The following is a 57,323-nucleotide window of genomic DNA, read 5'->3' as shown; positions in this document are numbered from 1 at the left end:
CAGACGTTTTGCAATAAAGAACGCAACTTCGTCAGCCAAATGAATTTGATGGTCTTCAGCTTTCTTCATCAAAATCGCCACACGCGTCTCTAGCTCAGGCGGCTCGATCGCAACCGTTAGACCCCAACCAAAGCGCGATTTCAGACGATCCTCTACCCCGCTGATCTCTTTTGGATAACGGTCAGAAGTTAGGATGATCTGTTGGTTACCTTCCAACAATGCGTTGAAGGTATGGAAGAATTCTTCTTGTGAGCGCTCTTTGTTGGCAAAGAATTGGATGTCATCGATAAGGAGTGCATCCACACTGCGGTAGTAGCGCTTGAATTCTTCAATCGCATTGTTTTGCAGTGCTTTTACCATGTCTTGCACGAAACGCTCAGAGTGCATGTACACCACTTTCGCGTTCGGGTTGTTATCCACAATCGCGTTACCCACAGCGTGAAGCAAGTGAGTTTTACCTAGACCAGTACCACCGTAAAGGAACAGTGGGTTGTAGGCTGCTCCTGGGTTATCCGATACCTGACGCGCCGCAGCCAAACCCAGTTGGTTCGATTTACCTTCTACGAAGTTGTCGAACTTATGTTTTGGGTTCATGTTTGAGCGGTGATTGATCGCTGCAATCGCTTGAGGGTCGTCATCCCATGTTTTGTGCACAGGTTTACGTGCTTGCAACTGCGCAGGCGCTGAAGATTCCGCAGCCACATCCGCCGGCGTACGTGTCGGTGCTGGCTTAGGCGCAGAAACTGGGCGACTGCCCACTTCAAAGCGTAAATTCGGGATGTCGTTACCACAGTATTCCTGCAGTAAACGAGTAATGCTGTTCAGATACTTATCACGCACCCAATCCAACACAAAGCGGTTTGGCGCGAATAGAGTGAGAGTATTGTCATTGAGCTCCGCTTGTAACGGACGAACCCACATACTGAATTCTGTAGCTGGTAGCTCTTCTTGAAGCTGCTGCAAACATTGCAGCCAAAGCGAAGATGACACGGTGCCCCCACTGAGTAATTGAATTATCGGAAAAGACTGGCAATTTTACCTGTTGATAACCAAGATCGCCAGCAATTGATCGACGATCAAGTGAATAAGATCTAAGTTATTCACAATTATTTCGCCAAACTTGGTGAGATCAACACACCTTGCCCCAAATTTGCCCACACATTGATCCACATTTGGGCAAATTTAGCGAGATCGACAGATTGGTGATAACTCTGTGTATTATTTTCTTTCCAGCGCCTCTTTTTTCGATCCTTTCGCTTTGATTCGATCGTTTTTCCATCGCCTCCTTGCCAAATTGTCTATTATCTAAACCAAATGAGAACTTATTACTCTCTGGTCTAGGTTATTGCTCTTGGTTATTTATTTAATTGAGCTAACTAACAGTAGTATTTCCAACTATAAAAATATGGAGATGTATTATGAAAAACTGGGTTAAGGTTGCCGTTGCAGCCATCGCACTATCTGCCGCGACAGTTCAAGCGGCAGTCGACACTGCCGCAACTGAAGTCAAGGTGGGCATGTCTGGCCGTTACTTCCCATTCACTTTCGTGAAGCAAGACAAGCTACAAGGCTTTGAGGTGGATATGTGGGATGAGATCGGTAAGCGTAACGACTACAAGATCGAATACGTGACGTCGAACTTCTCAGGTTTGTTTGGTCTTTTAGAAACTGGCCGCATCGATACAATCTCAAACCAAATCACCATGACAGATGAGCGCAAAGCGAAATACCTGTTTGCAGACCCTTATGTGATCGACGGCGCGCAAATCACGGTACGTAAAGGCAACGACAGCATCAAAGGTGTAGACGATCTAGCAGGCAAAACCGTTGCGGTTAACCTAGGTTCTAACTTTGAGCAGTTACTACGCCAATACGACAAAGATGGCAAAATCAACATCAAAACTTACGACACTGGTATCGAGCATGATGTTGCGCTTGGCCGTGCAGACGCTTTCGTGATGGACCGTTTGTCTGCGCTAGAACTGATCAAGAAAACTGGTCTGCCACTGGAACTGGCTGGTGAACCGTTTGAAACCATTCAAAACGCATGGCCTTTTGTCAACAATGAAAAAGGTCAGAAGCTACAAGCGGAAGTGAATAAAGCACTAGCAGAGATGCGTGCAGATGGTACAGTAGAAAAGATTTCAGTGAAGTGGTTTGGTGCTGACATCACGAAGTAATGCTACTTTGCTTTCGAGAATGCGAACAATCGCAACTCTCGACCTAAAATAAACTCATGTGAAGGTGGAACATTGTTTTCCACCTTTTCTTTTCTCTAGCCTTTAGGTAAGCCGTATGGGATTTGATTTTAATTACATGTTGGAACTGCTGCCGATATTGCTCAAATATCTTGGCACAACCATGGAAATGGCCACATGGGGCTTGGTCTTTTCACTGATTTTAGCCGTCATTTTGGCGAACATTCGCGTATTTAAGCTGCCAGTTCTCGACCAATTGAGTCAACTGTACATCAGCTTCTTCCGTGGTACCCCACTGTTAGTACAACTTTTCCTGCTTTATTACGGCTTGCCACAAATCTTCCCTGTGATGGTGGGTATCGATGCATTTTCTGCCGCAGTGATTGGTTTAACGTTGCACTTTGCCGCTTATATGGCCGAGAGTATTCGTGCTGCAATCATCGGTATTGATCGTAGCCAAATGGAAGCGAGCCTATCGGTCGGCATGACAACGCCACAAGCGATGCGTCGCGTGATTCTGCCACAAGCAACACGAGTAGCACTGCCCTCATTGATGAACTACTTCATTGATATGATTAAGTCGACTTCCCTCGCCTTTACGCTTGGCGTGGCAGAAATCATGGCTAAAGCGCAAATGGAAGCCTCTTCTAGTTTCCGCTTCTTCGAAGCTTTCCTTGCTGTCGCTCTGATTTACTGGGGCGTGGTGGTGATTCTGACTCGAGTACAAATTTGGGCTGAAGCGAAACTGAATAAGGCGTACGTACGATGATCAAATTAGAAAATATCCACAAGCGCTTTGGCGATACTGAAGTCCTGAAAGGCATTGATCTCGATATCAAACAGGGTGAGATCATCGTGATTATCGGCTCTAGCGGTACGGGTAAGTCGACCCTGTTGCGCACCGTTAACTTCCTTGAGCAGGCCGACGAAGGTCGTATCACTATCGACGACATCTCTGTCGATACACAAAAGCACACGAAAGCCGAAGTCTTGGCGCTGCGTCGCCGTACTGGGTTTGTTTTCCAAAATTATGCCCTTTTTGCGCACATGACGGCTCGCCAGAATATTGCCGAAGGTTTGATTACCGTGCGTGGCTGGAAGAAACAGGAAGCTCTGACTCGTGCACAGCAGATTCTGGATGATATTGGCCTTGGCGAGAAAGGTGACAGCTACCCGGCAGCTCTATCTGGTGGCCAGCAGCAGCGTGTCGGTATCGGCCGCGCTATGGCGTTACAGCCAGAACTGTTACTTTTTGATGAGCCAACTTCCGCACTGGATCCGGAATGGGTCGGTGAAGTTCTCTCATTAATGAAGAAGTTAGCCAATCAGCATCAAACCATGCTGGTGGTAACACACGAGATGCAATTTGCTAAAGAAGTCGCCGATCGGGTGATCTTTATGGCGGGAGGCAACATCGTCGAACAAGGTTCTCCACAGGATATTTTCGATAATCCACAAGATCCTCGTTTGAAAAAATTCCTTAACCAAGTAGGAATAGAGTAACGATCAAGCAACAGGATCGATTGATCCTTGAGATTTTACTCACACTACGTATAATCGCCCGGCCGGAATTTCGTACTCATTGAGTCATTGACACATTATGTGAGTGTGATTACAATTCCGCCTCTTTGTTGAGAGGCGTCGGTTGTTCTTCTCTATATAAAGAGCTTCTTTATAAAGAAAACAGATGCCCACGCCGGGTTTAACAAGAACCTAAAACTACTGATCAGTAAAGGTAATTATCATGAAACGCACTTTTCAACCTACAGTTCTAAAGCGCAAGCGTACTCACGGCTTCCGTGCTCGCATGGCAACTAAGAACGGTCGTAAAGTTATCAACGCACGTCGTGCAAAAGGCCGTGCGCGCCTATCAAAATAATCGCTAGTTTATTTTGAACACGTACGCGTTTAATCGGGAGTTACGCTTGTTAACTCCCGAGCATTATCAAAACGTCTTCCAGCAAGCTCACCGAGCTGGCTCGCCTCATTTCACCATCATTGCTCGCAATAACAAACTTTCTCATCCACGATTAGGTTTAGCTGTTCCGAAAAAGCAAATCAAAACTGCTGTCGGTCGTAACCGCTTTAAGCGTTTGGCTCGTGAAAGCTTTCGTAACTCTCAACATCAGCTTCCAAACAAAGATTTTGTTGTGATCGCGAAGAAAAGCGCGCAAGATTTAAGCAATGAGGAAATTTTAAAGTTGTTTGATAAGCTATGGCAACGCCTGTCTCGCCCTTCACGTGGATAGCCATTGGGCTCGTTTATCTTTATCGCTGGTTTATCAGCCCTCTGATTGGTCCTCGTTGCCGGTTCACACCAACTTGTTCCACTTACGCGCTAGAAGCTTTGAGAGCTCACGGTTTTGTAAAAGGATGTTGGTTATCAGGCAAACGTCTATTAAAATGCCACCCTTTGAATGAAGGGGGGTATGACCCCGTTCCACCAGTCCAAAAACAAGACAGAGATAACTAACGATGGATTCTCAACGTAATATCCTGCTCATCGCTCTGGCACTGGTTTCTTTCTTGCTATTTCAACAATGGCAAGTCGCAAAGAATCCAGCACCTCAAGCGGTTGAACAGGCTCAATCAAGCAGCACTCTACCTGCACCATCTTTTGCTGATGAGCTGGACCCAGTTCCTGGTCAACAGCAAGCTTCTGCAAAAACTATCACAGTAACGACTGATGTTTTAACTCTGTCGATCGACACCGTTGGTGGCGATGTGGTACATGCCGACCTAAACCAATACTCTGCTGAACTTGATTCATCAGACCCATTCGTTCTGCTAAAAGACACACAAGGTCATCAATTCATCGCACAAAGCGGTCTTGTTGGTCCTCAAGGTATCGATCTAAGCAGCTCTAACCGTCCTCACTACAATGTGAGCGCAGACAGCTTCACTCTAGCTGACGGTCAAGACGAACTACGCGTTCCGATGACATTTACTGCAAACGGCATCGAATACACAAAAACTTACGTATTAAAACGCGGCAGCTACGCGCTGAACGTTGAATACGATGTAGCGAACAACTCTGGTAACAACGCAACCTTCGGTATGTACGCACACCTACGTCAAAACCTAATGGACGCTGGTGGTAGCATCACAATGCCAACCTACCGTGGCGGTGCTTACTCAACTGAAGATACTCGTTACAAAAAATACAGCTTTGAAGATATGCAGGATCGTAACCTGTCTATCAACCTAGCAGATGGCCAAGGTTGGGCAGCAATGATCCAACACTACTTCGCAGCTGCTTGGATCCCTCGTAACGAACCAGGTACTAACCTTTACACTCGCGTAATTGGCAACCTAGGCGATATCGGCGTACGTATGCCGAACAAAACGATCGCGACGGGTGACCAAGCGAAGTTTGAAGCAACACTTTGGGTTGGTCCTAAGCTACAACAAGAAATGGCAGCAGTGGCACCAAACCTAGACCTAGTAGTGGACTACGGCTGGCTATGGTTCATCGCTAAACCACTTCACTCACTGCTTGCTTTCATCCAAAGCTTCGTGGGTAACTGGGGTGTGGCAATCATCTGTTTGACCTTCATCGTTCGTGGTGCAATGTACCCACTAACGAAAGCGCAATACACGTCTATGGCGAAAATGCGCATGCTACAGCCTAAGCTGCAAGCTATGCGTGAGCGTATTGGCGACGACCGTCAACGCATGAGCCAAGAGATGATGGAACTGTACAAGAAAGAGAAAGTAAACCCACTGGGTGGCTGTCTTCCTCTTGTTCTACAGATGCCTATCTTCATCGCACTATACTGGGCGCTAATGGAATCGGTTGAGCTTCGTCACTCTCCATTCTTCGGTTGGATTCATGACCTTTCAGCGCAGGACCCTTACTACATCCTGCCACTACTGATGGGTGCTTCAATGTTCCTAATCCAGAAGATGAGCCCAACAACCGTAACGGATCCAATGCAGCAGAAGATCATGACCTTCATGCCGGTTATGTTTACCTTCTTCTTCTTGTTCTTCCCATCAGGCCTAGTTCTGTACTGGTTGGTGTCGAACATCGTTACTCTGATCCAGCAAACCTTGATTTACAAAGCGCTGGAGAAAAAAGGCTTACACACTAAGTAACCTTTTAACAAAAGAATAAGAAAGGCGGCCAAAAGGTCGCCTTTTTGTTTTTGGCTGATTACAATTCAGCTAATTAATAGTGATGGCTCCACCGAGCCCAGCTCAAAAGGCAAGATTATGACTACAGATACGATTGTCGCTCAAGCTACTGCACCCGGTCGTGGTGGTGTCGGCATTATTCGTGTTTCAGGCCCTAAGGCCAACCAAGTGGCATTGGAAGTCACAGGGAAAACTCTAAAACCGCGTTACGCTGAATACCTGCCGTTTCAAGCCGAAGATGGCACGGTGCTCGACCAAGGCATTGCACTGTACTTCCCTAACCCGCACTCGTTCACGGGCGAAGACGTATTAGAACTGCAAGGTCACGGTGGCCCTGTGGTCATGGATATGCTGATTAAACGTATTCTGGGCATAGCTGGCGTACGAGCTGCCCGTCCAGGTGAGTTCTCGGAACGTGCGTTCTTGAACGACAAGATGGATTTGACTCAGGCAGAAGCGATTGCCGACCTGATTGATGCTAGCTCTGAAGAAGCGGCGAAATCGGCGCTACAATCGCTACAAGGCCAGTTCTCGCAGCGCATTCAAACGCTGGTGGAATCACTGATTCATCTTCGCATCTATGTGGAAGCGGCCATCGACTTCCCTGAAGAAGAAATCGATTTTCTTGCCGATGGTAAAGTTGCAGGAGATCTGCAAGCTATCATCGACAACCTCGATGCGGTACGCAAAGAAGCGAACCAAGGCGCGATCATGCGCGAAGGCATGAAAGTAGTGATTGCTGGTCGTCCAAATGCGGGTAAATCAAGCCTACTGAACGCGCTGTCGGGCAAAGAGTCCGCAATCGTAACAGACATAGCAGGTACCACGCGTGACGTGCTGCGTGAGCACATCCATATCGACGGTATGCCTTTGCACATCATCGATACTGCTGGCTTGCGTGACGCTTCTGATGAAGTCGAAAAAATCGGTATCGAACGCGCTTGGGATGAAATCGCGCAAGCCGACCGCGTATTGTTTATGGTGGATGGCACGACGACCGACGCCACCGATCCAAAAGAAATTTGGCCCGATTTTGTCGATCGCCTGCCAGAAAGCATTGGCATGACGGTGATCCGCAACAAAGCGGATCAAACAGGTGAAGATATGGGGATCTGTCATGTGAACGATCCTACTCTGATTCGCCTTTCAGCAAAAACCGGGGCGGGTGTCGATGCGCTGCGTAACCACCTAAAAGAGTGCATGGGTTTCTCAGGTAATACTGAGGGTGGCTTTATGGCGCGCCGTCGTCACTTGGACGCACTAGAACGTGCAGCCCAGCATCTGCAAATCGGCCAAGAGCAGCTTGAAGGCTATATGGCAGGTGAAATCCTTGCCGAAGAGCTGCGCATCACTCAGCAGCATCTGAATGAGATAACCGGGGAGTTCAGCTCTGACGACCTACTCGGGCGCATCTTCTCTTCATTCTGTATAGGTAAATAATCCAATACGCGGCACAAAACCTTGTTTTAGTGCCGCGTTTCTTTTTATATGGACACATCCATTCGCGACTCACATCGTGTCCATTGCATTCAAAAGGAAGAAGTATGATCCACATTATTACAGGTAGCACTCTTGGTGGTGCGGAATACGTCGGTGATCACCTGAGCGATCTGCTCGTTGAACAAGGATTTGAAACCACGATCCACAACCAACCGTCATTGGACGAGATCGATAACCAAGGGACTTGGCTTGTGATCACCTCCACCCACGGTGCGGGGGAATATCCAGACAATATTCAACCTTTCATCGCAGCATTGCAAAATACGCCACCTAAGATGGCCGACGTAAAGTTTGCAGTCATTGCGATTGGTGATTCGAGCTACGATACGTTCTGCGCTGCCGGTAAGCACGCTTACAACTTGTTAGAAGATATTGGCGCAACGCCGATTGCAGATTGCTTGTTGATTGATGTACTGGCTCATGACGTCCCAGAAGATGCTGCAGAAGCATGGTTAAAAGAGAATATCGAGCGCTTTTAACCCCAGACTCATCTCTTACAGAGTCGCAATGCGGCTCTGATTTCCCCTCTGTGAATAACCTTCCGTAGAAAAAATCTTTTCAACCGAACAAAAAACACCCAAACCGTCTGTGGATAAGTCAGGTAAGATCCAGTGGTTTTCCTTTAGTTATCCAAATAACAACTTTGATCTATTTTAGCCCCTGTGTATAAACCCCATTTTTGATCCCAGGTAATCCTCGATCAGATCCAACCATGATCACAAGATATGATCCAAAGAAGATCCATGATCTTGTTGATCATTTTTCACTTATCCACAGAAGTGGTCGATCCTAATAATAGATCCAATAAAAGATCATATATATAGATCTTATATATATTTATCTTGAAGCCTAAAACGGAAAAACGAGAAAACGATTTTCTCTCTGGCATAAAGCAGGTAAAATACTGCTCCTTTATCTGTCCATTAAATCCTTTGAATACCTGAGGTCAGTTCATGCTTTATCACGAAAACTTTGACGTCATTGTTGTCGGTGGCGGACACGCAGGAACGGAAGCCGCGCTCGCATCTGCACGCACAGGACAAAAAACTCTTCTCCTTACCCATAACATCGATACATTAGGCCAGATGTCTTGTAATCCGGCGATTGGTGGTATCGGTAAAGGCCACTTAGTAAAAGAAGTGGATGCTATGGGCGGTTTGATGGCAGAAGCTATCGACCATGCAGGTATTCAATTTCGTACACTAAATGCTTCGAAAGGTCCTGCAGTACGAGCTACTCGAGCTCAAGCCGATCGCGCTCTGTACAAAGCGTACGTACGCAACGCATTAGAAAACGCGCCAAACCTAACTCTGTTCCAGCAATCGGTTGATGATCTGATTGTTGAACAAGATCGTGTTGTTGGCGTTGTGACTCAAATGGGTCTTAAGTTCCATGCCAAAGCGGTTGTGCTGACCGTAGGTACCTTCCTGGGTGGTAAGATCCACATTGGTATGGAAAGTTCTTCAGGCGGTCGCGCTGGGGATCCACCATCGATCGCATTGGCGGATCGCTTACGTGAGTTGCCATTCCGAGTGGATCGTCTAAAAACGGGAACACCACCACGTATTGATGCTCGCACGGTTGATTTCTCAGTGCTAGAAGCGCAACACGGTGACAACCCAACACCAGTTTTCTCATTCATGGGTAAGCGCGAACACCATCCGCGTCAAATTCCTTGTTTCATTACGCATACCAATGAACAAACTCATGAAGTGATCCGCAATAACCTAGATCGTAGCCCAATGTACGCAGGTGTGATCGAAGGAATTGGCCCACGTTACTGTCCGTCTATCGAAGACAAAGTGATGCGCTTTGCGGATAAGAACAGCCACCAAATTTTCATTGAACCTGAAGGTCTTACCACGCACGAGTTATACCCGAATGGTATTTCCACCAGCTTGCCGTTTGATGTTCAAGTTCAAATCGTTCGTTCAATGAAAGGCTTCGAGAACGCACACATTGTTCGTCCTGGTTACGCGATTGAGTACGATTTCTTCGATCCACGTGATTTGAAGCAAACTTACGAGACTAAATTCATCAGTGGTCTATTCTTTGCTGGCCAAATCAACGGTACAACAGGCTACGAAGAAGCTGCGGCACAAGGCTTAATGGCGGGCTTGAACGCAAGCTTGTACAGCCAAGGCAAAGAAGGCTGGAGCCCGCGCCGTGACCAAGCATACATGGGCGTTCTGATTGATGATTTGTCGACCATGGGTACCAAAGAACCGTACCGCATGTTCACTTCTCGCGCGGAATACCGCCTATTGCTTCGAGAAGACAACGCCGACCTTCGTTTGACTGAAAAAGCTCGTGAACTTGGCTTGATTGATGATGTTCGTTGGGCGCGTTTCAACGAAAAAATCGAGAACATGGAAACCGAGCGTCAGCGTCTGAAGTCTACTTGGGTAAACCCGAACTCGGCGGGCATTGATGAACTGAACAAACTGCTGAAAACGCCAATGGCGCGTGAAGCAAGTGGTGAGGATCTTCTGCGTCGTCCAGAGATCTCATACTCACAATTGACTCAACTTGATGCCTTTGCTCCTGCTCTTGAAGATCAACAAGCGGCAGAACAAGTAGAAATTCAGGTGAAATACGACGGTTACATCAAGCGTCAGCAAGAAGAGATCGAAAAATCACTTCGCCACGAACACACAAAACTGCCTGCGGATTTGGATTACAAAGACGTAAAAGGTTTGTCGAACGAAGTGGTCGCGAAACTGAGCGAAGCCAAACCGGAAAGTATTGGCATTGCCTCGCGTATTTCCGGCATCACGCCTGCCGCGATTTCAATTCTTCTTGTGCATCTGAAAAAGCACGGCTTGCTGAAAAAAGGTGAGGAAGAGTAATGAGTGCACTACGAACCAAGCTTGATTCACTGATTGCACAGACCGATTTAGACGTTTCAGAAAAACAACGAGAGCAGTTAGTCGGTTACGTCGAGCTGCTCGATAAGTGGAACAAAGCGTACAACCTAACTTCGGTTCGCGATCCTCTAGAGATGTTAGTGAAACATATCCTTGATAGCATCGTGGTCGGCACGCATCTGCAAGGTGAACGTTTTATCGATGTGGGCACCGGCCCAGGATTACCAGGTATTCCTTTGGCGATCATGCATCCGGAGAAAACATTCTTTCTGCTCGATAGCCTCGGTAAGCGCATCCGTTTTATCAAGCAAGTTGTCCACACGTTAGGTTTGAAAAACGTGACACCAATTCAAAGTCGCGTCGAAGAATTCCAACCGGAAGAAAAATTTGATGGCGTTTTGAGTCGAGCTTTTGCTTCAATGACGGACATGGTGGAATGGTGTCACCATTTGCCGAAAGAACAAGACGGCGTCTTTCTTGCGTTGAAAGGACTGCACCCTAAAGATGAAATGGATCTGCTTCCTGAATGGTGTAGTGTGACCGAGATCATATCTTTAGCTGTTCCTGAGTTGGAAGGCGATCGTCATCTAGTAATCTTATCGCGCAAGGAAAATTAGCGAGGTAGTCGTGGGTAAAATTGTAGCAATCGCCAACCAGAAAGGTGGGGTCGGCAAAACAACAACGTGCATTAACTTAGCGGCTTCGATGGCGGCAACAAAGCGCAAGGTTTTGGTGATCGATCTCGACCCTCAAGGCAATGCTACGATGGCCAGTGGTGTCGACAAATACATGGTTGATGCCACCGCATACGATCTTTTGGTGGAGGAAACCCCATTTGATCAAGTGGTCTGTACTCAAACGACAGGGAAGTACGATCTAATTGCTGCCAACGGAGACGTAACGGCAGCTGAGATCAAATTGATGGAAGTGTTCGCACGAGAAGTTCGTTTGAAAAACGCACTGTCGACAGTTCGCGATAACTATGATTTCATCTTTATTGATTGTCCTCCTTCTCTAAACCTTCTTACAATCAATGCTATGGCTGCAGCCGATTCTGTGCTGGTGCCGATGCAATGTGAATACTTTGCGTTAGAAGGTTTAACTGCTCTTATGGATACGATCAGCAAGTTAGCGGCTGTGGTCAACGAAAACCTCAAGATTGAAGGTTTACTGCGTACGATGTACGACCCGCGCAACCGCCTGTCTAATGAAGTATCCGACCAACTTAAAAAGCACTTTGGCAATAAAGTCTACCGTACTGTCATCCCGCGTAATGTGCGTTTGGCAGAAGCCCCAAGTCACGGTAAACCAGCGATGTACTACGACAAGTACTCAGCCGGCGCCAAAGCGTATCTTGCTCTAGCGGGCGAAATGCTCCGCCGCGAAGAAATCCCAGTTTAACTCTAACCTAAGGAATTCAATCCATGTCTAAGCGTGGTCTAGGAAAAGGACTGGATGCGTTGTTGTCGACCAGTTCGTTTGCTCGTGAAAAACAGCAAATTGCATCGCAAAGCCAAGCCTTGTCAGCAGACGGTGAACTCACTGAATTAGCCATTGGCCAATTACAGCCGGGGATCTACCAACCGCGTAAAGATATGGCACCTGAAGCGCTTGAAGAATTAGCGGCTTCTATTCAATCGCAAGGCATTATCCAGCCGATCGTGGTTCGTCAGGTTGTTGGCGGACAGTTTGAGATCATCGCTGGCGAACGCCGCTGGCGTGCCGCGAAACAAGCAGGCCTGAAACGCGTGCCTTGCTTGGTTAAGAAAGTTGAAGACCGCGCAGCTATTGCTATGGCTTTGATCGAAAACATTCAGCGTGAAGACTTGAATGTGATTGAAGAGGCGCAAGCATTGGAGCGTCTACAAGATGAGTTCTCGCTAACGCATCAGCAAGTGGCGGATGTGATTGGTAAGTCAAGAACTACCGTGAGTAACTTGTTGCGTCTCAACCAATTGAATGCCGACGTTAAACGCTTGGTGGCGGAGAAACAACTTGAAATGGGGCATGCTCGTGCGCTGCTGGCACTGGAAGGTGAACAGCAAGTCGAAGTGGCTCAAATGGTGGCTAAAAAGCAAATGACGGTTCGACAAACCGAACAGTTAGTAAAAAAGTGCTTAGCCCCACAAAATGAGCAAAAAGCTCAACAAGAAGATACCGAAGCCGAGCAAATGTCGCATAAATTGAGTCAACTACTTGATGCGAAGGTTTCCTTAAGCCGTTCTGCAAACGGAAAAGCGAAGTTGACGATAAGTATTGATGAGCCTCACAAATTAGACCAACTAATTGCCAAGCTAGAGGCCTAGATGAGATAATTGATTTAGGTCAATTAATCTAATTAATCGAATTTTGTGCGAAAGTTGTCGTTTTGTAAACAAAACTGTAAGTTTTTGATGCAATATAATTGCATTAACTCCGACTGAACGTATAATTTTCGCCAATTTCCCTGCACATAGAGAATTAGTGCGAAGTGGATATTACTAGAGGTACGAATACATGGTAGCTGCGTTAGCTAGACCAGGACGAGAGCTCGCAAGGCAATTGTTAATGATCCAGTCTGGCGCGGTTATTTTTGTGGCAGCAGGAATGGCGGTAGCCGTAAATCCTGAATGGGGAATTTCAGCGTTGATTGGTGGTGGCATCTTTGTTGTCGCCAATGCAGTATTCGCGCTATGTGCTTTTATGTTTAGTGGGGCTCGCGCTGCCAAGCGCATCGCTGCGTCCTTCTACACGGGCGAAGTACTGAAAATTCTCATCACGGTTGCACTGTTCTACGTTGCCTACATGTATATGCAGGTGGAACTCGTTCCCCTCAAACTAACCTATTTGCTGGTACTAGGTATTAATATCTGTGCACCAGTGCTATTCATTAACAACAAAAAATAGGATGAGTTATGGCTGCGCCAGGTGAAGCGCTAACATCGTCCGGATACATTGCCCACCACCTTTCTAACCTATCGCTGTATAAGTTAGGCTTAGTAGGGTCGGAGACAAGTTTCTGGAACGTACATATCGATAGCCTGTTTTTTTCTTGGTTTACTGGTTTAATCTTCCTCGGAATTTTTTACAAAGTAGCAAAGAGAACAACAGCGGGTGTACCGGGTAAGCTTCAGTGTGCTGTAGAAATGATCGTTGAATTTGTCGCCGATAACGTCAAAGACACGTTCCATGGACGCAACCCACTGATCGCGCCTTTAGCACTGACTATCTTTTGTTGGGTATTTTTGATGAACGTGATGGACTTAGTCCCGATCGACTTCTTACCATACCCAGCAGAGCATTGGCTAGGTATTCCTTACCTTAAGGTCGTACCTTCTGCTGATGTGAATATCACCATGGCTATGGCTCTAGGCGTTTTCGCATTGATGATCTACTACAGCATCAAAGTGAAAGGTCTAGGTGGATTCGCAAAAGAACTTGCACTACATCCATTCAATCACCCACTGATGATTCCGTTTAACCTACTGATCGAAGTGGTATCGCTGCTTGCGAAACCTCTTTCACTTGGTATGCGTCTATTCGGTAACATGTTTGCGGGTGAGGTTGTATTCATTCTTTGTGCGGCAATGCTACCATGGTACTTACAATGGATGGGTTCACTACCGTGGGCAATCTTCCATATCTTGGTTATTACGATTCAAGCCTTCGTATTTATGATGTTGACAATTGTTTACCTGTCAATGGCACACGAAGACTCTGATCATTAATTTTTTAAGCTTTTTATTTGGGCACTAAGCCAACAACTATAAATTGGAGATAGTAATGGAAACTTTACTGAGCTTTTCTGCAATCGCCGTAGGTATTATCGTCGGTCTTGCTTCTCTTGGTACAGCGATTGGTTTCGCACTACTAGGTGGTAAATTCCTAGAAGGTGCAGCACGTCAACCAGAAATGGCTCCTATGCTACAAGTTAAGATGTTCATCATCGCAGGTCTACTTGATGCGGTTCCAATGATCGGTATCGTAATCGCGCTACTATTCACATTTGCAAACCCATTCGTTGGTCAACTAGGTTAATCACCTTTAACTCGGGACAAGCTTTAGCTTGTCACTGATTAACACTAAGTCCAAATAGAGGGGTAGCTGTTGTGAACATAAACGCAACTCTGCTAGGTCAAGCAATCTCGTTCGCACTATTTGTGTGGTTCTGCATGAAGTATGTATGGCCACCATTGATGCAAGCGATTGAAGAACGTCAGAAAAAAATTGCTGATGGTCTTCAAGCAGCTGAACGTGCTGCTAAAGACTTGGATCTAGCACAAGCCAACGCTTCTGATCAGTTGAAAGAAGCGAAGCGCACAGCAACTGAGATCATCGAACAAGCGAACAAGCGTAAGTCTCAAATTATTGATGAAGCTCGCGAGGAAGCTCAGGCAGAACGCCAGAAAATCCTAGCGCAAGCGGAAGCAGAACTTGAAGCTGAACGTAATCGTGCACGCGATGAGCTGCGCAAACAAGTTGCTACTCTGGCTGTAGCTGGTGCTGAGAAAATCCTTGAGCGTACAATCGATAAAGATGCGCAAAAAGATATTCTCGACAACATTACTGCAAAACTTTAAGTCTGGGGGCGCATATGTCTGATTTGACTACAATCGCACGCCCCTATGCTAAAGCAGCCTTCGACTTTGCGGTAGATAAGGGCCAGCTAGACCAATGGGGTCAAATGCTGTCTTTTGCTGCTGAAGTTGCCAAAAACGAACAAATGAATGAGCTTCTAACCAGTTCATTCTCTGCTGAAAAAATGGCAGAAATCTTTGTTGCAGTTTGTGGTGAACAAGTTGATGCGCACGGTCAAAACCTTCTTAAGGTTATGGCTGAGAATGGTCGTTTAGCGGCCCTTCCTGATGTTTGTGAGCAATTCTTCATTCTGAAGAAAGAGCATGAGAAAGAAATCGATGTTGAAGTCATTTCAGCATCAGAGCTTTCTGATGAACAACTTGCAAATATTGGCAGCAAACTTGAAGCGCGTCTTGAACGCAAAGTGAAGCTGAATTGCAGTGTAGATGAGACCCTACTTGGTGGGGTTATTATTCGAGCCGGAGACCTAGTCATCGATGACTCAGCGCGTGGTCGTTTGAACCGCCTGAGCGATGCATTGCAGTCTTAATGGGGATTGGAGCATGCAACTTAATTCCACGGAAATTAGCGATCTGATCAAACAGCGTATCGAATCTTTCGAAGTTGTTAGTGAAGCTCGCAACGAGGGTACTATCGTATCGGTAAGCGATGGTATCATCCGCATCCACGGCCTAGCGGACGTGATGCAAGGTGAAATGATTGAATTACCGGGTGGCCGTTATGCACTGGCACTTAACCTTGAGCGTGACTCGGTTGGTGCGGTAGTAATGGGCCCATATGCTGACCTTAAGGAAGGCATGAAAGTTACAGGTACTGGCCGCATTCTTGAAGTGCCAGTTGGTCCAGAACTACTAGGCCGCGTAGTAAACACGCTGGGTGAGCCTATCGATGGTAAAGGTCCAATCGAAGCGAAATTGACTTCACCTGTAGAAGTGATCGCACCAGGTGTAATCGACCGTAAATCGGTAGACCAACCTGTACAAACGGGCTACAAATCAGTTGACTCAATGATCCCTATCGGTCGTGGTCAGCGTGAGCTTGTAATCGGTGACCGTCAGACTGGTAAAACAGCAATGGCGATCGATGCGATCATCAACCAGAAAAACTCTGGTATTTTCTCAATCTACGTAGCAATCGGTCAGAAAGCATCGACTATCGCTAACGTAGTTCGCAAACTAGAAGAGCACGGCGCGCTAGCAAACACTATCGTTGTTGTTGCATCTGCTTCTGAATCTGCAGCGCTACAATACCTAGCGCCATATGCAGGTTGTGCGATGGGCGAATACTTCCGCGATCGCGGCGAAGACGCACTGATTGTTTACGATGATCTATCTAAACAAGCGGTAGCTTACCGTCAGATCTCTCTACTACTAAAACGTCCACCAGGCCGTGAGGCATTCCCAGGTGACGTATTCTACTTACACTCACGTCTACTAGAGCGTGCAGCTCGTGTAAATGAAGAGTACGTAGAGCGTTTCACTAACGGTGAAGTGAAAGGTAAGACTGGTTCTTTGACTGCTCTTCCTATCATCGAAACTCAAGCAGGTGACGTTTCAGCATTCGTACCGACTAACGTAATCTCGATTACCGATGGTCAGATCTTCCTACAAACTGAGCTATTCAACGCAGGTGTACGTCCAGCGGTTGACCCAGGTATCTCAGTATCTCGTGTAGGTGGTTCAGCTCAGACAAAAATCATCAAGAAACTATCAGGTGGTATTCGTACAGCACTAGCTGCATACCGCGAACTAGCAGCATTTGCTCAGTTCTCTTCTGATCTTGATGAAGCAACGAAGAAACAGCTAGACCATGGTCAAAAAGTTACAGAACTAATGAAGCAGAAGCAGTACGCTCCAATGTCTGTATTTGACCAAGCACTAGTTATCTTCGCGGCAGAGCGCGGTTACCTTGATGATGTAGAACTGAACAAAGTTCTAGATTTCGAGGCGGCTCTACTATCGTACGCTCGCGGTCAATACGCTGAATTAGCAGCTGAGATCGACAAGTCTGGTGCTTACAACGATGAAATCGAAGCTCAGTTGAAGAAACTGACTGACGACTTCAAAGCAACCCAAACTTGGTAATTAGGTCGGTGGCAGTTTCTGCCACCAACTAACGGAGAGTAACGATGGCCGGCGCAAAAGAGATACGTAATAAAATCGGTAGTGTTAAAAGCACGCAGAAAATTACGAAAGCGATGGAAATGGTAGCAGCTTCAAAAATGCGTCGCTCTCAAGATGCAATGGAAGCTTCTCGTCCATACGCTGAAACAATGCGTAAAGTGATCGGTCACGTGGCAAACGCAAATTTAGAGTACCGTCATCCGTACCTAGAAGAGCGTGAAGCGAAACGTGTTGGTTACATCATCGTTTCGACAGACCGTGGTCTGTGTGGTGGTTTGAACATCAACGTGTTCAAAAAAGCCGTTACAGACATCCAAACATGGAAAGAGAAAGGCGCTGAAATTGAGCTGGCAGTGATTGGCTCGAAAGCAACAGCTTTCTTTAAACATGGTGGCGCAAAAGTTGCGGCACAGGTTTCTGGCCTTGGCGACAGCCCTAGCCTAGAAGACCTAATCGGTTCTGTTGGCGTAATGCTTAAGAAATACGATGAAGGTGAACTGGACCGTCTATACGTAGTGTTCAACAAGTTTGTGAACACTATGGTTCAGCAACCAACGATCGATCAATTGCTACCTTTGCCTAAATCGGACAGCAAAGAGATGCAGCGTGAGCACTCATGGGACTACATCTATGAGCCTGAGCCAAAGCCTCTACTGGATACGCTATTAGTGCGTTACGTAGAGTCTCAGGTATACCAAGGTGTGGTTGAGAACCTTGCTTGTGAGCAAGCGGCTCGAATGATTGCGATGAAGGCTGCAACGGATAACGCAACCAACTTGATTGAAGATCTGGAACTTGTGTACAACAAAGCCCGTCAGGCTGCGATCACACAAGAACTGTCGGAAATCGTTGGTGGTGCATCTGCGGTTTAAGCTTAGGTAAAACGAAATAGTTTAGAGGATTAACGATGGCTACAGGTAAGATCGTACAGATCATCGGTGCGGTAGTCGACGTAGAGTTCCCACAGAGCGAAGTACCTAGTGTATATGACGCTCTAAACGTAACGGACTCAAAAGAGCGTCTAGTTCTTGAAGTTCAACAACAGCTAGGCGGTGGCGTAGTTCGTTGTATCGTAATGGGTAGCTCTGATGGTTTACGTCGTGGAGTTGAAGTGGTTAACACTGGCGCTCCAATTTCAGTACCAGTAGGTACTAAAACTCTAGGTCGTATCATGAACGTCCTAGGTGACGCGATTGATGAGCGTGGTGAGATCGGTGCAGAAGAGGTTTACTCTATCCACCGTGAAGCACCAAGCTACGAAGAGCAATCAAACGAAACAGCACTTCTAGAAACTGGTGTTAAAGTAATCGACTTGGTTTGTCCATTCGCTAAGGGTGGTAAAATCGGTCTATTCGGTGGTGCAGGTGTAGGTAAGACCGTTAACATGATGGAACTTATCAACAACATCGCACTTCAACACTCAGGTCTATCAGTATTTGCTGGTGTTGGTGAACGTACTCGTGAAGGTAACGATTTCTACTTCGAGATGCAGGAAGCGGGCGTTGTAAACGTTGAGAATCCTGAAGAATCTAAAGTAGCGATGGTTTACGGTCAGATGAACGAGCCACCGGGCAACCGTCTACGTGTTGCTCTGACTGGTCTAACAATGGCAGAGCGTTTCCGTGACGAAGGTCGTGACGTACTACTGTTCGTTGATAACATCTACCGTTACACGCTTGCAGGTACTGAGGTATCAGCACTTCTAGGTCGTATGCCTTCAGCGGTAGGTTACCAGCCAACTCTTGCAGAAGAGATGGGTGTACTACAGGAGCGTATCACGTCAACTAAGCAAGGTTCTATCACGTCTGTACAGGCGGTATACGTACCTGCGGATGACTTGACTGACCCGTCTCCAGCAACAACGTTCGCGCACTTGGATGCAACGGTTGTACTTAACCGTAACATCGCAGCAATGGGTCTATACCCAGCGATCGACCCACTAGATTCAACGTCTCGTCAGCTAGACCCTCTAGTTGTTGGTCAAGATCACTACGACATCGCTCGTGGTGTTCAGCAGACACTTCAGCGCTACAAAGAGCTGAAAGACATCATTGCGATTCTAGGTATGGACGAGCTATCTGAGTCAGATAAGCAAGTTGTATCTCGTGCACGTAAGATTGAGCGTTTCCTAACTCAGCCTTACCACGTAGCAGAAGTATTTACAGGCGACCCTGGTGTTTACGTACCTCTTAAAGAGACTCTACGTGGCTTCAAAGGTCTACTAGCTGGTGAATACGATGACATTCCAGAGCAAGCGTTCATGTACTGCGGTACGATTGACGATGCTATCGAGAATGCGAAGAAGCTATAAGGCTAACTAGGAGGCGATATGGCACCAATAACCTTTCACCTAGACGTAGTGAGCGCTGAGAAACGTATTTTCTCTGGTCGCGTAGAAACGTTTCAGGTGACCGGTAGCGAAGGTGAGCTGGGTATTTTCCACGGCCACACTCCGCTGCTGTCCGCTATTAAGCCTGGTATGGTGCGTATTGTGAAACAGCACGGCCACGAAGAGTTCATTTATGTCTCTGGTGGTATGGTCGAAGTTCAGCCTGGTACTGCTACAGTACTGGCTGATACAGCGATTCGTGGTGAAGATCTAGACGCAGCGAAGGCAGAAGAAGCCAAGCGCCGCGCTGAGGAGAAAATCCAGAATCAGCATGGTGACATGGACTTCGCACAAGCGGCCAGCGAACTGGCTAAAGCCATTGCTCAGCTTCGAGTTATCGAGCTGACCAAAAAGCGTCGCTAAGCTCAATTAGCAACGTTGCATGACAAAAGGCGGCCAAAGCGGTCGCCTTTTTGATTATTTTTAGTTGGAAATTTACTTAATTCCATTAACTATTCAAAAAGAGCTGTTTAAAATAACGGCCAATTAACAGAAAACGTCAATAGGTTATCAATGAAATTCAGTGCTGTGATTCTTGCAGCGGGTAAAGGTACCCGTATGCACTCAAATATGCCTAAAGTGCTACACACTTTGGCAGGGAAGCCAATGGTTAAACATGTTATCGATACTTGTACTGGCCTTGGCGCACAAAACATCCATCTAGTCTTTGGTCACGGTGGTGATCAAATGCAAACCACACTTGCCGATGAGACTGTCAACTGGGTACTTCAAGCGGATCAGCTTGGTACTGGCCACGCGGTGGATCAGGCTTCTCCACGTTTCGAAGACGATGAAAAGATCCTAGTTCTTTATGGTGATGTCCCACTAATTTCTCCTGAAACCATTGAAAACCTACTTGATGCACAACCAACAGGTGGCATCGCGTTACTTACTGTAATGCTCGATAACCCGACCGGTTACGGACGTATCATTCGTAAAAATGGTCCAGTGGTTGCTATCGTTGAGCAAAAAGACGCAAGCGAAGAACAAAAGCAAATTAAAGAGATCAACACTGGCGTAATGGTTGCGACTGGTGAAGATCTGAAGCGTTGGTTGTCAGGCTTAAACAACAACAATGCTCAAGGTGAGTATTACCTAACAGACGTTATTGCTGCTGCGCACGACGAAGGGCGTGCCGTTGAAGCGGTTCACCCAGTGAATGCCATTGAAGTAGAAGGTGTTAATGATCGCGCTCAACTTGCTCGTCTAGAGCGCGCGTTCCAATCGATGCAAGCACAAAAACTACTTGAACAAGGTGTGATGCTACGTGACCCTGCGCGTTTTGACTTACGTGGTGAGCTTCAGTGCGGTATGGATTGTGAAATCGATGCAAACGTGATCATTGAAGGTAACGTATCGCTGGGTGATAACGTGATTATCGGCACTGGTTGTGTGCTGAAAGATTGTGAAATCGACGATAATACTATCGTTCGTCCTTACAGTGTGATTGAAGGCGCAACCGTTGGTGAAGAGTGTACCGTCGGTCCATTCACTCGTTTGCGTCCTGGTGCTGAGCTACGTAACGACGCGCACGTCGGTAACTTCGTGGAAGTGAAAAATGCGCGCATTGGTGAAGGCTCTAAAGCAAACCACCTGACTTACCTTGGTGATGCGGAAATCGGCCAACGCACTAATATCGGTGCGGGCACGATTACGTGTAACTACGATGGCGCAAATAAGTTCAAGACTATCATTGGTAACGACGTGTTTGTTGGCTCTGATAGCCAGCTGGTGGCACCTGTCACTATTGCTGATGGTGCCACTATCGGTGCAGGTACCACATTGACTAAAGACGTGGAAGAGGGTGAGTTAGTGATCACTCGCGTTAAAGAGCGTAAGATCACTGGTTGGCAACGTCCAGTTAAGCAAAAGTAAGCGTTACCTGAGCTTAAAAGCTAAATTATCAAAGCCGCTCCAGTGAGAGCGGCTTTGTCGTTTTTAGTGCAAGTATCAGTAACTGGGAATCGCGATACGCTTTTCTAACCAACGTACTGCTTGAGAAACGAATAGAATGAGCAACAAGTACTCCAGAACCAAGAAGGTATAAATTTCTAACGGTAAGTACTCATTCACCACCAACTCGTTGGCACGTCTCGTTAAGTCACTTAAACCGATTACGCTCACCAGAGAACTCATTTTGAGGACGTAGACAAACTGATTCCCTAACGGCGGTAAAATTTGTCGAAATGCTTGCGGAAGAATCACCAAGCGCATCTTCTGCCAATAATTCAAACCAAGTGATTCTGCCGCTTCATGCTGACCTCGGTTGATCGCTTGAATCCCACCGCGAAATACTTCTGCCATAAACGCACTTTCAGCGATAGTCAGTGCAATTACCCCCGCCCAAAAATGATTGAGAGAGACATCGAGCAGCGTTGGCATGCCGTAGTAAACCCATAAGAGCAACACCAATACTGGGATTGAGCGGATCACCTCAACGTAGATGCGATTCATCCATTTGAGCGTTGGTGAGCGAGAAAGTGCAGGCAACGCAATCAGCAGCCCAAGTGTCATGGCAAAACACATACTCAAGAGTGACACTTGAATGGTGTCATTAAACCCCGCGACTAAAAACTTTAGGTTGGTTATCCCTTGTTCCGTTGACGGGTCGAGTACATACCAGCCCCATTGGTAATCTGAGCAACCCGTTAACAACAGCAGCGAAATCAGCCATAGAGTTCGAAAGGTCACATTTACTCCCTGAATTAACTAAAAAACTTCCATTGTTACTGCTATGTTATCAATGGGGTTGTAATAAAGGTTAATAATTAAACCGTATAAGGTCATTATTTTTAAGGGAATAAAAATGAAAAAGATTTTGTTTGCGCTAGGAATATGTCTGCTTATGGTCACTCAAGTTGTTCATGCTCAGAGCCGTCTTCAAGAGATTCTGGATAAAGGCGTGTTGAGAGTAGGGACGACTGGGGACTGGAATCCGATGACAATGAAAGATCCAGCCACGAACAGTTATCGTGGTTTTGATATTGATGTCACAACTGAGCTTGCTAAAGATTTGGGTGTCAAAGTGGAGTACGTTGCCACCGATTGGAAAACGCTGGTTAATGGCATTACGGCCAACAAGTACGACATCACTGGCAGTGCGTCTTTAAACATGTCGCGTGCGAAGGTGGCTGGTTATAGCCAACCCTATTTCTACTTGGCGTTTGTGCCAGTGGTGCAGAAAAAAGACCTCGCCAAATTCTCGGATTGGGCGGATTTTAATAAACCCGATGTGAAAGTGGCTGCGACGTTAGGTACGGTACAAGAAAAAATGGTGAAAGAGTTCTTCCCATCGGCGCAGCATATTGTGATTGAAGCCCCCGCGCGTGATTTCCAAGAGCTGTTGGCTCGCAGAGCGGATGTGTCTGTGACTTCCAATGTGGAAGCGGCTACGCTGGTGGACAAGTTCAAACAGTTGGCGATTGTGCCAGTGAAAGCTCCTCGCAGACCGACTCCAATAGCCATGTTGTTACCACAAGACGACCAAGTCTGGATTAACTACATCAATCACTGGGTGGAGTTAAAAAAAACACAAGGTTTCTTTAAGCAGACTGCTCAGAAGTGGGGACTGAAAAGTTTATAAATGAAAAGAGCCGCATTACGCGGCTCTTATTATGATCGGATGGACTGAAGTACAGACTTAAAGTTCATCTTCGCTGACGACGCGAGCGTTGTCAGGTGTAGTGAAATGCTTAGATAGTTCACGATTCGACAAAATGTAACCCATCCACAAACCACCCATACAAATGACGATTGCCACGCCCGTAACCATTTGAGCTTGGCTTGCCATCGCGGCAACTAATGCGCTTGATAGGCTGCTCACGGTAATTTGCAGGCTGTTTTGCAAACCAGCTGCGGTTGCAGGGCTTTGCTTCGCACTTGCCAATGCACGGTTTACTACGATTGGGTACAACGCACCATTCGCTACCGCAATCAGACAGAATGGCGCTAGGATTGGCCAGATGGAGGTCAATTCCCACTGCGAAGCTACAAAGATAAGCAACGCGGCAACACTGAATAAACCGATCAACTGACGTAGAATTTTTTCATCACCAAATTTGCGAACACCAACTTTACCTAGGTAACCACCCATCATGAAAGCAATGGTTTGTGGGATAAAGCTCAAACCGATGTCTTTTGCTTCGTAGCCGAGTTGAGACATGATTTCTGGCATACCAGTAAGGTAAGCAAAGAACGCTGCCGACGCGGTTGCGAACATAAACACGTTACCTAGGTAAGTTTTTGAACCTAGTAACGCTTTAATATCCGCAGACATGCTGGTTTGTTTGATTTCGGCTTGTTCGTTCTTTTGTGCCATGGTGGCAGCAACCAGCACCACGCCAACAAGCGTTAATGCGATAAAAATACTGTGCCAACCAAAGCTATCCGCTAAAACCACACCCAGTTGAGGTGCAAGTGCTGGTGATAGTGCCACCAACGGCATGATGGTTGCAAAAATTTGCTGGCTACTGCTGGAGTAACGCTTGATTACCATCGCTTGCCAGATAACCGCAGGAGCACACACGCCGATTGCTTGCACAAAGCGCAGTGTCAGTAGCTGCCAAACTTCATCGCAGAATGCTAAGCCGAATGAGGCAATGGTAAAGAGTACCAGACCTGCGGCCAGCGTATTGCGGTGACCAAATTTATCCGATGCCAATCCCCACATCAACTGACCAAAAGCCATACCTACAAGAAATACGGTCAGAGAAAGTGCGATTTGTTCGGGACCTGTAGCAAAGTCGATTTCCATCGCTTTGAACGCAGGTAAGTACATGTCAGTGGCAACAAAGCCAAGCATGGATAAAGCTGCAAGATAAACGAGCTGTAGTTTTGATATTTTCATGATTCAACCAATCAAATTATTTAATCATTTTTTAATCAATATCAGTTGGCGCCAACCCTGATTTATTTACCTTATTATTCTATTTTTCGATTTTGAGAAAATAAAACGCTAAAATTGTTGGTTATCAATCAAATTTTTTGAAAGGTCAGAAATCATGTTCTCCAAAGCATCATTGGAAATGCTCGATACGGTTGCTCGGTTAGGCAGTTTCACGGCCGCTGCTGAAGTGCTTCACAAAGTTCCTTCGGCGATCAGCTATGGCGTGCGACAGGTAGAGCAGGATTTGGACGTCGTGCTATTTCGCCGCTTACCAAGAAAAGTTGAATTAACACCAGCGGGTGAGCTATTCATGGCTGAAGCTCGCTCGTTACTGCGTCAGATGGAAGAGGTGAAAGCACAAACTCGTCGCGCTGCGCACGGCTGGAAAACAACGCTGAAACTGACGCTGGATAACGTAGTGAAGCTCGAAAAGCTCAAGCCGCTAGTGGAAGATTTTTATCGAGAGTTTGAATTTGCGGAACTGCAAATCAACATGGAAGTCTTTAACGGCTCTTGGGAGGCGATCGCTCAAGGTCGTGCCGACATCGTAGTCGGAGCCACTTCAGCAGTTCCGGTCGGCGGGGATTTCGAAGTGAAAGACATGGGTGTGTTGGATTGGGCGTTTGTCATGTCGCCTGCTCATCCTTGTGTACGTCAGCAGGCTCTCACCGAAGAGTTTGTTAGCCAGTTCCCCGCGATTTGTCTGGATGACACATCGAACGTACTGCCAAAACGACACACAGGTCACTATGCCAAGCAGCGTCGTTTATTATTGCCCAATTGGTACAGTGCGATTGAATGTTTAAAAAATGGCGTTGGAGTCGGGTATATGCCGCGTCATATTGCGATGCCACTTATTCATGAAGGTGTGCTGGTGGAGAAACTGCTGCAAGATGACAAGCCATTGAGCCGATGCTGTTTGGTATGGCGTAAAGATGACGATCATAAGTTGATCCAATGGATGGTGGATTATTTAGGATCACCGAATCAGTTGCATCAAGATTGGTTGCAGTGTTAGTCAAAAGAATCATCCGATCTCAGTATTAGCTCATCACTTGGTCCATGAAACCGTAAATTGGAAACAAAACACCTCGCTGCAGCGAGGTGTTGATAAGGCGAATTAAGACAAGAAAAACTTGTAGGATGGATTATCGGTTTCATCCTTACATTGGTAGCCAAGTTCTCGTAAATGCGTTGAAAATTGGGCTAAATCGCTTTCATCTAACTCGAAACCACATAGAACGCGTCCGTAGTCGGCGCCGTGGTTACGGTAGTTGAATAGGCTGATGTTCCAATGGGTGCCAAGCGTGCTTAAGAACTTCAATAGTGCGCCTGGATACTCAGGAAATTCAAAGCTATAGAGACGCTCTTTCAGCTGTTTAGAGGGCTTGCCACCGATCATGTAACGAATGTGCAGTTTGGCCATTTCATCGTCGGACAAATCCACGACTGGGTAGCCACCTTCGCGTAGATCGCGAATGATGTTATCCAGCTCTTCCTGACCGCCTTGCAGGCGTACACCAACAAAGATATTCGCCAGTTCATCATCGTTGTAACGGTAGTTAAACTCGGTGACAGCGCGGCCGCCAATCAGATTACAGAATTCAAAGAAAGCGCCTTGGCGTTCTGGAATCGTCACGGCTAATAGACCTTCACGCTTCTCACCTAATTCACAACGCTCTGAAACATAGCGTAAACCATGGAAGTTGGTATTCGCGCCAGACAACACCGTGGCAAGGTTTTTGTTTTCCAGTTGGTTTTGCTCAACAAACTTCTTCAAGCCAGCAAGCGCAAGCGCCCCGGAAGGTTCAGCAATCGCGCGAGTATCCTCAAAAATGTCTTTTACGGCAGCGCAGATTTCATCGCTTGAAACCGCCACATGACCATCAATGTATTTCTGACACAAGCGGAACGTTTCTTCACCGATGCGTTTTACCGCCACACCATCGGCAAACATGCTGACTTGGTCGAGCACCACCGGTTCACCAGCATCAAGCGCCGCTTTCAGACAAGACGAGTCTTCCGGTTCGACGGCGATGACTTTGATTTCTGGCATCAGTTGCTTGACCAGAACCGCTACACCAGCCGCCAAGCCTCCGCCTCCAACTGGCACGAAGATGTAGTCGAGATGACCATTTTGCTGCAGCATTTCCATGCCGATGGTGCCTTGACCTGCGATCACCAAAGGGTGGTCGAAAGGAGGCACGAACGTATAGCCATGTAGTTCTGACAAGCGTTCGGCCTCGGCTTTGGCTTCATCAAAGTTGCTGCCGTGCAGCACCACATTGCCACCGAAACTGCGTACCGCATCGACTTTGATGTCTGGTGTGGTTTTTGGCATAACAATCGTGGTTTTGATACCTAGCTTGGTGCCAGACAGTGCCATGCCTTGAGCGTGGTTGCCTGCCGATGCTGCAATCACCCCCGCGGCTTTCTGTGCTTCAGTTAGGCTTGCCACCATATTGTAGGCACCGCGCAGTTTGAACGAGTGTACGGGTTGGCGGTCTTCACGCTTGATCTGTACGTTATTCCCGATACGTGCAGATAAACGAGGCATTTCTTGCAGCGGCGTTACTGTTGCGACTTCATAAACAGGTGCGCGAAGGATTTGGCGCAGATAGTCTGCGCCAGATTGATTCGCTTTTTTTTCGGGTTGAGATTCCATCATGGCTAGCCCTCTAGCTTCGATTTATCTCGTACTGCACCTTTGTCAGCACTGGTTGCCATGCTGGCGTACGCTTTTAGGGCGAAAGACACTTCACGTTGACGATTTGCTGGTTTCCAACCCAGTTCGTCTTGTTTTACGCGGCGCTCTGCAAGTTCCTGTTCAGAGATATCAAGAGAGATGCTGCGATTTGGAATATCAATCGCAATCAAATCGCCGTTTTGAACCAAGCCGATCGCACCGCCATTGGCGGCTTCTGGAGAAGCATGGCCGATAGACAGACCAGAGGTACCACCAGAGAAGCGGCCGTCAGTTAATAACGCACACTCTTTACCTAAGCCCATCGATTTTAGATAAGTGGTTGGGTAGAGCATTTCTTGCATGCCCGGGCCACCTTTTGGACCTTCGTAGCGAATCACAACCACATCGCCCGCTTTCACTTTGCCGCCAAGGATGCCGTCTACCGCATCTTCCTGGCTTTCAAACACTACCGCAGGGCCTGTAAATTTCAGGATGCTTTCGTCCACACCAGCAGTCTTTACAATACAACCATCCAGCGCGATGTTGCCTTTCAGAACGGCAAGGCCGCCATCTTGGCTAAACGCGTTTTCTTTGGTTCGGATACAGCCTTCCGCGCGGTCATCATCGAGGGTATCCCAGCGACAATCTTGCGAGAATGCTTGTGTGGTGCGGATACCCGCAGGGCCTGCACGGTAGAATGATTTCACTTCTTCTGAATCGGTCAGCATGATGTCGTATTTGGCTAGCTGCTCTTCCCAAGTCAGACCTAGTACGGTCTTAGACTGATTGTGCAGCAGACCTGCACGGTTCAGTTCACCAAGGATACCGACAACGCCACCCGCACGGTGTACATCTTCCATGTGGTATTTCTGCGTTGAAGGAGCCACTTTACACAGGTGGGGTACTTGGCGAGACATGCGGTCGATGTCCGTCATATCAAAATCGACTTCACCTTCTTGCGCTGCAGCTAAAAGGTGTAACACCGTATTGGTCGAACCGCCCATTGCGATGTCGAGTGCCATCGCGTTTTCAAATGCGGCTTTGGTCGCGATATTGCGTGGTAGAGCCGTTTCGTCATCTTGCTCGTAGTAGCGTTTGGTGAGTTCAACTATGCGTTTACCTGCATTGATAAACAGCTCTTTACGATCGGCATGCGTGGCCAACAGCGAGCCGTTGCCTGGCTGAGACAGACCCAGAGCTTCTGTCAGACAGTTCATTGAGTTTGCGGTGAACATGCCTGAACACGATCCACACGTTGGGCATGCACTGCGTTCGATCTGTTCGCTTTGTTCGTCAGACACATTTGGATCGGCACCTTGGATCATGGCATCGACAAGGTCTAGCTTGATGATCTGATCTGAAAGCTTGGTTTTGCCCGCTTCCATTGGGCCGCCAGATACGAAAATAACTGGAATGTTGAGACGCATTGACGCCATCAGCATCCCTGGAGTGATTTTGTCACAGTTAGAGATACACACCATGGCATCTGCACAGTGCGCATTAACCATGTATTCGACCGAGTCGGCAATCAATTCACGTGATGGCAGCGAGTAAAGCATGCCGCCGTGACCCATTGCGATGCCATCATCGACGGCGATGGTATTGAATTCTTTTGCGATACCGCCTGCCGCTTCAATCTCTTGAGCAACAAGTTGGCCCAAATCTTTAAGGTGTACGTGGCCTGGTACGAACTGAGTGAATGAGTTCACCACGGCGATGATTGGCTTACCGAAATCTTCGTCTTTTACACCGGTTGCACGCCAGAGCGCACGAGCTCCCGCCATGTTACGACCATGTGTGGTGGTTGCTGATCTATATTTTGGCATTTCTTAAATCCTTCTTACTGCTGCTCTGGGTACACATAGTCTAACCAGCCCCACTTATCTTCCGTGGTGCCGTTAAATAGGCCAAAGTAGGCTTCTTGCAATTCTTTGGTAATCGGACCGCGTTTACCGCTGCCCACTTCAATTTTGTCGATGGTGGCCACAGGCACAACTTCTGCTGCGGTACCGGTCATGAATACTTCATCCGCAAGGTATAGCGCTTCGCGGGCAATGTTAGCTTCACGGACTTCGTAACCTTTATCGCGAGCAATGGTCATGATCGAGTCACGAGTGATGCCCGGTAGGATAGCGCTGGTGGCTGGTGGTGTGGTGATCACGCGATCTTTGATGACAAAGATGTTTTCGCCCGCGCCTTCTGACAAGTAACCGTCAACACTCAGTGCGATACCTTCGTCGTAACCATGACGACGTGCTTCACCACCAACGAGTAGTGAAGAAAGGTAGTTACCACCCGCTTTTGCTGCGGTAGGGATGGTGTTAGGTGCCGCGCGATTCCAGCTTGAAATCATCGCATCCACGCCTTTTTCTAGTGCTTCTTCACCAAGGTATGAGCCCCATGGGAACGCCGCGATGATTAGCTCCATTTCGGTGCCTACTGGAGGACACACACCTAAACCGACATTGCCCACAAATCCCAATGGACGAATGTAAGCGCTGTCGAGTTTGTTTTGACGCAGAGTTTCACGCGTTGCTTCCATGATTTCTTCAACAGAGTATGGAATAGGGAAGCGGTAAATTTTGGCGGAATCTTTTAAACGCTGTGCATGTTCACGGTGACGGAAGACAATTGGGCCTTTTGGTGTGTTGTAGCAGCGTACCCCTTCAAATACCGAGGTGCCGTAATGCATGGCGTGAGTGAGAACATGCACGTTCGCCTCTGCCCATGGAACCATCTCACCATTAAACCAAATGAAATCTGCAGTTTTCGTTGCCATTTGTTGCCTTCCTTATGCACTTACGTGTTGTTGTAAGTTGTGATTTGGCAGTTCATCGTTGCGGATTTTCAGCACCTCAACTTTACGAACGTCCCACAACTTCTCAATTTGATTGATCAAAAACGAGATTGGTCGATCGCTGTCGACGATGATCTCGACGCTGGCTACTTTACTTTCGTGGTTTTGAGTAGCGGCCACCTGTTTGATCACAAAGCCTCGGTGACGAATCACACGTAGAACGCGCTCTAACAGTACCGGTTTGTCGTCGGCTTTGATGTCGAGTAAATATCTGTCCATGTGATGTCTCCTACGTGTTTTCCAACATATCACTGTTTGATGCACCAGGTGGTACAAGTGGCCACACGTTTTCTTCTTCATCAATTAAAACGTGAAGCATGTAAGAAGTTTCGCTCGCTAGCATCTCTTTAAGTGCAGGTTCGACTTCTTCTTTCTTGGTGATGGTTTTGCCCGGAATGTCGAAGGCTTTTGCCAACATCACGAAATCTGGGTTGTCATCAAGAATGGTTTCACTGTGGCGACCGTCGAAAAACAGTGATTGCCATTGGCGAACCATGCCAAGACGTTGGTTGTTTAGGAGAACAATCTTCACTGGAATTTGGCGACGTTTTAGCGTGCCTAGCTCCTGTACGTTCATCATGAATGAACCGTCACCTGTAATAAGGATAGACTGATCATCCGGACGCGCGACTGATGCGCCCATTGCTGCTGGCAAACCAAACCCCATGGTGCCTAAGCCTGCGGAAGTAATGAAGTTTTGCGGATCGCGTGGCTGAATGTGCTGAGCTGCCCACATTTGGTGCTGGCCTACGTCAGTCGAGACTATGGCGCTGTCTGGCATCATGTCAGATAACTGCTTAAGCAGCAGCGGCGCGTAGATAAGTTCGCCAGGGTGGTCGTAACGCCACTTAAAGCCGCTACGCAGACTTTCACTATGGTGAACCCACGATGAGATATCTTGAGTCAGCTCCAATTGAGGAAGAATGGTATTGATGTCGCCTCGCAGTGGTGCGTTTGCGTGGCGAAGCTTATGGATTTCGGCCGCATCGATGTCGATATGAATAACTTTGGCGTGCGGCGCAAAGGTATCTAGTTTGCCCGTCACACGGTCATCAAAACGCGCACCTACGACAATCAACAGATCCGCTTCTTGAACCACAAGGTTGGCCGCTTTGGTACCGTGCATACCCAACATGCCTAAGTAGTGAGGGTCATGGCGTTCAATCGTACCTAAGCCTTTCAGAGTGCTTACCGCTGGCATCGGGTTCAGACGTAAGAACTCTCTCACTGCATCTGTTGCTTTCGCAAGCTGCACACCGCCGCCGACATACAATACCGGGCGAGTGGACGCCGCCAGTACGTCTTGCGCGCGTTTGATGTCTTCAGCGCTGACGTCTTCGATTTCAGGTGCAACGTAAGGTGGCAGTAATTCTGTTGGGGCTTGAGCAAGCTGAACATCTTTCGCAATATCGACAATGACCGGGCCCGGACGACCCGTTTTGGCCACTTCAAACGCTTCGGCTAGCGTAGGGGCAAGATCTTCAATGTCAGTAACGAGATAACTATGCTTAGTACAGGCGAGAGACATACCAATAACATCCATTTCTTGGAACGCATCGGTACCGATATGAGAGCTGGCAACCTGACCTGTGATGGCTACCAAAGGAACGGAATCAAGGAAAGCGTCGGCTAGGCCGGTAACAAGGTTGGTGGCCCCAGGGCCGGAAGTTGCCATGCACACGGCAACATCTTGAGTGGATCGAGCCATACCGATGGCGGCCATGGCGGCCCCTTGTTCATGACGGCATAAGATGTGCTCGACACCCCCGTCATACAAGGCATCATAGATTGGCATGATGGCTCCACCGGGATAACCAAACACCGTCTTGATGCCTTGCTGTCTTAAAGCGGCTACGACAAGTTGTGCACCAGTCATCGTAAACCTCCTTTGCTACGTTGTGGCTCGTAGCGATTGCCATGTGTGTTGCACTTCATGTGCGCTCCCATTCTTCCCGTTAAACTGTCCGAGGGTTAGACAGATGACAACTTGTAGTTGTAAAAAAACCCCCGGACTTTTCAGCGCGGGGGTTTTTTGTAATTTGTGGTTACCTTTCGCCCACAAGCCCCCGCGCGGTGCCAATAATGACCACGATAATCAGGGCTAGCAGTGTGTTGATGTGAGCGAATAGGTTCATCTGTCTGTCGTTCTTTTTTCGTTAAATAGTATTGTGTAATGTTCTACGAAAATGTTTGCGTCATTAGTGGTATCACACAAATCCGCTGCATGACAAGCAAAAAGTCATTCTTTTTTCACATTAACTCTCAATTTGGACGCGGTATATAACATAACCACATAGATAAAACATTTGTTTATATAGTGTTCAATAGATTGGGGAGTTTATGGGGCTGGCAATCATTCATAGTCGGGCAAGTGTCGGGGTGCAAGCGCCGTCAGTTAGTGTGGAAGTGCATATCAGTAATGGCATGCCCGGCTTTACTCTCGTTGGGTTGCCGGAGACTACGGTAAAGGAATCCAAAGATCGTGTACGCAGTGCGATCATCAACTCAAATTTCCAGTTTCCAGCCAAGCGCATTACGGTCAATTTGGCCCCGGCGGATTTACCTAAAGAAGGCGGACGTTTTGATTTGCCTATCGCATTGGGTATTTTGGCGGCTTCAGAGCAAATCGCGACAGATAGGCTCAAAAACTACGAATTTGTTGGCGAATTAGCCCTGTCTGGAGGATTAAGACCTGTCAAAGGTGTGCTTCCTGCCGCGTTGGCTGCAAGCAAAGTAGGACGTCATTTGGTGGTGCCTCATGTCAATGGCGATCAAGCGGCGCTGGTGGGCAAAGAGCAACATAAGTCAGCGCAATCCTTACTTGAGGTGTGTGCGGAGTTATGTGGTCAGCATCGTCTCAATCTTTATCAAACTCCGAAGCGAAAAACGGTTGAAAAGCATGGTCGAGATCTACAAGACATCATTGGCCAGCAACAAGGCAAGCGTGCTCTAGAAATTGCGGCGGCTGGAAACCACAACCTACTTTTTCTTGGTCCTCCTGGTACAGGAAAAACCATGCTGGCATCGCGTTTATGCGACTTACTGCCGGAGATGAGCGACGAAGAAGCGATGGAAACGGCTTCAGTCGCATCACTGACGCAAAGTGAGATTAATGAGCACAACTGGAAGTCGCGTCCGTTTCGTGCGCCGCACCATTCCAGTTCGATGGCTGCATTAGTTGGTGGTGGCTCGGTGCCAAGACCGGGAGAGATTTCTTTGGCTCACAATGGGTTATTGTTCCTTGATGAAATGCCGGAGTTTGACCGTAAAGTGTTGGACTCGTTACGAGAGCCACTGGAATCGGGTGAGATCATCATTTCGCGCGCACAAGGAAAAACGCGTTTTCCTGCTCGTTTTCAGCTGGTGGGCGCGTTGAATCCAAGCCCAACTGGCTATTACGAAGGGAATCAAGCTCGCACTAACCCTCAAGCTATTTTGCGTTACTTAGGTCGTTTATCGGGACCGCTTCTCGATCGTTTTGATATGTCGTTAGAAATTCCATCCTTACCGAAAGGCACGTTGGCGGAAGGTGGTGACCGAGGTGAACCCACGGAACTCGTTAAAGAGCGCGTCAGTCTTGCTCGCGAGAGCATGCTCAATCGAAACGGCAAAGTAAACGCACTACTCGGCAGCCGTGAAATTGAGGCATTTTGCCCGTTGCAAAAAAGCGATGCGGAATTTCTCGAAACTGCACTACATCGGCTGGGGTTATCGATTCGTGCCTATCATCGCATCATTAAAGTGGCTCGCACGATAGCGGATTTAGAAGGTGCTGAGCAGATTGAACGTTCTCATTTGGCGGAAGCGCTCGGGTATCGCGCGATGGACCGATTGCTGAAACAACTCACGGCTCAAGCCGTGTAGTGGTCATTTGAGAGGAGTTCGCGGCGAGTATTCACATGTTCGCCGCGAGAACCATGTTAGAAGCTGTAGTTAAAGCCTAACGACAAAAGGTATTCATTTTCGTCATAAAAGGTGATGTTTGAATCGGTTTGGCTATAACCCGCGAAGGAAATGAACGACCAGTTCTGCCAATCAAACACGTTTTGGTATTCGTAAGCGGCAAACAAGCTCAAGGTGTCATCACTGCGCGTTTTCGCAAAAGTTTGGCTAGCCGATTGATAATCTTTGAGTGCATAGCCTGCGGTTAAGGCTAAACGATGACGGTTGATGAATTTAAACCAACTTACGTCAAAGGCATAAGAGTCATACGATTCTGCTTTTCCATCCGCATCTTGGTTGATGTAGGTGAACGCGGGTTGCAGTAGCGATGTTTGGTCTAGTGAAATACGATATTCGCCTTTTACGTAATAAATACTGGCATCACGCGCGAGTGAATGGTCGGTGACTTCATCTTGTTCGACATCTTTATCGGCATAAGCTAAATCAAGGGTGAAGTTTCTATCGACCAAACCTTTGATTTGAAATCGATAGGCGTTACCACCTTCATCCGTTGTTTTACGAGCCGTACCCACTTGATAAGGATTACGCCACGTTTCGCCTTTGAGGACGGTCGGAAGGTAAGAGACATCCAATACGGTGCCTGACGGTAGTTCGTACTGATAGCCTAATTGAAAAGCCAGTGTACCGACTGCCACATCGGAACGCGTTGTACCAGCATACACTTGGTGGTTGAGCTGGTGACCAAACGTGTAGGCGATACTTCCGAGCGGCGCTGCGATGACGGTTGTGTCGCTTTCAGCGCTTTGGTTTAACGAGTCGATGGTTTTGCTGTTGTCGGTATTAAAGTTCGATTCCGATGAAATCACACCAGCATTGATTGATATTTCGCCGCTGAACCCTGCAGTTTCAGCGAGTTGAGCCTGAGTAGCACTGACGACAAAGGCCAAAGGCAAAAGGGTTAGCCTTGGTTTCATTCGTTATCTCCTTGTTGTCGAATGAATATTGTGATTTTGATATGAGTTTGGTTTTACATAAAACAAATCTGACCATTCTCACAAATGTTCCAATGTGGCAACGGAGCAGTATAATTACACGCTGTTTTATTACTCACACCTTATCACTGTTGTTTGGTTATCATGTTGGCATATTTGTTATTTTTTTTTAACGCTTCTTTTGTGATCCTCAATTCTGCGATTTGTTCACTCGTAATTTGTGTCATCGCTATTTTTAAGATCCTATTTCCGACCGCGCAGTTAAAAGCTAAAGGGACGGAAGCTGCCAACAAAGTGATGTGGATTTGGGCGACCGTCAATGCGGGGATTCTTGCCTTGTCTAACCGTGTGGAGTGGGACGTTCAAGGCATCGAGAATCTGAAAAAAGATGGTTGGTATTTGCTGATCAGCAATCACCTCAGTTGGACGGATATTGTTGTGCTGTGCTGCGTATTTAAAGATCGCATTCCAATGCCGAAGTTTTTCCTCAAACAACAACTGCTGTATGTGCCGTTTATTGGTATGGCATGTTGGGCGTTAGACATGCCTTTCATGCGTCGTTACTCTCGTGAGTATTTAATTCGTAACCCTCACAAACGTGGCCAAGATTTGGCAACCACACGTCGTTCGTGTGCCAAGTTCAAGCATACTCCAACCACGGTTGTGAACTACGTGGAAGGTACACGCTTTACTGAAGAGAAGCAGCGTAAAAGCAAAGCGGGCTACCAATACCTGTTACAACCCAAGTCAGGCGGTATTGCTTACACGTTGGCGGCAATGGGCGAGCAATTTGAGAACATCATCGATGTGACCCTCGCGTATCCAGAGAATACGGACAAACCTTTTAAAGACATGCTGATGGGGCGCATGACTAAGATCGTGGTCCATGTGAAAGTGTTGCCAGTTGATGAGCAGGTGTTAGGGGATTACTTCAACGACAAGCCGTACAAGCGCCAATTCCAGCAATGGTTAGGGGATGTGTGGCAAGAGAAAGACCAACTGCTACAAGAGATTCACAAATAAAAAGGGGAGCCATGTGCTCCCCTGTTTTCTGTGCGTTGCGCTTATTTTAGCGTTAGCAAGTAGTTCACCAGTGCAAAGTACTCATCCATTGATTTAATGCTTTGTGCTTGAACTAGGTATTTGTTATTTACGATAACCGCAGGAACGCCTGTCAAACCGCTGTTTTCGAACTGCTTGTCCATACGACGAACCATCGAATCAACCGCGAAGCCGTTGTAAGCCGCGTCAAATTTCTTCGCGTCTATGCCTTCATCTAGGAAGATTTGGCGAAGTTCAGCGTCGTCACGTGGTGGTTTGCGCATGTTGTGGATGCGGTTAAACATCACTGGCACCATTTGATCTTCAACCTTCATTGCGACCATCGTGGCGAATGCTTTGCTCATTGAAGGGCCCATGTTGCCACCCATGAAAGACACGTGGTTCTTTTGCAGTTTGGTGCCTTCAGGTAGCTGCTTTTTAAGCTGCTGGATAACTGGTTCAAAGGTATTACAGTGTGGGCAGTAGAATGAGAAGAACTCAGTCACTAAAGGCTTCTTTGATACCTCAAGATCCAATACTTTGTAATGTTCACCTTCTTTGAATTGCGCTGCATGTGCCGACAGGCTTAGCATCAGCATAGAAAACAGTGCGAACAGTTTTTTCATCTAAATATCTCCATTTTGAATTGTTCGGCCTGACTTACCATTGAGGCATTAAAGACAGTGGTGCTTCTTCTAAGCTGGCAATCTGCTCTTTAAATGCAAGGACCTGACCTTCCCAGTATTTTGGCTCATTAAACCATGGAAAAGCGAGTGGAAATGCCGGGTCATGCCAACGTTTTGCTAGCCATGCCATATAGTGCACCATTCGTAGACCGCGAAGCGGCTCGATTAGTTTCAATTCCGCGGCGTTAAAGTCGCAAAACTCTTGATACGCCTCTAAAATGATGTCCAGTTGCATCAGCTTATCTTGGCGTTCGCCGTTAAGTAGCATCCACAAATCTTGTACGGCAGGGCCGTTGCGCGAGTCATCTAAATCGACAAACATTGGGCCGTCGCGCCACAAGATGTTACCCGGATGGCAATCGCCATGCAGACGAATCGTTGCGAAGCTGCCTTGCCAGTGGTTTTCGATGGCTTTGATGAGCATGTCCAAGTCATTGAAAAAGCTGTTTTCTAAATGCATCGGGATCATATTGGCGTTTTGCAAAATCTCACGTGGTTGGTAGAGATACTCTTGCAAACCAATGGTAGGGCGATGTTGAAAAGCTTGTCGGCTGCCGACTTTATGGATGCGTCCTAAAAAGCGACCAACTCCTTCAAGCTGCTCTAAGTTATCGACTTCAAACTGACGACCGCCCACGCTTTCGAAGAGAGCGAACCCATAGCCTTGATAGTGGTGCAGGGTGTTGCCATTGATGCGTACGGGTGGGGCGACGGGGATTTCGTTATCAATCAGCTCAAGCGTGAAATCGTGCTCTTCTTGAATCTGCTCGTTGCTCCAACGTTCCGGACGATAGAACTTCACGACGTAGCGACGACGCTCTTCATCGGTAAATTGATACACACGGTTTTCGTAGCTGTTGAGAGGCAGAAAGCCTGATTCAGCACGAATGCCAATGCTTTCTAACGCGTACCACATGAAATCAGGGGTGAGGGCGTCAAAGTTAAACATACTTTGGGACATATAAATAAAAAGGCTCATTACTGAGCCTTTTTCCATTAATTATCGACGTTGTCGTTACAGCTTTTTGATAAACCGACTTTCAACTTCGATAGTGAATTCGTTGCTCTTATCGGTGAGTATAAACTGAATTGTGGTGATCGCAGAGTTTAGCTTGTCAGGATCGGCACCAAGGCTCATTGGCAAGTTCAACACTTCCCCTGGCTCAACTTGAATTGTTTGTTTGCCGTACCAACTCACATCGTTCAATCCTTTTACATCCAGATTGTATTCTTGGACTTGTTGAGTTTTGTTGATCACTTTTAGGGTGTAGGTGTTTTCTACTTCGCCAGCGCTGTTCACGCGGAACAGTTGGTTACGGTCGCGAATCACGCTCATGCCTGCAGGATCGACGGCGGCGATTTGAGCGAAGAACAGACCAATCATCACCAAGAGTACCGCGCCGTAGCCCAGTAGCTTAGGTCGCATCACTTTGGTGTGTTTGCCCGATAGACGGTGTTCGGTGGTGTAGCTGATTAAGCCTTTTTCGTAGCCCATGCGATCCATGGTGTTGTCACACGCATCAATACAAGCGCCACAGTTGATACATTCATACTGCAAGCCGTCACGGATATCGATGCCAGTTGGACACACCTGCACACACAGGTCACAATCAATACAGTCACCTAAGCCCAGTTGTTTTGGATCGGCTTTACGTGAACGCGGACCGCGCTTTTCACCACGTTTGGTATCGTAACCGACAATGAACGTGTCTTTGTCGAACATCGCTGATTGAAAACGCGCGTAAGGACACATGTGAATACACATGATTGAGCGCATCCAACCTGCGTTGCCGTAAGTACAGATGGCAAAGAACATCACCCAGAATACTGGCCAGAAGTTCGCGTTGAAGGTGAAGAAATCAATCACCAGCTGTTTCATCGGTACAAAGTAACCAACAAAGGTGAAGCCTGTGGCGAGCGCGATAGCAAACCAAGCGATGTGCTTGAGTGTTTTACGCATGGCTAAGTTGGCGGTGAGTTTATTGGCGTCTTGTTTGCGACGTTTATTCGCGCTGCCTTCGAGTTTTTCTTCAAACCAGATGTACATGAAGGTCCACACGGTTTGCGGGCAGAGATAGCCACACCAGACTCGGCCTAAAAAGGTGGTAATGAAGAACAGGCCAAACGCGGCGATCACAAAGAGCAGAGCGAGTAGGGTCAGATCTTGCGGATAAAGCGTGGTGCCGAAAAAGTTGAACTGCTGGTTGCCGATATCAAGCAAGATCGCTTGTCGCTCGCCATATGGGATCCACGGTACCAAAGCAAACAGTAGCAGTAAGAACCAACCACCGTAGCGACGCAGTTTTTGGTAAGTCCCTTTACTTTCTCGAACGTAGATGCGATTGCTTGGGTTAAAACGATCCCCGTTTCCTTTGTGGGTTTTCGGGTTGAAAGTCTTGGGAGTCACATCTTTGATATCGATCTTATCCTGACTCATGCACTCATCCTTCTTAGGCTTTTTTATAATGTACGGCGGCATTTCTGGTGATGTCGCTCTGTGACATTGCTATTAATTATTTTAGTTAATACTGATAAACGGCGATTATACAAGCAATAACAATTCCTTTTCTTTAACGCAGTCTACGTTTAACAACAAAAGTCAGTACAGTTAACCTAATAAACGGCTGAACAGTTATAACAGTATTAAGAATCTGTTTGATTTAGTTATAAAAAAGCGACTCTGAGGAGTCGCTTCGAAAGTCGTGAGACGTGTTTATTTGATGATGCCGCGAGCACGTAAGATGGCGGTTTTGAAGTCATCTTCTTGGTCTTTCTTCAGGCCCGGGATCATTTCGTCTTTGCTGCTGTTGCGCATTTTAAGATGGTAGATCAGTACGTCGTCGGAGAGATCTTCCAACTTGCCGTCGTAGCCCGCCTCTTGCGCCAGTTTGACGATGAATTGCAGCAGGTTCATTTCTTGGTCTTTTTGCCACTCAGGCTCTAATAGCTCAAGTAGCTCTTCTATGCGATGACACTTCATTTCTTTCTCCACAATATTTATAAGTATTTGCGCTTAAGGTATCAAATTGCATCGCGAAGACAAATAGAAAAGGAAGGAAAAGAAAAAGCGCAGCTGGCGCCGCGCTTTTGGTTAAGCTGCTTTGATAACTTTGGTTGTAACACTCGACACTATTGCTGTCTTCTCAACCAGTGTCATAGCTGGCGCAACTTGTTTTGCCTTAGATGCAGTAGTGAAGCCACTGCGGCGGCGCATTGCACTTGTATTGGTGTGTGCGAACCTGACTGTAGTTGGGCGCATTCGATTACCTAACTGCCAGGCATATCCATTGCCGATGTAATGGCCTGATTCATTATGAGTTGAGCTTCAACTGCTTGAAGGGTGGCTCTTTTGGCTTTCGCCAGTCCAATAAATGAGTCAGGAATACCGATATGCATGCATATCATGTATAGGTTAGCACCCTTGTTATAATTGGTCGATAGTTGAGCAATTGAATTCTCTCGATTTTGTTATTTTGTCGCTCGGATCGACGCAAAAATTTATTTTGATCCCATGATCAGCAGTAGTAGTATGAGATCTCGACAAAGGAGGTGCATATGTCATTTTTGAAGAAGACACTTGCGAGCTTTGGGATCGGCAGCGCTAAGGTAGATTCGATTCTAAATCAGGATGTGCTTTATCCCGGTCAAAGTGTGGATGTTTCTATTCACGTTTATGGTGGCGCGACAGAACAAGCGATCGATAATATCGATATGAAGCTTTGTTGCCGCTACATCGCAGAGGCTCCGGACGACCGTGGTGCGCGAGAAGGGCACAGCATGCGTCGAGTACCGCAAACGCATGTCTTGGCGAAATGGAATCTCCCGTACGCCTTTACGATTCATCCTGGTGAAGAGCGCACCTTCGACGTCAAACTCGACGTGCCTTGGAACACGCCAGTGACCATCGGCGATGCAAAAGTCTGGCTAGAAACCGGCTTAGATGTGGCGATGGCGCTTGACCCTACCGACAAAGACATTCTCACCGTTAGACCCGACCCACTTATGGATGCCATATTGTCAGCGTTTGAAGCCCAAGGCTTGCGTATTCGCCAAGTCGAATGTGAAGAGGTAAAAGGTTTCGAACTGCCATTTGTACAAGAGTTTGAAATGGTGCCCACTGATGGCCCGTATCATGGCGTATGGCGCGAGTTAGAGTTTGTCGCGCATCGCGATGAGCAAAATCTCAAGCTTTGGTTTGAGATTGACCGCACTCGCAGTGGCTCTCGCGGTATGCTTGCCAGCTTGCTCGGCAGTGGAAAACTCAAGCGCGAACTGTGTATTCCGGTGACAACAAACTTGGAAGAAGTGGGTGAGCTTGTCCTTAATTACCTCGACCAAACGACCGCGATTCACGAGTCTTAATTTTAGCTTACACGTGTACGCTTAATGTGCCATACTAGAGCGAATATTCCAAACTCTAGTATAGGCGCATTGATGTCCTCACCGCAGAAACCTCAATACAGTCAAAGTGAAGAGCTTGCCAACACCATCACGCACGGTATTGGGATGATTTTCGGCATTGTCGGGTTAATCCTGTTGTTAATCAAAGCGACAAACCACCAAGCTGACACATTGACCGTGACAAGCATGGCGATCTACGGCTCCAGTATTATTGTGCTGTTTTTAGCCTCAACGCTGTACCACGCGATCCCTCATCCTAAAGCGAAACGCTGGCTGAAAACCTTCGACCATTGCGCTATTTATCTGCTTATTGCTGGCAGTTACACGCCATTTTTGTTGGTGAGTTTACGCACGCCACTTGCGTTTGGCTTGATGATCGTTATCTGGAGCATTGCTCTGCTCGGCATCATCATGAAGGTCGCATTTGTTTATCGCTTTAAGAAGTTGTCGCTGATGACTTATTTGGTGATGGGATGGCTGTCGTTGATTGTGATTTATCAGTTGGCGATCAATCTGGATATCGGTGGACTTACGCTGCTTGCGGTGGGCGGTTTGGTGTACTCGCTAGGGGTGATTTTCTACGTTGCGAAGCGTATCCCCTTTAACCATGCGATTTGGCACGGCTTCGTTTTAGCGGGTTGTGTGTGTCACTTCTTCGCGATTTATTACTTTGTCGAGCCTATCTAAACTTAGCGACCTAAGCCTCACCCGTCAGCGTGGCAAGATACGCTCGACAAAGAATATCAGACCCGTATTAGCGAGTTTTCACTTCTAACACTTTGGCTGAAAACTGGTATTGCTGAGATTGCGGCACAGCCAGTTTAATGCTCTTACCTTGTTCTGCTTGCTGTGGTCGCAGGTAGGTATCCGCCATTCGTTTGATGGATTGCCAAACCGTGACCTTTTCTTTCGTCAGCTGCTTGCCAGACATATCAAACACTTGTACCTCAACTTCCACCTGAATGACAGATTGAGAGCTTTGGTTGGTGATAGACGTTGGCAGTACCAGTTCACCACTTTCGTAGCTCGCAGAGCCAATCAGTACGTCGACCCCTGAGTCTGACAACTGCATGGTTGGCTTTTTCGCGTTCACAACCACGGTGGTACCGACGGTTTTTGTTACGACCGGAATTGTCGCAATCGCAGGAGCTGCGACAGTTTCAACCGCGCTTGTTGTGGTTTGGGCTACGGCCTCTTTTGGCGCAGAACGTGTCATCACGTATTCCCAAGTAAAGTCATCGTTCAACTTCACTTCTCGACCGTCGGCTAAAGTGACGACTTCAGCGGCGTAGGCGGATGAGGTGGCGAGTAGGGTCGCCAGAGTGATCCATGTTTTCATTGTTATACCTTTTATTTGTGTCTGCTTAACGGCGCCAAAACGCAGGGAAGAACAGTACAAGAATAGTCAGAATTTCCAAGCGGCCCATCAACATACCAAAGCTTAGAAGCCATTTAGCGGCATCTGGTAGTGGCGCGAAGTTACCGGTTGGGCCGATCACGCTACCCATGCCAGGACCCACGTTGGCAACGGCGGTGATTGAGCCAGAAATGCTGGTCACGGGATCAAGACCAAGGGCACTTAAACAGCCAGCGATAAAGATTATGGTGATAAAGAACATCAACCCAAACGCCACCACAGAGCGCACGATGTCGTCGTTCACAGGACGTTGGTTGTAACGTTGCACGAAAACGCCGGATGGATGAATCAGTTTCATGATCTGTTTGTTCAACAGCGTCATAGCAATTTGGAAACGGAAGATTTTAATCCCGCCTGCGGTTGAGCCAGAACATGCCCCAGCCATCATTAAGAAGGCAAAGAGCGTGGTTGGCAGAGCGCCCCAAGCGGTGAAATCTTCCAAGCCGAACCCAGTGGTTGTCACCACAGAAACGATGTTGAACATCGACACTCGCAGGGCATCCAAAATGGTGTAACCATCGCGAATCACTAGCCAAGCGGCAACCACCAAGCTTGAGAACAAGAACAAGTATGCAAAGCCTCGTACCTGTGCATCTTTGACCAGAATATCGATGCTGCGTTTGCGTAGAGCGGCAACAAACAATAGAAATGGCAGACCGCCCAAGAACATGAAAGTGGTCGCGACCCAGTGCGCGCCGTTGGAGAAGTTGTTCATCGAGCTATCGGAGGTCGAGTAACCACCGGTAGATAGGGTGGTAAAGGCGTGGTTGATCGCTTCAAACAGGTTCATGCCCGTCAGAACATAACCACCAATGCACATGCCCGTTAAGATCAGATACACCAACACGATGTTCTTCGCTACGGTTTTGGCTCTTGGGCTGCTTTTATCTGACCAGTCAGACGATTCCGTTTGGAACAGCTTCATACCACCGACGTTCAACATGGGTAGGATTGCCACCGCCATTACGATAAAGCCGATACCGCCAAGCCATTGCAGAATCGAGCGCCATAACAAAATGCTCGGCGCCATGTTGTCCAAGCCACTGAGCACTGTGGAGCCCGTGGTGGTGATCCCCGACATGGTTTCGAAGTAGGCATCGGTGAAGCTGATGTGGTTAATGAACACAAATGGCAACGCGGCGAACGCGCTGGCGATGGTCCAGACCAAACTGGTGATGAGGAACATGTCGCGCACACTGAGTTTGAACTTGGCGGTTCGGCCAATCGTCAAACAAATGAAGGCGGCAAGGTGCGTGATCACAACGGCTTGGGCGAAATCGAGGAAACCGCCCGTACCTGTGAAGAAAGCGACCAAAGTCGGCACGTACATAAAAAGGGCCAGTTTGGATAAAACCAGCCCGATAACAAACAGTACGGGACGTAAGTTGACCATAGGAAAATCCTAGAGGAAGAATGGGCTCGGCTGGAACAGCGCTTCGACGTCTGGTACGTACTTTTTGTCGACCAAGAACATCACGACGTGGTCATCTTGCTCGATGACGGTACGATCGTGTGCGATAAGAACTTCTTCGCCACGAACGACAGCACCAATGGTGGTTCCCGGTGGCAGTTTAATGTCACCAATCGCTCGGCCAACCACTTTGGATGTGGTTTCGTCACCGTGCGCTACGGCTTCGATAGCTTCCGCCGCACCGCGACGTAATGACGATACGTTTACGATGTCTGCACGGCGAACGTGCGTCAGCAAGGCGGAAATGGTCGCTTGCTGTGGTGAGATGGCCACATCAATCACGCCGCCTTGGACTAAGTCAACGTACGCGCCGCGTTGGATCAGTACCATCACTTTCTTCGCGCCCATGCGTTTTGCCAGCATAGCGGACATGATGTTGGTTTCATCTTCGTTGGTGAGAGCGATGAATACGTCAACTTGGTCGATGTTTTCTTCAGTCAGTAGCTCTTGGTCTGCGGCATCGCCACAGAACACGATGGTGTTCTCTAATTGCTCAGACAGCTTTTCTGCACGCTGATAGTCGCGCTCAATCAGCTTCACGCTGTAAGTTTGCTCTAGGCGTTTTGCCAAGCTTGCGCCGATGTTACCCCCGCCAACAATCATGATGCGGCGGTAAGGTTTTTCTAGGCGCTGTAGCTCACTCATTACAGAGCGAATGTGGTTGCTTGCGGCGACGAAGAACACTTCATCATCGGCTTCAATAATGGTGGTGCCTTGCGGGCGAATCGGACGGCCTTGACGGAAAATCGCTGCCACACGGGTATCAATGTGCGGCATGTGCTCACGCAAAGCAGACAGCGCGTTACCCACCAACGGGCCACCGTAGTAGGCTTTTACCGCCACTAGGCTGACTTTCTGTTCAGCAAAGCTCACCACTTGCAGCGCGCCCGGGTATTGGATCAGACGTTCGATGTAGCTCGTAACGAGTTCTTCTGGGGCTATAAGGTGATCGACAGGAATGGCGCCAGATTTAAACAGGGCTTCTTTTTCTGCCAAGTATTCTGGAGAGCGAATACGTGCAACGCGGTTTGGGGTGTTGAATAGAGTGAACGCGACCTGACAGGCGGCCATGTTGGTTTCATCAGTGTTGGTTACTGCGACGAGCATATCGGCGTCTTGCGCGCCAGCTTCGTGCAGCACGTCTGGGTGGCTCGCATGGCCATTGACCACACGCAGGTCGTATTTGTCCTGCAGTTCACGCAGTCGGTCGGCATTGTTGTCGACGATGGTGATGTCGTTGTTTTCACCCACTAGGTTTTCTGCCAGTGTGCCGCCAACCTGACCTGCACCAAGAATAATGATCTTCATACTCTTTTCTCGTTATCTGAAAAAGGCGATTGAAATCACTCCAATCGCCCTATTTAGCATGCTGTTACGCGTGTGTTTTAGTTAGCACTGCGTAGTAGAAACCATCCATATCTTCTTCGCCTGGTAGAATTTGACGACCAGGCTGGTCGGGATCAGAATCCAGCAGTTGCGCATCCGCGGTACGTGCTAAAAACGCTTTTACTTGCTCCACGTTTTCTTGCGGTGTGATTGAACAAGTCGCGTAAACCATTGTGCCGCCGGGTTTCAGTTGCGTCCACATGGCATCAAAAATTTCACTTTGTAGCTCTGCTAATGCGGCGATGTCGTCTGCACGACGTAGCCATTTGATGTCTGGGTGACGACGAATCACGCCAGTCGCAGAACATGGGGCATCCAGCAAAATGCGATCAAATTGCTCACCTTGCCACCATTCTTGTGGATTACGCGCATCACCGCAAACCACTTTTGCCTGAAGGTTGAGACGCTTCAGGTTTTCATGCACACGTTTCAGGCGTGTGTCGTCGCAGTCAATCGCGACCACTTCACTGCCCGACGTGCGCTCTAGAATGTGCGCAGTCTTGCCACCTGGCGCAGCACAGCAATCTAAAATCAGTTCGCCGTCTTGTGGTTTTAGGTAGTTGATCGAAAGCTGCGCCGCCGCATCTTGCACCGAAACCCAACCTTTATCAAAACCAGGTAGCTTCATCACATCACATGGTGCGGCCAATTTTATGGCGTCCATTGCTTCTGTGTGTGGCGTGCTATCAATGTTTTCATTTTTGAGTAGCGCAAGGTATTCATCACGAGTGTGGTGTTGATGGTTCACACGCAGCCACATTGGCGCTTTTTGGTTGTTCGCTTCAACAATGCTTTCCCATTGCTGTGGGTAGGCCTCTTGCAGCAGTTTTAGTAACCAGCTTGGGTGACCGTATTTGCCAGCGTTGTTGCTGACGGCCATTTGGTCGAGTTCTTCTTGGTTGCGTTGGTAGTTACGCAATACAGCGTTAATCAAACCACGCAGACGAGGACCTTTCAGCTCTTTAGTGCCTTCAACCGTTTCACCGACTGCTGCGTGCGCAGGAATACGCATGAAGCTCAGTTGGTAAATGCCAACCAGAATTAGGTGATGGAATACACGTTGTTTGCCTTTGAGCGGCTTATCCATCAACTGGTTTGCGATCATTTCTAGGCGAGGTAGGTAACGTAGCGCACCGTAACAGATCTCTTGTAGCAGAGCGTGGTCACGAGGTCGTACCGTTTGTTGAGCCGCTGGAAGAGCGCTTGAAAGTGAGTGGCCCTTGTCGACGACAAGATACAGGACGTTAGCAGCCGCAGCGCGAACATTCATGATGAGTACCTTAAAGTAAAGGAGGGCATCTCTGCCCTCTAAAAGTTCGTATTATTGGGGATAATAACCCCTAGTATGGCTTAAACCAGCAGAGTGCCGACTTCAAACCAAGCTGCACGTGAGTTCAGAATATCCTGAACTGACATGGCTTTTTTGCCAGGAACTTGCAGTTGCTCTAGCACCAGTACGCCGTTGCCTGTCGCAACATAAATACCGGTTTTATCTGCTTGCACGATGGTGCCGGCTGGCTTGTCACTGGTTTGCTCTGCCACACGGCTTTGCCATACTTTGATGCTGTTTTCTGCCGCTTCAAAGTGGCTCATTGGCCATGGGTTAAATGCACGAACGCAGCGCTCAATGTGCGCCGCATCGTCGTTCCAGTTGATGCGTGCTTCTTCTTTGCTGAGTTTTTTCGCATAGTTCGCTAGCTCATCGTCTTGCTTCACTGGCACTGCTTTACCCGCAGCAATGTCTGCTAGGCAGTCAATCAGGGCTTCTGGACCAAGCTCTGCCAATTTTTCGTACATTGAAGCGCTGGTATCTGTCGCTTCGATTGGCAGAGTTGCAATCTTCAGCATATCACCAGTGTCGAGACCGATGTCCATCTGCATGATGGTCACGCCAGTTTCTGCATCGCCCGCCCAAATAGAGCGTTGGATTGGAGCCGCACCACGCCAACGAGGTAGGATAGAACCATGTACGTTGATACAACCCAGTTTCGGGGTATCAAGAACCGCTTGTGGCAGTAGCATACCGTATGCCACGACAACCATGAGATCGGCGTTCAGATCGGCAAGTTCTTGTTTCGCTTCGTCGGACTTAAAGCTTTCAGGTTGGTAAACCGGGATGTTATGTTCCAGCGCCAGTTGTTTTACCGGTGGCGCAGCCAATTTCTTGCCACGACCCGCTGGACGATCTGGGTTTGTGTAAACCGCGATTACTTCATGCTCCGAAGACAACAACGCCGCCAAGTGACGGGCGGCGAAATCCGGAGTACCTGCAAAGACAATACGTAAAGACTGACTCAAGGTAGACTTCCTTCTAATTGGGATGGTTCGAGATTAAGCGTTTTGCTGCTTCTCGTTAAAGCGTTTGATTTTTGCTAGCTTGTCCTGAATGCGTTTGCGTTTCAGTGGCGATAGGTAATCCACGAATAGCTTACCTTGTAGGTGATCAAGCTCGTGTTGAACACAAATCGCTAGCAGGTCGTCGGCTTCAAAGGTGAACTCTTTGCCATCACGATCCAGTGCCTTAACGGTAACTTCTGCAGCGCGAGGCACAAGTGCGCGTGCACCTGGTACCGACAGACAGCCTTCTTCGATGCCATCTTCGCCACGCTTTTCCAGAATCTCAGGGTTGATTAGCACCATCGGCTCATCGCGAGTTTCTGAAATATCAATCACTACGATACGTTTGTGGATATCAACCTGCGTTGCAGCAAGGCCAATACCTTCTTCGTCGTACATGGTTTCAATCATGTCATCGACGATTTTTTGAATCTCAGGAGTCACCGCGTCAACAGGCTTCGCGACCGTGCGCAGGCGATCATCTGGGAATGTTAATACTTGTAATACAGACATATTCACTCGAAATATTGAACTGTGCCGAAACAGCACAAACCTTGTTGGCTCAATTCTAGACATTTTATGGCCTAAATGACAGCATCCTTGCACCAATTTCCATTCTGGTTCCTGCTTAACAGACCAAGGACGAGGGTCATGAATCGAATTTTCCGCAACGTTGCCAGTGTTACGTTGCCGTTACTTTTCTCTTTCAACGCTGTAGCAAATGTGGATGCTAAACCACTGACTGTTAAAGATGATGCGCCACAAACGTATGTAGTCGTGAAGGGCGATACGCTATGGGATATTTCGGCCATGTACTTAGATAGCCCGTGGTTGTGGCCTCGTTTATGGCAAGTCAATCCAGACATCGATAACCCTCATTTAATTTATCCCGGAGATAAGCTGTCTTTGGTGTGGATTAACGGTCAGCCCGTGTTGAGCCTAAAACCGGTTAAGAAGCTGAGCCCGAAAGCACGCATCACAGAAAAGAAAGCCGTACCAACGGTAGCGGAAGGTTTGGTGATGCCGTATCTCAAATCGGATCGGTTGCTGGATCAAGATGCGTTGAACAATGCTGCAAAAGTGATGGGCAGCAGCAAAGGCAGTAAGTATCTGACGGCAGAAGATGTGTTGTACATCGATGGCAAGCAGACCGCTACAGGCTGGGCTATTTACCGACCGGTAGAAACCTTTTCGCGTGACGATGTGTCTAAAGAGATCACTGCGCTGCGTTTGATTGCCAAAGGCGAGCTCGTTGAGGCTTCGAGCGATTATTCTGGTTTGAAGATCACGTCTCAATTGCAAGAAATCCTGCGCAACGATATCGCGTTGCCAAATCAATCGGTTGAGAACACTGACTTCACAACAACGTTCTACCCTATGCCGTCACCACAAGGCAGTTCTGCAAAGTTGCTAGGCAATATCGAAGGTATTCGCTTTAGCTCAACCAACCAAGTCGTGGTGATTGATAAGGGGACGTCTGACAGTCTGAAACAAGGCAGTGTGTTTGATTTAAAAGAAGACGCGCATCCCGTTTACAAAGATGGCGATGAATTCAAGAAAGAGTTTGGTGTCCTCGATAAGAAAATAACCTTACCTCAAAGCAAAGTTGGCGAGTTGCTGGTCATTCGTCCTTATGAGTACTTTAGCTTGGCGTTGATCACAACCAGCACTAAACCCATCAATAAAGAGGTCTCTGTGGTTTCGCCTCTGACGCAAGAGTCGACCACCAATGAAACCACGCAATAACGACAGTGACCTTGCTGCCTGGCTTAAGCTGAGTTGCTTGCCAGGCATCGGTGGGGTCAAAATGAATAAGCTGCTCGCCAAAGATACGCCTCGCAATATCATCAATTCCTCCTCTGAACAGCTCTATCAATTTGGTTTGACGAACAAACAGTTGCAAGCTTGGGCTTCGGCCGATAAAGAGGTCGATGCTTGTTTAACGTGGCTAGCCACTTCTACAAATCATCACATCCTGACGCTGGCCGATCCTTTATATCCCTCTTTACTCAAGCAAGTTGTCGCTCCGCCTCCGTTGTTGTTTGTCGAGGGGAATCCTACCTTTTTATCGCAACCACAAATTGCCATGGTGGGCAGCCGTAACGCTAGTTTTGATGGTTTACACCATGCACGTCAATTTGCGGCAGAGTTGGCTCAGCAAGAATTGATTGTCACTAGCGGTTTAGCGCTTGGGATTGATGGCCATGCTCATGACGGTGCGCTACAAGCGGGTGGTAAGACGATAGCTGTGCTCGGGTCTGGTTTAGAACATGTTTATCCTGCTCGTCATCGTGGTTTAGCGCAGCGAGTAACAGAAAATGGCGCACTGGTTTCTGAGTTTCGCCCCAATGCCAAGCCTCGCGCAGAAAACTTTCCGCGTCGAAACCGTATCATTAGCGGCTTATCGTTAGGTGTGTTAGTGGTGGAAGCAGCCGAGAAAAGTGGCTCGCTTATTACCGCGCGTTATGCCCTTGAGCAAGGGCGAGAAGTGTTTGCGCTGCCGGCCTCAATTAATGCTCGCAATGCTAGTGGTGGTAACCAATTGATTCGCAACGGTGCCTGCCTCGTAGAGAAAACCCAAGATATCCTCGATGAAATACAGTCTTTACTCGATTGGTCTGTTAATCAGAGTATCGATTTATTTTCTACGCTAAATGATGAAGAAGAATTGCCATTTCCTCAGCTGTTAGCTAACGTAGGAAGTGAAGCTACACCGGTTGATATTCTTGCAAACAGGACCAATATACCTGTCCAAGACGTCATGATGCAGCTCTTAGAGCTTGAGCTCTCTGGGCATGTTGTTGCGGTTTCAGGTGGCTATATTCGAAAGGGGAGGGGCTAGCTATGATGATGGATATACTGATGTATCTATTCGAAACCTACATCCATAGCGATGCAGAGTTACAGGTCGAACAAGACGAGTTGGAAGAAGAATTGCTTCGCGCAGGCTTCCAACAAAAAGATATCTACAAAGCCCTTGTCTGGTTAGAAGAGCTCGCGGCGCTGCAGCAAAGTGATACATCTTCTGCGATTTCGGCTTGTATCGCGTCATCATCGACTCGTATCTACACTGCGAAAGAGATGCAGCGTTTGGATTTGGAGTGCCGAGGCTTTTTATTGTTCCTTGAGCAAATCAATGTGTTGACGACAGAAACTCGTGAAATGGTGATTGACCGAGTGATGGGGCTAGAAACGAGCGAGTTTGAGCTTGAAGACCTCAAATGGATCATTTTGATGGTGCTGTTTAATGTGCCTGGTAATGAAAACGCTTATACGCTAATGGAAGAGCTGTTGTACACCAAGGAACAAGGGATTCTTCACTAACCCAATCTAGGCAAGTTCGAGTTTAGCTAGCAAGAACGCGAGCTTGTCTTTTGGTGTGTTTTTCACGAAACGGTAAGTATGAGTAGTAAAATCGACAACACCCTTTTCTCTGCCCATGAACATGCATTGGAACACGAGCCGTGTCCTAAATGTGGCAGCGAGTTGACCCTCAAACATGGCAAACACGGCCCCTTTCTTGGCTGTAGCCACTACCCAAGCTGTGATTACATCAAAGCCCTGCACAACAATGATGGACACATCGTCAAAGAGCTTGGCGTTCCTTGTCCAGATTGTGGTAACGAGTTGGTATTACGCCAAGGGCGTTATGGCATGTTTGTTGGTTGCAGTAACTATCCGGCGTGCCATCATATTGAGTCGATTAATCAACCTGAGCCAGAAAAGCAGCCGCAAGAGCAACACGCGTGTCCTGAATGTGGTAAAGGTCATTTAGTTGAGCGTAAAACGCGCTTTGGTAAAACTTTCTACGCATGTGATAACTACCCTAAATGCAAATTTGCAGTTAATCTCCCTCCGGTTAAAGGGAGATGCGAAGAATGTGGTTTTACTTTGTTGGTGGAGAAGAAACTCGCCAGTGGTGTGAAATTGCAATGTGCCAACCGTAAGTGCCAGCACACCCAACAAGGGTAAATACATCAAAGGAATTAAAAAGGGTCGCATCGTGCGACCCTTTGTGATTTTTGGGGCTAGATTTTAGCGTTATGCTTGTTTCGCAAACTCGTGCACGGCTGGGAATGCCATTGGATCTAAGACATCCGCGAGAGCGCACAATCTACGGTGCAATTCTCCTGGGTAGTCACCGCATACGTTGATGTGACCCATTTTGCGTCCTTCACGTTTCTCTTTGCCGTACCAATGGATGTGACAACCATCCATGGCGAGCAATGCTTCTGGTAACGTATCTTCACCAAGAATATTCACCATTGAGGTTTCTCGAATCAGTTTGGTGCTGCCTAACGGCAAGCCGCATACTGCGCGCAGATGGTTTTCAAACTGACAAGTTTCTGCACCTTGCTGTGTCCAGTGACCGGAGTTGTGCACGCGTGGGGCAATCTCATTGACTAACAGTGTGCCATCGACATCAAAGAACTCGAGTGCCAATACGCCAACGTAATCCAGGCTATCTGCGACGGCCGTGAACATCTGCTTAGCTTGGGCTTGCAACTCTGGTGCATCAATAGCAGTAGAAAGGCTCAATACACCATTGGTATGAACGTTTTCTGCTAGAGGGTACACTTCAACACTGCCGTCTTTGCCACGCGCACCAACTAAAGAGACTTCACGATTAAATGGCACAAACTCCTCTGCCACAATGGCTTGAGTTGGTGTTGCTGCAATGCACTCCGCCATTTCTGCCCAGATCGTCTCGATCTGAGCCGCTTCTTTCAAGCGCCATTGGCCTTTACCATCGTAACCACCCAATGCACTTTTCAGCACCATAGGTATGCCAACATGTTCAATTGCGCGTTCAAGATCTTCACGTGTCTCAATCACGTAGTGCTTTGCATTACGCACGCCAGCATTATCGAGTAGCGCTTTTTCAACACGGCGGTCACCGCCTGCTTTGATGGCTGCGGTACTAGGGAGGAACTTGCCACTTAATTCACAGATGTCGAGTACATCGTGAGGAATATGTTCGAATTCTGCGGTGATCGCATCCACTTGTTCAATGGCATTTTCCAAACCATGACCAAGCACCTGTTGGGTAAGAGGATGGACAACGTTACCGCTACCGACATCGTAAGCCGAGATTTGGATGTTCAGTGGTGCACCAGCCAGAGACATCATGCGAGCCAACTGACCTGATCCGAGAACCAGTACATGCATCTGATTAATCCTCAGCTGGATTTGGGTTAGCCAGTACGGTTTCCGTCTGTTCATTGCGGAACGCTTCTACCTTCGCCATGATGCTTTCGTCATGAGTGCCTAGGATTTGTGCCGCTAAGATGCCCGCGTTTGCAGCGCCCGCTTCGCCAATCGCTAACGTGCCGACTGCAATGCCTTTTGGCATTTGTACAATAGATAGCAAAGAGTCCATGCCTTTTAGAGCGCGAGATTGAACCGGAACACCAAGTACAGGCAAACTGGTGAAGGCTGCCGCCATTCCCGGTAGGTGAGCTGCACCACCGGCACCTGCGATGATCACTTTGATGCCGCGTTCTTTCGCGCTGCTAGCGTAATCGGCTAATAGTTGAGGAGTACGGTGAGCTGACACCACCTTTGTTTCGTAAGACACGCCAAATTGATCCAGCATGTCTGCTGCTAGTTTCATGGTTGGCCAATCGGATTTAGAACCCATGATGATACCGACTTTCATCTCAAACTCCTTCAAGCTGCAAAATTAGGTGAGCTGATAAATTTGTGCGCATTATACGGGGATTTTTATCTCAAGCAAACGTTTGCGTCTTGTTGTTGACGCTATTGATACATTTTATAAAAAAATTGCTTTAGTGTCTGAGAATGAATATTTGTACACTTAGTGAAAATAATACAGTCAGACAATCAGGAAGTATTCGGTGGATAACTTTGAACAAGTGCTCAACGCACTACAACAAGGCGAAGTGATTGCCTACCCAACAGAAGGGGTTTTTGGTGTCGGATGCGATCCAGATAACCCAGAAGCAATTCAAAAACTGCTGGATCTCAAGCAGCGTCCGGTGGAAAAAGGGCTGATTCTGATCGCCGCAAGTTATGAGCAGCTCTTGCCATATATTGATGAATCTCAACTGACTCCAGAACAATTAGCGACCGTTCATGCAACTTGGCCTGGTCCATACACTTGGATCATGCCAGCGAGCGATAAAGTATCCAACTGGGTTTCAGGACAGTTTGATTCAATTGCAGTTCGTGTGACTGATCATCCTTTGGTTCAAAAGATGTGTAATGCATTCGGAAAGCCGTTAACCTCTACTAGCGCGAATCTTTCCGGCTTGCCACCGTGTATGACCACGGAAGAGGTAGAGCAGCAATTGGGTGACAAGCTGGTGGCCATTCTTCGTGGTGAAACCAGCGGCCGTGATAAACCCAGCGAGATTCGTGACGCCAAAACTTCACAAATATTAAGACAGGGCTAACCCTGCTTGCCAGCCATCAATAGGTATCACGTAATAGGTAATAACGTATGTCAGCAATCGATAAGTACGCCGTAAAGCAGTTCCTGATGTCACTTCAGGACTCCATTTGTCAGCAGTTAGAACAAGAAGATGGAAAGGCCGTCTTTGTCGAAGATGCATGGCATCGTGAACCGGGCGAACGTCTTGGTGGCGGTGGGCGCTCACGTGTTCTGCGTGATGGTCTTGTTTTCGAGCAAGGTGGGGTGAACTTCTCGCATGTGGAAGGGAAAGAAATGCCAGCATCTGCGACGGCTCATCGTCCGGAGCTAGCTGGTCGCCGCTTTGAAGCGATGGGGGTCTCTTTGGTTATCCATCCCAAAAACCCTTACGTCCCAACTTCTCATGCGAATGTACGTTTCTTTATCGCAGAGAAAGAGGGCGAAGAGCCAATTTGGTGGTTTGGTGGTGGTTTCGACCTGACTCCTTTCTATCCTTTCGAAGAAGATTGTCAGTCATGGCACGATACAGCTAAGGCAATCTGTGCCCCATTTGGTGAAGAAGTATATGCAGAACACAAAGCGTGGTGTGATAAGTACTTCTTCTTGCCACATCGAAACGAAACTCGTGGTGTTGGTGGTTTGTTCTTTGATGATTTGAATCACTGGGAGTTTGATAAGTGTTTTGACTACATCAAAGCGGTGGGTGAAGGCTATTGCCAAGCTTACTTGCCGATCGTGTCTCGTCGTAAAGACATCGAATATGGCGAGCGTGAACGTGAATTCCAACTTTACCGTCGTGGTCGTTATGTTGAGTTCAACTTAGTGTACGACCGTGGCACTTTATTCGGTTTACAAAGTGGTGGGCGTACCGAGTCGATTCTGATGTCGATGCCGCCGTTAGCTCGCTGGGAGTACCGCTACGAACCAGAAGCAGGAACGCCTGAAGCTGAACTTTACGAGCGATACCTGAAACCACGCGAATGGTAAGCACGGAATCTCCTTTTCTATATAGATAGATAGTGATAGGGTCATCTGTAATCAGATGGCCCTGTTTTCTCTATATCTAAGTAAGGAATAAAGGTAAGGACATGACCCCGCAAATCGATCGTTACGCCGTGTTTGGTAACCCTATCGGGCACAGCAAGTCGCCATTTATCCATACACTCTTTGCTCGTCAAACGAATCAGTCCCTTACATACACCGCAGAGTGTGCGCCTGTGGGTGGATTTATCGAGGCAGCGAAAGCATTTTTTGCTGACGGCGGCAAAGGCTGTAACGTGACCTTGCCTTTTAAAGAAGATGCCTATCAATTTGCTAGCCGTTTGACCGAGCGTGCTCAGCTTGCTGGAGCAGTGAATACACTTAAGAAGCTTGATGATGGTGAAATCATTGGTGATAACACTGATGGTGCAGGCTTAGTGCAGGACTTGTTGCAACATCAAGTCGTTTTAGAAGGCGCACGCATCCTGATCATAGGAGCTGGTGGTGCCGCTCGAGGAGTGATTAAACCATTGCTCGATCAAAAACCAATATCTCTAACGATAACTAATCGTACATTTTCCAAAGCCGAAGAATTGGCAGAATTGTTTTCTGCGTATGGCCCTATTACAGCAAAAGAGATGAATACCATTGCTGAAGAGTTCGATGTCATAATCAACTCTACGTCTGCATCATTGAGTGGTGAGTTACCTGCGATCTCTTCCTCGGTGTTCGCCGCCAATAGTACAAGCTACGACATGATGTATGGCAAAGGTGATACGACATTTAACCAATGGGCTAAGCAACACGGTGCGGCACATGCTTATGATGGTTTAGGTATGTTAGTTGGCCAAGCTGCTGAGAGTTTTATGTTATGGCGCGGTCTTCGTCCTGGAGCCAAACAGATTTTGCGTGAATTAAGAAAGAACCTTGAAGGTCAATAAGCGATGAATCAATCCATCTTATTCCCAGACATGCAATCATGGGATGAAGTATCACAATCAGTAAACTTTGCGGCGCAACAATCTGGTGCGCTAATAGAATGCTTTGTGACGAAACAAAAGTTAGAAAAGTTATCTGGCTCAGAGTTAGATACGGAGCAGGCCGTGATCGCCGCTTTTATTGATTACCGATTTGATCTGGAAGAAATAGCAGAAGAGTTAATAGAAGATGAAGCCTTCAACGAAGAAGGCCATATTATCATCGGCTAACAGACCTTTAGTTCAAGTCTTCTACTTCATGTAAGTAGTCGTTTTTGTTTTGAACATAGTTATTGGCTGACTTTTGCAAAAAAGCTCGTTCTGTCTCTGATAGAGGGCGAGCTTGTTTCACTGGACTACCGACATAAAGATAACCGCTTTCTAATCTCTTTCCTGGCGGTACTAAACTGCCCGCTCCAATCATCACCTCTGATTCAATAACGACAGCATCTAAAACAATCGCCCCCATACCAACCAATACACGATCGTGTATCTCACAACCGTGCAGCATCACTTTGTGGCCAATCGTAACGTCATTGCCAATAATAAGTGGATAGCCGTTTGGGTTTTCAGAGTTCTTATGGGTGACATGCAAAACACTGCCATCTTGAATATTCGTTCGATCACCAATGTGAATGTGGTTCACATCGCCTCGTGCCGCTACTAATGGCCAAATGCTAGAATCGTCCCCAATACGGATATCTCCGACTAACACTGAGGTTGAGTCAACGTAAACACGCTCACCAAGTTGAGGCTTTATACCTTTGTAGCTTCTAATTGAGCTCATCTTTTCTCCTTATTAGGGGCGATTACAGGGGACATGGAGGTAGAATAGTAGTGAAAACTCGCCTTTTAGAATAAAAAACACCCAAACGATAAAAAAATCAAAAAAAACGTGAAAAAGGGCTTGCCAATGTGATCGCAATCTCTATAATGCCACCTCGCTGACACGGCAACGCTTCGAAAGAAACGAAGTTGAAGTTAGCAAGCCAAATTAGCCAAGCGGAAACGCTTGAAGAAAGTTTGAAAAAAGTGATTGACACTAAACTTTAACTCGCTAAAATGGCCGTCCTGTTTTGAGCAAAGCTCAACAGGAAAAGCTCTTTAACAATATAGA

At 47.6% G+C, this 57,323-nt stretch carries 59 protein-coding genes (1 of these 59 running past the window's edge); 37 read left to right on the top strand and 22 right to left on the bottom strand.

Annotated features, from left to right (window positions below; genetic code table 11):
• A protein-coding gene (gene dnaA / locus BIW15_RS21115; protein WP_005488867.1) for a chromosomal replication initiator protein DnaA crosses the window boundary here: on the bottom strand, window positions 1–990 show its 5' portion. It extends 417 nt beyond the left edge of the window; 990 of the gene's 1,407 nt are visible here — the first part of the coding sequence; it begins with the start codon at window positions 988–990; its stop codon lies off the left edge, out of view.
• Window positions 991–1,418: 428 nt separating this feature from the next.
• Here dnaA and BIW15_RS21105 point away from each other — a divergent pair, with 428 nt between their 5' ends.
• From BIW15_RS21105 to glmU, 23 genes are all read left to right on the top strand, one after another.
• Window positions 1,419–2,180: an amino acid ABC transporter substrate-binding protein gene (locus BIW15_RS21105; RefSeq protein ID WP_020904417.1), complete on the top strand. Its 762-nt coding sequence runs from the start codon at window positions 1,419–1,421 to the stop codon at window positions 2,178–2,180.
• Between the two features lie 115 nt (window positions 2,181–2,295).
• Window positions 2,296–2,967 (top strand): amino acid ABC transporter permease, encoded by a 672-nt coding sequence (locus BIW15_RS21100; RefSeq protein WP_005497519.1) that lies wholly within the window; start codon window positions 2,296–2,298, stop codon window positions 2,965–2,967.
• Window positions 2,964–3,701, top strand: a complete 738-nt coding sequence (locus BIW15_RS21095; RefSeq protein ID WP_077281575.1) for an amino acid ABC transporter ATP-binding protein — start codon at window positions 2,964–2,966, stop codon at window positions 3,699–3,701. The genes BIW15_RS21100 and BIW15_RS21095 overlap by 4 nt, the downstream gene beginning before the upstream one ends.
• A 241-nt stretch (window positions 3,702–3,942) precedes the next feature.
• Window positions 3,943–4,077, top strand: a complete 135-nt coding sequence (gene rpmH, locus BIW15_RS21090; RefSeq protein ID WP_005378825.1) for a 50S ribosomal protein L34 — start codon at window positions 3,943–3,945, stop codon at window positions 4,075–4,077.
• A 46-nt stretch (window positions 4,078–4,123) separates the two neighbouring features.
• Complete coding sequence (gene rnpA / locus BIW15_RS21085) at window positions 4,124–4,447, top strand: ribonuclease P protein component (protein WP_021447924.1); 324 nt, start codon at window positions 4,124–4,126, stop codon at window positions 4,445–4,447.
• On the top strand, window positions 4,414–4,671 hold the full coding sequence (yidD, locus tag BIW15_RS21080) for a membrane protein insertion efficiency factor YidD (RefSeq protein ID WP_005378822.1): 258 nt from the start codon (window positions 4,414–4,416) through the stop codon (window positions 4,669–4,671). Before rnpA ends, yidD begins: the two co-directional genes overlap by 34 nt.
• A 2-nt stretch (window positions 4,672–4,673) precedes the next feature.
• Window positions 4,674–6,296 carry a membrane protein insertase YidC gene (yidC, locus tag BIW15_RS21075; RefSeq protein WP_005497514.1) on the top strand — a complete coding sequence of 541 codons (1,623 nt, stop codon included), beginning with the start codon at window positions 4,674–4,676 and terminating at the stop codon, window positions 6,294–6,296.
• 117 nt (window positions 6,297–6,413) lie between these two features.
• Window positions 6,414–7,775: a tRNA uridine-5-carboxymethylaminomethyl(34) synthesis GTPase MnmE gene (gene mnmE / locus BIW15_RS21070; RefSeq protein WP_005458483.1), complete on the top strand. Its 1,362-nt coding sequence runs from the start codon at window positions 6,414–6,416 to the stop codon at window positions 7,773–7,775.
• Between the two features lie 104 nt (window positions 7,776–7,879).
• Complete coding sequence (mioC, locus tag BIW15_RS21065) at window positions 7,880–8,314, top strand: FMN-binding protein MioC (RefSeq protein WP_005458506.1); 435 nt, start codon at window positions 7,880–7,882, stop codon at window positions 8,312–8,314.
• Between the two features lie 474 nt (window positions 8,315–8,788).
• On the top strand, window positions 8,789–10,684 hold the full coding sequence (gene mnmG, locus BIW15_RS21060; protein WP_005481156.1) for a tRNA uridine-5-carboxymethylaminomethyl(34) synthesis enzyme MnmG: 1,896 nt from the start codon (window positions 8,789–8,791) through the stop codon (window positions 10,682–10,684).
• Window positions 10,684–11,319: a 16S rRNA (guanine(527)-N(7))-methyltransferase RsmG gene (gene rsmG / locus BIW15_RS21055; RefSeq protein ID WP_077281574.1), complete on the top strand. Its 636-nt coding sequence runs from the start codon at window positions 10,684–10,686 to the stop codon at window positions 11,317–11,319. Before mnmG ends, rsmG begins: the two co-directional genes overlap by 1 nt.
• 10 nt (window positions 11,320–11,329) lie before the next feature.
• Window positions 11,330–12,103, top strand: a complete 774-nt coding sequence (locus tag BIW15_RS21050) for a ParA family protein (protein WP_005458453.1) — start codon at window positions 11,330–11,332, stop codon at window positions 12,101–12,103.
• 23 nt (window positions 12,104–12,126) lie between these two features.
• Entirely contained in the window at window positions 12,127–13,008 is an 882-nt protein-coding gene (locus tag BIW15_RS21045; RefSeq protein WP_077281573.1) for a ParB/RepB/Spo0J family partition protein, read from the top strand.
• Between the two features lie 190 nt (window positions 13,009–13,198).
• Window positions 13,199–13,588, top strand: coding sequence for a F0F1 ATP synthase subunit I (locus BIW15_RS21040; RefSeq protein ID WP_005458481.1), 390 nt, complete (start codon window positions 13,199–13,201; stop codon window positions 13,586–13,588).
• An 8-nt stretch (window positions 13,589–13,596) separates the two neighbouring features.
• Window positions 13,597–14,409, top strand: a complete 813-nt coding sequence (gene atpB / locus BIW15_RS21035) for a F0F1 ATP synthase subunit A (protein WP_005458499.1) — start codon at window positions 13,597–13,599, stop codon at window positions 14,407–14,409.
• 55 nt (window positions 14,410–14,464) lie between these two features.
• Complete coding sequence (gene atpE / locus BIW15_RS21030; protein ID WP_002540812.1) at window positions 14,465–14,719, top strand: F0F1 ATP synthase subunit C; 255 nt, start codon at window positions 14,465–14,467, stop codon at window positions 14,717–14,719.
• Between the two features lie 71 nt (window positions 14,720–14,790).
• Window positions 14,791–15,261, top strand: a complete 471-nt coding sequence (gene atpF / locus BIW15_RS21025; RefSeq protein ID WP_005458451.1) for a F0F1 ATP synthase subunit B — start codon at window positions 14,791–14,793, stop codon at window positions 15,259–15,261.
• 14 nt (window positions 15,262–15,275) lie between these two features.
• Window positions 15,276–15,809 (top strand): F0F1 ATP synthase subunit delta, encoded by a 534-nt coding sequence (gene atpH, locus BIW15_RS21020; RefSeq protein ID WP_005481164.1) that lies wholly within the window; start codon window positions 15,276–15,278, stop codon window positions 15,807–15,809.
• A gap of 13 nt (window positions 15,810–15,822) precedes the next feature.
• Window positions 15,823–17,364, top strand: a complete 1,542-nt coding sequence (gene atpA, locus BIW15_RS21015) for a F0F1 ATP synthase subunit alpha (RefSeq protein WP_005457301.1) — start codon at window positions 15,823–15,825, stop codon at window positions 17,362–17,364.
• A 44-nt stretch (window positions 17,365–17,408) separates the two neighbouring features.
• Window positions 17,409–18,275 (top strand): F0F1 ATP synthase subunit gamma, encoded by an 867-nt coding sequence (gene atpG / locus BIW15_RS21010; RefSeq protein WP_005457304.1) that lies wholly within the window; start codon window positions 17,409–17,411, stop codon window positions 18,273–18,275.
• Between the two features lie 35 nt (window positions 18,276–18,310).
• A complete protein-coding gene (gene atpD, locus BIW15_RS21005) occupies window positions 18,311–19,714 on the top strand; it encodes a F0F1 ATP synthase subunit beta (RefSeq protein ID WP_005481178.1) in 1,404 nt (467 codons plus the stop codon).
• An 18-nt stretch (window positions 19,715–19,732) separates the two neighbouring features.
• Window positions 19,733–20,155 (top strand): F0F1 ATP synthase subunit epsilon, encoded by a 423-nt coding sequence (locus BIW15_RS21000; protein ID WP_005456027.1) that lies wholly within the window; start codon window positions 19,733–19,735, stop codon window positions 20,153–20,155.
• Window positions 20,156–20,305: 150 nt separating this feature from the next.
• Window positions 20,306–21,667, top strand: coding sequence for a bifunctional UDP-N-acetylglucosamine diphosphorylase/glucosamine-1-phosphate N-acetyltransferase GlmU (gene glmU, locus BIW15_RS20995; RefSeq protein WP_077281572.1), 1,362 nt, complete (start codon window positions 20,306–20,308; stop codon window positions 21,665–21,667).
• A 75-nt stretch (window positions 21,668–21,742) separates the two neighbouring features.
• Here glmU and BIW15_RS20990 read toward each other — a convergent pair whose 3' ends face one another.
• The gene (locus BIW15_RS20990; RefSeq protein ID WP_005456023.1) at window positions 21,743–22,483 is read right to left on the bottom strand and encodes an amino acid ABC transporter permease; all 741 of its coding nucleotides are present in this window, start codon (window positions 22,481–22,483) and stop codon (window positions 21,743–21,745) included.
• Between the two features lie 115 nt (window positions 22,484–22,598).
• Between BIW15_RS20990 and BIW15_RS20985 the strand changes: the two genes are divergently transcribed.
• Window positions 22,599–23,375 carry a transporter substrate-binding domain-containing protein gene (locus BIW15_RS20985; RefSeq protein WP_024703791.1) on the top strand — a complete coding sequence of 259 codons (777 nt, stop codon included), beginning with the start codon at window positions 22,599–22,601 and terminating at the stop codon, window positions 23,373–23,375.
• Window positions 23,376–23,432: 57 nt separating this feature from the next.
• On the opposite strand, the gene punC is transcribed toward BIW15_RS20985, so the two are convergent.
• Entirely contained in the window at window positions 23,433–24,638 is a 1,206-nt protein-coding gene (gene punC / locus BIW15_RS20980) for a purine nucleoside transporter PunC (protein WP_077281571.1), read from the bottom strand.
• Window positions 24,639–24,792: 154 nt separating this feature from the next.
• Between punC and punR the strand changes: the two genes are divergently transcribed.
• Window positions 24,793–25,695: a DNA-binding transcriptional activator PunR gene (gene punR / locus BIW15_RS20975; RefSeq protein ID WP_025605020.1), complete on the top strand. Its 903-nt coding sequence runs from the start codon at window positions 24,793–24,795 to the stop codon at window positions 25,693–25,695.
• 102 nt (window positions 25,696–25,797) lie between these two features.
• Here the strand turns inward: punR and ilvA are convergent, their stop codons facing one another.
• Genes ilvA through ilvG form a run of 5 tightly spaced genes read right to left on the bottom strand, consistent with a single transcriptional unit; the run spans window position 25,798 to window position 32,096 of the window.
• Window positions 25,798–27,345: a threonine ammonia-lyase, biosynthetic gene (gene ilvA / locus BIW15_RS20970; RefSeq protein ID WP_029795615.1), complete on the bottom strand. Its 1,548-nt coding sequence runs from the start codon at window positions 27,343–27,345 to the stop codon at window positions 25,798–25,800.
• A 2-nt stretch (window positions 27,346–27,347) separates the two neighbouring features.
• Window positions 27,348–29,189: a dihydroxy-acid dehydratase gene (gene ilvD, locus BIW15_RS20965; protein ID WP_077281570.1), complete on the bottom strand. Its 1,842-nt coding sequence runs from the start codon at window positions 29,187–29,189 to the stop codon at window positions 27,348–27,350.
• A 14-nt stretch (window positions 29,190–29,203) separates the two neighbouring features.
• Window positions 29,204–30,142 carry a branched-chain-amino-acid transaminase gene (gene ilvE, locus BIW15_RS20960; protein ID WP_015297538.1) on the bottom strand — a complete coding sequence of 313 codons (939 nt, stop codon included), beginning with the start codon at window positions 30,140–30,142 and terminating at the stop codon, window positions 29,204–29,206.
• 12 nt (window positions 30,143–30,154) lie between these two features.
• Window positions 30,155–30,439 carry an acetolactate synthase 2 small subunit gene (gene ilvM, locus BIW15_RS20955; protein ID WP_005378958.1) on the bottom strand — a complete coding sequence of 95 codons (285 nt, stop codon included), beginning with the start codon at window positions 30,437–30,439 and terminating at the stop codon, window positions 30,155–30,157.
• A 10-nt stretch (window positions 30,440–30,449) separates the two neighbouring features.
• Entirely contained in the window at window positions 30,450–32,096 is a 1,647-nt protein-coding gene (ilvG, locus tag BIW15_RS20950) for an acetolactate synthase 2 catalytic subunit (protein WP_005497439.1), read from the bottom strand.
• Between the two features lie 464 nt (window positions 32,097–32,560).
• Between ilvG and BIW15_RS20945 the strand changes: the two genes are divergently transcribed.
• A complete protein-coding gene (locus tag BIW15_RS20945) occupies window positions 32,561–34,084 on the top strand; it encodes a YifB family Mg chelatase-like AAA ATPase (protein ID WP_005481190.1) in 1,524 nt (507 codons plus the stop codon).
• Between the two features lie 56 nt (window positions 34,085–34,140).
• Here BIW15_RS20945 and BIW15_RS20940 read toward each other — a convergent pair whose 3' ends face one another.
• Complete coding sequence (locus tag BIW15_RS20940) at window positions 34,141–35,097, bottom strand: DUF2860 domain-containing protein (RefSeq protein ID WP_030000072.1); 957 nt, start codon at window positions 35,095–35,097, stop codon at window positions 34,141–34,143.
• Between the two features lie 162 nt (window positions 35,098–35,259).
• Between BIW15_RS20940 and BIW15_RS20935 the strand changes: the two genes are divergently transcribed.
• A complete protein-coding gene (locus BIW15_RS20935; protein ID WP_031844182.1) occupies window positions 35,260–36,138 on the top strand; it encodes an acyltransferase in 879 nt (292 codons plus the stop codon).
• Window positions 36,139–36,179: 41 nt separating this feature from the next.
• On the opposite strand, the gene BIW15_RS20930 is transcribed toward BIW15_RS20935, so the two are convergent.
• From BIW15_RS20930 to BIW15_RS20915, 4 genes are all read right to left on the bottom strand, one after another.
• Entirely contained in the window at window positions 36,180–36,782 is a 603-nt protein-coding gene (locus BIW15_RS20930; RefSeq protein ID WP_005454748.1) for a thiol:disulfide interchange protein DsbA/DsbL, read from the bottom strand.
• A 34-nt stretch (window positions 36,783–36,816) separates the two neighbouring features.
• Window positions 36,817–37,803, bottom strand: a complete 987-nt coding sequence (locus BIW15_RS20925; RefSeq protein ID WP_020839880.1) for a serine/threonine protein kinase — start codon at window positions 37,801–37,803, stop codon at window positions 36,817–36,819.
• 54 nt (window positions 37,804–37,857) lie between these two features.
• Complete coding sequence (gene ccoG / locus BIW15_RS20920) at window positions 37,858–39,279, bottom strand: cytochrome c oxidase accessory protein CcoG (RefSeq protein ID WP_015297519.1); 1,422 nt, start codon at window positions 39,277–39,279, stop codon at window positions 37,858–37,860.
• A gap of 276 nt (window positions 39,280–39,555) precedes the next feature.
• The gene (locus tag BIW15_RS20915; RefSeq protein WP_005461387.1) at window positions 39,556–39,822 is read right to left on the bottom strand and encodes a YihD family protein; all 267 of its coding nucleotides are present in this window, start codon (window positions 39,820–39,822) and stop codon (window positions 39,556–39,558) included.
• A gap of 575 nt (window positions 39,823–40,397) precedes the next feature.
• On the opposite strand from BIW15_RS20915, the gene BIW15_RS20905 reads away from it, so the two are divergent.
• On the top strand, window positions 40,398–41,204 hold the full coding sequence (locus BIW15_RS20905) for a sporulation protein (protein WP_005497426.1): 807 nt from the start codon (window positions 40,398–40,400) through the stop codon (window positions 41,202–41,204).
• Between the two features lie 72 nt (window positions 41,205–41,276).
• Window positions 41,277–41,930, top strand: a complete 654-nt coding sequence (locus BIW15_RS20900; RefSeq protein ID WP_005461458.1) for a hemolysin III family protein — start codon at window positions 41,277–41,279, stop codon at window positions 41,928–41,930.
• A 67-nt stretch (window positions 41,931–41,997) separates the two neighbouring features.
• On the opposite strand, the gene BIW15_RS20895 is transcribed toward BIW15_RS20900, so the two are convergent.
• The 6 genes from BIW15_RS20895 to def all read right to left on the bottom strand — a co-directional run bounded on the left by BIW15_RS20895 (window position 41,998) and on the right by def (window position 48,367).
• The gene (locus tag BIW15_RS20895) at window positions 41,998–42,582 is read right to left on the bottom strand and encodes a DUF3157 family protein (protein ID WP_025632357.1); all 585 of its coding nucleotides are present in this window, start codon (window positions 42,580–42,582) and stop codon (window positions 41,998–42,000) included.
• Window positions 42,583–42,607: 25 nt separating this feature from the next.
• Window positions 42,608–44,053, bottom strand: a complete 1,446-nt coding sequence (locus tag BIW15_RS20890; RefSeq protein WP_005481183.1) for a TrkH family potassium uptake protein — start codon at window positions 44,051–44,053, stop codon at window positions 42,608–42,610.
• 9 nt (window positions 44,054–44,062) lie between these two features.
• On the bottom strand, window positions 44,063–45,439 hold the full coding sequence (trkA, locus tag BIW15_RS20885) for a Trk system potassium transporter TrkA (RefSeq protein WP_005461427.1): 1,377 nt from the start codon (window positions 45,437–45,439) through the stop codon (window positions 44,063–44,065).
• Between the two features lie 64 nt (window positions 45,440–45,503).
• Complete coding sequence (gene rsmB / locus BIW15_RS20880; RefSeq protein ID WP_005394040.1) at window positions 45,504–46,787, bottom strand: 16S rRNA (cytosine(967)-C(5))-methyltransferase RsmB; 1,284 nt, start codon at window positions 46,785–46,787, stop codon at window positions 45,504–45,506.
• A gap of 80 nt (window positions 46,788–46,867) precedes the next feature.
• Complete coding sequence (fmt, locus tag BIW15_RS20875; protein ID WP_005461453.1) at window positions 46,868–47,815, bottom strand: methionyl-tRNA formyltransferase; 948 nt, start codon at window positions 47,813–47,815, stop codon at window positions 46,868–46,870.
• Window positions 47,816–47,848: 33 nt separating this feature from the next.
• Window positions 47,849–48,367: a peptide deformylase gene (def, locus tag BIW15_RS20870; RefSeq protein ID WP_005461416.1), complete on the bottom strand. Its 519-nt coding sequence runs from the start codon at window positions 48,365–48,367 to the stop codon at window positions 47,849–47,851.
• A gap of 138 nt (window positions 48,368–48,505) precedes the next feature.
• Between def and BIW15_RS20865 the strand changes: the two genes are divergently transcribed.
• From BIW15_RS20865 to BIW15_RS20850, 4 genes are all read left to right on the top strand, one after another.
• Window positions 48,506–49,600: a LysM peptidoglycan-binding domain-containing protein gene (locus tag BIW15_RS20865; RefSeq protein ID WP_005461388.1), complete on the top strand. Its 1,095-nt coding sequence runs from the start codon at window positions 48,506–48,508 to the stop codon at window positions 49,598–49,600.
• A complete protein-coding gene (gene dprA, locus BIW15_RS20860; RefSeq protein WP_077281568.1) occupies window positions 49,584–50,696 on the top strand; it encodes a DNA-processing protein DprA in 1,113 nt (370 codons plus the stop codon). The genes BIW15_RS20865 and dprA overlap by 17 nt, the downstream gene beginning before the upstream one ends.
• Window positions 50,697–50,698: 2 nt before the next feature.
• Window positions 50,699–51,178: a DUF494 family protein gene (locus tag BIW15_RS20855; RefSeq protein WP_005461440.1), complete on the top strand. Its 480-nt coding sequence runs from the start codon at window positions 50,699–50,701 to the stop codon at window positions 51,176–51,178.
• Window positions 51,179–51,256: 78 nt separating this feature from the next.
• Window positions 51,257–51,826 (top strand): type I DNA topoisomerase, encoded by a 570-nt coding sequence (locus BIW15_RS20850; protein WP_021449061.1) that lies wholly within the window; start codon window positions 51,257–51,259, stop codon window positions 51,824–51,826.
• A 69-nt stretch (window positions 51,827–51,895) separates the two neighbouring features.
• Here the strand turns inward: BIW15_RS20850 and BIW15_RS20845 are convergent, their stop codons facing one another.
• Together BIW15_RS20845 and purE are read right to left on the bottom strand one after the other, a co-directional pair.
• Window positions 51,896–53,023, bottom strand: a complete 1,128-nt coding sequence (locus tag BIW15_RS20845) for a 5-(carboxyamino)imidazole ribonucleotide synthase (RefSeq protein ID WP_077281567.1) — start codon at window positions 53,021–53,023, stop codon at window positions 51,896–51,898.
• A gap of 4 nt (window positions 53,024–53,027) precedes the next feature.
• Window positions 53,028–53,513 carry a 5-(carboxyamino)imidazole ribonucleotide mutase gene (gene purE, locus BIW15_RS20840; RefSeq protein ID WP_005394016.1) on the bottom strand — a complete coding sequence of 162 codons (486 nt, stop codon included), beginning with the start codon at window positions 53,511–53,513 and terminating at the stop codon, window positions 53,028–53,030.
• 199 nt (window positions 53,514–53,712) lie between these two features.
• On the opposite strand from purE, the gene BIW15_RS20835 reads away from it, so the two are divergent.
• From BIW15_RS20835 to BIW15_RS20820, 4 genes are all read left to right on the top strand, one after another.
• Window positions 53,713–54,270, top strand: a complete 558-nt coding sequence (locus BIW15_RS20835) for an L-threonylcarbamoyladenylate synthase (protein WP_015297509.1) — start codon at window positions 53,713–53,715, stop codon at window positions 54,268–54,270.
• 47 nt (window positions 54,271–54,317) lie between these two features.
• The gene (gene hemF / locus BIW15_RS20830; RefSeq protein WP_024699626.1) at window positions 54,318–55,235 is read left to right on the top strand and encodes an oxygen-dependent coproporphyrinogen oxidase; all 918 of its coding nucleotides are present in this window, start codon (window positions 54,318–54,320) and stop codon (window positions 55,233–55,235) included.
• A 101-nt stretch (window positions 55,236–55,336) separates the two neighbouring features.
• Entirely contained in the window at window positions 55,337–56,170 is an 834-nt protein-coding gene (aroE, locus tag BIW15_RS20825; protein ID WP_029823249.1) for a shikimate dehydrogenase, read from the top strand.
• Between the two features lie 3 nt (window positions 56,171–56,173).
• Window positions 56,174–56,437: a DUF1488 domain-containing protein gene (locus BIW15_RS20820; RefSeq protein ID WP_005497408.1), complete on the top strand. Its 264-nt coding sequence runs from the start codon at window positions 56,174–56,176 to the stop codon at window positions 56,435–56,437.
• Between the two features lie 7 nt (window positions 56,438–56,444).
• Here BIW15_RS20820 and BIW15_RS20815 read toward each other — a convergent pair whose 3' ends face one another.
• Window positions 56,445–56,993: a gamma carbonic anhydrase family protein gene (locus BIW15_RS20815; RefSeq protein WP_005461433.1), complete on the bottom strand. Its 549-nt coding sequence runs from the start codon at window positions 56,991–56,993 to the stop codon at window positions 56,445–56,447.
• Window positions 56,994–57,323: the final 330 nt, after the last annotated feature.

This window comes from Vibrio sp. SALL6 (assembly GCF_002002385.1).
Classification (GTDB): domain Bacteria; phylum Pseudomonadota; class Gammaproteobacteria; order Enterobacterales; family Vibrionaceae; genus Vibrio; species Vibrio parahaemolyticus.
Note: the sequence above shows the minus strand (reverse complement) of the source record. Positions and strands in the feature narration are given on the sequence as shown.

Bases quoted from the DNA above. Each gene is read 5' to 3' on its own strand.
- BIW15_RS21100 (WP_005497519.1), top strand. From the start codon at position 2,296: ATGGGATTTGATTTTAATTACATGTTGGAACTGCTGCCGATATTGCTC.
- purE (WP_005394016.1), bottom strand. From the start codon at position 53,513: ATGAAAGTCGGTATCATCATGGGTTCTAAATCCGATTGGCCAACCATG.
- BIW15_RS21105 (WP_020904417.1), top strand. From the start codon at position 1,419: ATGAAAAACTGGGTTAAGGTTGCCGTTGCAGCCATCGCACTATCTGCC.
- hemF (WP_024699626.1), top strand. From the start codon at position 54,318: ATGTCAGCAATCGATAAGTACGCCGTAAAGCAGTTCCTGATGTCACTT.
- BIW15_RS20855 (WP_005461440.1), top strand. From the start codon at position 50,699: ATGATGATGGATATACTGATGTATCTATTCGAAACCTACATCCATAGC.
- punC (WP_077281571.1), bottom strand. From the start codon at position 24,638: ATGAAAATATCAAAACTACAGCTCGTTTATCTTGCAGCTTTATCCATG.
- ilvA (WP_029795615.1), bottom strand. From the start codon at position 27,345: ATGATGGAATCTCAACCCGAAAAAAAAGCGAATCAATCTGGCGCAGAC.
- BIW15_RS20930 (WP_005454748.1), bottom strand. From the start codon at position 36,782: ATGAAAAAACTGTTCGCACTGTTTTCTATGCTGATGCTAAGCCTGTCG.
- BIW15_RS20935 (WP_031844182.1), top strand. From the start codon at position 35,260: ATGTTGGCATATTTGTTATTTTTTTTTAACGCTTCTTTTGTGATCCTC.
- punR (WP_025605020.1), top strand. From the start codon at position 24,793: ATGTTCTCCAAAGCATCATTGGAAATGCTCGATACGGTTGCTCGGTTA.
- BIW15_RS20985 (WP_024703791.1), top strand. From the start codon at position 22,599: ATGAAAAAGATTTTGTTTGCGCTAGGAATATGTCTGCTTATGGTCACT.
- BIW15_RS21000 (WP_005456027.1), top strand. From the start codon at position 19,733: ATGGCACCAATAACCTTTCACCTAGACGTAGTGAGCGCTGAGAAACGT.
- BIW15_RS21095 (WP_077281575.1), top strand. From the start codon at position 2,964: ATGATCAAATTAGAAAATATCCACAAGCGCTTTGGCGATACTGAAGTC.
- BIW15_RS20815 (WP_005461433.1), bottom strand. From the start codon at position 56,993: ATGAGCTCAATTAGAAGCTACAAAGGTATAAAGCCTCAACTTGGTGAG.
- trkA (WP_005461427.1), bottom strand. From the start codon at position 45,439: ATGAAGATCATTATTCTTGGTGCAGGTCAGGTTGGCGGCACACTGGCA.
- def (WP_005461416.1), bottom strand. From the start codon at position 48,367: ATGTCTGTATTACAAGTATTAACATTCCCAGATGATCGCCTGCGCACG.
- BIW15_RS20820 (WP_005497408.1), top strand. From the start codon at position 56,174: ATGAATCAATCCATCTTATTCCCAGACATGCAATCATGGGATGAAGTA.
- ilvM (WP_005378958.1), bottom strand. From the start codon at position 30,439: ATGGACAGATATTTACTCGACATCAAAGCCGACGACAAACCGGTACTG.
- ilvD (WP_077281570.1), bottom strand. From the start codon at position 29,189: ATGCCAAAATATAGATCAGCAACCACCACACATGGTCGTAACATGGCG.
- yidC (WP_005497514.1), top strand. From the start codon at position 4,674: ATGGATTCTCAACGTAATATCCTGCTCATCGCTCTGGCACTGGTTTCT.
- BIW15_RS21045 (WP_077281573.1), top strand. From the start codon at position 12,127: ATGTCTAAGCGTGGTCTAGGAAAAGGACTGGATGCGTTGTTGTCGACC.
- rsmB (WP_005394040.1), bottom strand. From the start codon at position 46,787: ATGAATGTTCGCGCTGCGGCTGCTAACGTCCTGTATCTTGTCGTCGAC.
- BIW15_RS20940 (WP_030000072.1), bottom strand. From the start codon at position 35,097: ATGAAACCAAGGCTAACCCTTTTGCCTTTGGCCTTTGTCGTCAGTGCT.
- aroE (WP_029823249.1), top strand. From the start codon at position 55,337: ATGACCCCGCAAATCGATCGTTACGCCGTGTTTGGTAACCCTATCGGG.
- atpB (WP_005458499.1), top strand. From the start codon at position 13,597: ATGGCTGCGCCAGGTGAAGCGCTAACATCGTCCGGATACATTGCCCAC.
- BIW15_RS20905 (WP_005497426.1), top strand. From the start codon at position 40,398: ATGTCATTTTTGAAGAAGACACTTGCGAGCTTTGGGATCGGCAGCGCT.
- mnmE (WP_005458483.1), top strand. From the start codon at position 6,414: ATGACTACAGATACGATTGTCGCTCAAGCTACTGCACCCGGTCGTGGT.
- mioC (WP_005458506.1), top strand. From the start codon at position 7,880: ATGATCCACATTATTACAGGTAGCACTCTTGGTGGTGCGGAATACGTC.
- BIW15_RS20900 (WP_005461458.1), top strand. From the start codon at position 41,277: ATGTCCTCACCGCAGAAACCTCAATACAGTCAAAGTGAAGAGCTTGCC.
- BIW15_RS20865 (WP_005461388.1), top strand. From the start codon at position 48,506: ATGAATCGAATTTTCCGCAACGTTGCCAGTGTTACGTTGCCGTTACTT.
- BIW15_RS20925 (WP_020839880.1), bottom strand. From the start codon at position 37,803: ATGTCCCAAAGTATGTTTAACTTTGACGCCCTCACCCCTGATTTCATG.
- atpD (WP_005481178.1), top strand. From the start codon at position 18,311: ATGGCTACAGGTAAGATCGTACAGATCATCGGTGCGGTAGTCGACGTA.
- BIW15_RS20850 (WP_021449061.1), top strand. From the start codon at position 51,257: ATGAGTAGTAAAATCGACAACACCCTTTTCTCTGCCCATGAACATGCA.
- atpE (WP_002540812.1), top strand. From the start codon at position 14,465: ATGGAAACTTTACTGAGCTTTTCTGCAATCGCCGTAGGTATTATCGTC.
- mnmG (WP_005481156.1), top strand. From the start codon at position 8,789: ATGCTTTATCACGAAAACTTTGACGTCATTGTTGTCGGTGGCGGACAC.
- BIW15_RS20845 (WP_077281567.1), bottom strand. From the start codon at position 53,023: ATGCATGTACTGGTTCTCGGATCAGGTCAGTTGGCTCGCATGATGTCT.
- rpmH (WP_005378825.1), top strand. From the start codon at position 3,943: ATGAAACGCACTTTTCAACCTACAGTTCTAAAGCGCAAGCGTACTCAC.
- ilvG (WP_005497439.1), bottom strand. From the start codon at position 32,096: ATGACTGGTGCACAACTTGTCGTAGCCGCTTTAAGACAGCAAGGCATC.
- BIW15_RS20915 (WP_005461387.1), bottom strand. From the start codon at position 39,822: ATGAAGTGTCATCGCATAGAAGAGCTACTTGAGCTATTAGAGCCTGAG.
- BIW15_RS20895 (WP_025632357.1), bottom strand. From the start codon at position 42,582: ATGAAAACATGGATCACTCTGGCGACCCTACTCGCCACCTCATCCGCC.
- rsmG (WP_077281574.1), top strand. From the start codon at position 10,684: ATGAGTGCACTACGAACCAAGCTTGATTCACTGATTGCACAGACCGAT.
- BIW15_RS20890 (WP_005481183.1), bottom strand. From the start codon at position 44,053: ATGGTCAACTTACGTCCCGTACTGTTTGTTATCGGGCTGGTTTTATCC.
- yidD (WP_005378822.1), top strand. From the start codon at position 4,414: ATGGCAACGCCTGTCTCGCCCTTCACGTGGATAGCCATTGGGCTCGTT.
- atpG (WP_005457304.1), top strand. From the start codon at position 17,409: ATGGCCGGCGCAAAAGAGATACGTAATAAAATCGGTAGTGTTAAAAGC.
- dprA (WP_077281568.1), top strand. From the start codon at position 49,584: ATGAAACCACGCAATAACGACAGTGACCTTGCTGCCTGGCTTAAGCTG.
- glmU (WP_077281572.1), top strand. From the start codon at position 20,306: ATGAAATTCAGTGCTGTGATTCTTGCAGCGGGTAAAGGTACCCGTATG.
- ccoG (WP_015297519.1), bottom strand. From the start codon at position 39,279: ATGAGTCAGGATAAGATCGATATCAAAGATGTGACTCCCAAGACTTTC.
- BIW15_RS21040 (WP_005458481.1), top strand. From the start codon at position 13,199: ATGGTAGCTGCGTTAGCTAGACCAGGACGAGAGCTCGCAAGGCAATTG.
- ilvE (WP_015297538.1), bottom strand. From the start codon at position 30,142: ATGGCAACGAAAACTGCAGATTTCATTTGGTTTAATGGTGAGATGGTT.
- atpH (WP_005481164.1), top strand. From the start codon at position 15,276: ATGTCTGATTTGACTACAATCGCACGCCCCTATGCTAAAGCAGCCTTC.
- atpA (WP_005457301.1), top strand. From the start codon at position 15,823: ATGCAACTTAATTCCACGGAAATTAGCGATCTGATCAAACAGCGTATC.
- BIW15_RS20945 (WP_005481190.1), top strand. From the start codon at position 32,561: ATGGGGCTGGCAATCATTCATAGTCGGGCAAGTGTCGGGGTGCAAGCG.